The following is a 57,671-nucleotide window of genomic DNA, read 5'->3' on the forward strand; positions in this document are numbered from 1 at the left end:
CTGCACGCGAGGTTGATCAGCAGGTCGATCGCGCCGAAGCGTTCGGCGACGGCCGATACCGCGCGTTCGATCGCGCGATCGTCGGTGATGTCGGTCGCGATGAACATCCCGCGTTCGCCGAGCGTATCGGCCACGCGCGCACCGTTTTCCGCATCGAGATCGAGGATCGCGACGCATGCGCCGGCGCGGCTCAGGTCCTGCGCGACGGCGGCGCCGATCAGCGTGGCGCCGCCGGTGACGAGCGCGACTTTGCCAGCAAGGGCAGTCATGGAGTGTCTCCTGGAATGATTGAATCAAGGCGGCGCGCGTTCGACGCGCCGCCTGCGTATCCTGCCTATCCGCCGGCGCTTACGCGCTGTCGTGCCAGCGCTGCATCAGTCCGTTCGACGGCACGGTTTCGTCGAGCAGCTTGCGCGCCGTTTCGACACCGGCGACGGGCAGCCCGGCCGCGTCGAGCAGGCCGATCTGCACGAGTACGCTCGCCTGGTCCCAGTAGATGTGTTCGTGATACAGCTTGTCGCCGCGGAACTTGACGATCGCGACGAGCGGAATCTCGACGCGCTTGCCGGTCGGCGCGACGCCGGGCAGCATCCAGTCGATCTCGGTCGTGTGCGTGAAGCAGAACAGCAGCTCGTCGACGATCTGGCTCGCGCCGATCGTGCGCGAGATCGGCGTGATCGTCGTGTCCGGTGGGTTCGCATGCACGAAGTGATGCGTGTAGAAGCGCTTGAGCTCGTCATGGCCGACGCCGCCCGTCAGCGTCGGGATATGGTTCACGTAGGGTTGCGCGACCATCGTGGCCATCGTCGCGTCGACGTTGCGCGTGTCGAACTCGTGCCGCAGATGTTCTTCCCACAGGGTGGACAGGTCGTAGTGCGGGCCGAGCGCCGCGCGGAACGCGGCGATCGCGCGCTGGTGCGCCATGATCGCGGCCGCCTTGTCGAAATGATCGCCGCCGACGCGCGCGAACGCATGATCGACGCCCGGGTAGACGTATACCTCGACGCCATCGCGCCCCACCAGCGCGGCGGCGATGCGTTGCTGCGCGTCGGGCGGGCAGAAGCGGTCCTGCGCGGGAATCTGCAGCACCAGCCGGCCGCGCAGGTGAGCGGCTTCGTCGAGCGCGTGCTCGATCCCCACGCCGTAATAGCAGACGGCGGCCGCGACGTCCGGCAGCCGGCACGCGGCGAGATACGCGAGCTTGCCGCCGAGGCAGTAACCGAGCACGCCGGCCCGCCCCGTGCATTCCGGCCGTTGCGTCAGTACGGCCAGCGCGGCGGCGACGTCCTCGACGCCCTTGTTTTCGTCGTACTCGCGGTACAGCGCCATCGCGCGCTCGGAGTCGGCCGCGGTGTAACCGAGTTCGACGCCGGGCGCCTGGCGCCAGAACAAGTCGGGCACGAGCACCGTGTAGCCTTCCTCGGCGTAATAATCGGCCACGTCGCGCATCGTCGCGTTCGCGCCGAAGATTTCGTGACACAGCACGATGCCCGGCCCCGTGCCGCCGGCCGGCGTGCTCAGGTACGCGCGGAACGCCCCGCCGTCCGGCGACGGGATCTCGATGTGTCGTCCTTTCATGTGTCCCTCCAATTCGTTGGTGATTTTCATGGGCCCAGTATTGGCGGACGAAACGCGTGCTTCTATCCGCTTTCTTCGGCCGGTATCCACGGATTCCGGAAACCTGTGGATCGGCCCGCCGCGCCGGGCCGGAACGCGGTGCACTGCGGGTATGTGCGGATGCGGAAGTCCCGCACAGTTTTCTACGATGCGCGAACGGCCCGCTTCTTGCGTCATGGGCGCAGCGCTTGCGTAGTGTAACGACGCGGACTGTCCGGATACGCCGACGCTATCCGGCTCGTGCGACGGGATTCCCCGAAATCGGGATTGCGTGCACGGCGCAAGTGCGATCGGGCACGACGGGAGAACTTCGATGGGGCAATTTTCCGGAACAGGCTGGCTGGGCGACGCCGCCTGTTTCAATCACGACACGCTGCTGCTGCAGTCGAACGATCTCGACGAGGTGCGTGCGCGCGTGGCGGACGTGTTCAAGCCGCATCGGCTCACGTTGACGGGCGACTCGCGCGCGCTGCACAGCTGCATGCACCATGCGCGCTGGGGCAACCTGTCGCTGAATCTGCTCGATTACGGTGGCGAGGTGTCGATCGAACCCGGGCCGCTCGAGCACTTCTATCTGTTGCAGATTCCGCTGCGCGGCGACGCCGAGATCGAATGCGGCACGACGCGTTTCGTGTCGTCGCCCGACACCGCGTCGCTGCTGTCGCCGACGCTGCCGCTCAGGATGCGGTGGGGCGAGGCGTGCCCGCAAGTGGTCCTGCGCATCGAGCGCGAGGTGATGGAGCGGCATGCGCAGCGGCATTTCGGCGACGACCGGCGCGTGCCGGTGGAGTTCGAGCCGGAATTCAGGCTGTCGTCGCCGCAGGGCGCGTGCCTCGCGCAGATGCTGCCGATGCTCGCCGATGCGATCGCGACGGACGGGCATCCGCTGCGCCATCCGCTCGCGTTCGAGCAGCTCGAATCGACGCTGCTCAACCTGTTGCTGTACGGCCAGCCGAACAGCGCACGCAATGGCGCGCGCGTCGCGCCGGCGCCGCTCGCGCCGTTCTATGTGAGGCGCGTCGAGGAATACATCCGCACGCATGTCGACGAGCCGCTGACGATCGAACGGCTCGCCGAACTCGCGGGCGTGAGCCCGAGCACGCTGTTCGCGGGATTCCGCAATCGCCACGGCATCACGCCGATGGCGTTCGTGCGCCAGTTGCGGCTGCAACATGTGCGCGACGAACTGCTCGACGATGCGACACCGGGGCTCGCGTCGGTGACGGACATCGCGCTGAAATGGGGCTTCGCGCATCTCGGGCGATTCGCGATCGACTACAAGCGCGCGTTCGGGGAATCGCCGTCGGCCACGCTCCGGATGCGGCGCGTGCGGTACTGACGGTCGCAACGGCGGGGTGATCATGCGCTCGGCGCTCGGCGCGCATGCGCGGCGGGCCCGTGGGAGTAGGTGTGTGACCGGCTGGCGATCATTGCCGGTCTGACAGAAGAGGGTGCGGAGAATGTGTCGCGCCGGCAAGCATTGCGGCTTGCCGGCGGCATCGCGCGAGGAGACCGGTTGCTGCGGCCGGTTTCCTCGCGCGTGGTTCAGAAATGCACGACGGTCCGGATGGACTTGCCTTCGTGCATCAGGTCGAACGCTTCGTTGATGCCGGTGAGCGGCTTCGTGTGCGTGACGAACGGTGCGAGCTGGATCGTGCCGGCCATCGCTTCCTCGACCATGCCCGGCAGTTCGGAGCGGCCCTTCACGCCGCCGAATGCCGTGCCCAGCCAGCGGCGACCGGTGACGAGCTGGAACGGGCGCGTCGAGATTTCCTGGCCGGCGCCCGCGACGCCGATGACGACCGACTGGCCCCAGCCGCGGTGCGCGCATTCGAGCGCGGCGCGCATCACGTTGACGTTGCCGATGCACTCGAAGCTGTGGTCGACGCCCCAGCCGGTCATCCCGACGATCACCTGCTGGATCGGCTCCTGGTAGTCCTTCGGGTTCACGCAATCGGTGGCGCCGAACACGCGGGCGAGGTCGAACTTGCCGGGGTTGGTGTCGATCGCGATGATGCGGCCGGCCTTCGCGAGCTTGGCCCCCTGGATCACCGCGAGACCGATGCCGCCGAGGCCGAACACGGCCACCGTATCGCCCGGCTGCACCTTCGCGGTGTTCTTCACCGCGCCGAGGCCGGTCGTGACGCCGCAGCCCAGCAGGCAGACCTGCTCGGGGTTCGCCTGCGGGTTGATCTTCGCGAGCGAGACTTCGGCGACGACGGTGTATTCGCTGAACGTCGAGCAGCCCATGTAGTGATAGATCGGCTGGCCGTTGTAGCTGAAACGCGTGGTGCCGTCGGGCATCACGCCCTTGCCCTGCGTGGCGCGCACCGACACGCACAGATTGGTCTTGCCGCTCTTGCAGAACAGGCACTCGCCGCATTCGGCGGTGTACAGCGGAATCACATGGTCGCCGGGCTTGACGCTCGTCACGCCTTCACCGACTTCCACCACGATGCCGGCGCCTTCATGGCCCAGCACGGCGGGAAAGAGGCCTTCCGGATCGTCGCCCGACAGCGTGAAGGCGTCGGTGTGACAGACGCCCGTGTGGGTGATCTTGACGAGCACTTCGCCCTTGCGGGGCGGCTCGACGTCGATTTCGACGATCTGCAGCGGCTTACCCGCCTCAAACGCAACAGCGGCACGTGATTTCATGGCAATCCTGTTAAAAAAATCATCGAATGGCTCGGACGTCGACGATCCCCAGTCGGTCAGCGCAGGTAGGACCGAACGAGGGTCACGATATCGTCGATCGATCCGGACGAGGGCCGCGGGGCGTCCGCGAGCTGGGTGAATTCCTCGCGCAAATGGCTTTCGAGCACGCCGGCCATCACGCCGTTGATCGCGCCGCGGATGGCAGCCAGTTGCTGGAGTATCGGACCACAGTCCGCTCCCTCCTCGAGCGCCTGCTCGAGCGCGTTCAATTGCCCGCGCACACGGCGCACGCGGGTCAGGACGCGTTTCTTTTCTTCGGGGGAATGCGGCATGGGATCGTGGTTTCCGGATACTGGGGGGCAGTATAGAACATTGCCGCGCGGAGGTCTACGGAATCGTTGACCGCCACGGGCCGACCGGCTTCGGATTGGGCGTGGGCAGGTGCGGCCCGGAAGGCTGCACCGCCATGCTTGGCTCTCTGGTCCGTGGCCGGTTTGGACCAACGATGAATTTTTGACGTGGATATGCTGCGTTCAAGTTGGATCCGGCCCGCCACCCGCGCTTTGGAATGGGACCTGGGACAAGCGGGGGAAGTAACGCCGTCCACGCGCCGATATCGATTCACGGGTCCGTGACATGAAGTTAGAAATCCTATCGAAATGGTTTAATGCAAGGAGACGATATGCAGATGCAGAATACTGAAAGCGTAATGCGGGGCGACACGACCAATTGGTTGCCGTTGATCGCCCTGTTCATGGTCGGAATCTTTCCGAACGGCGTATTGCTATGCGCGCCGGCACTTGGCAACCAGCTCGTCAACGAGTTTGCATTCACCCCCGAACAGCTGGGAAATTTCTTTTCACTGGAGTTTTGCGGGTTCGCGGTCGCCGGCATCCTCGGCACTTACGTGATGCCGAGGGTGAACTGGGTGAAGCTCTTCAACTTCGCGCTGTTCGTCTTCGTCGCCGGCTATCTCGCGTCGATTTTCGTCCTGCCCGATGTCAAGGGACTCATGGCCGTGCAGGGCGTCACGACGATCTTCGGCGGCTGTTCGATCAGCCTGCTCGGCTTGTCGTTCTCGGGGCGGGTGTCGAGGCCGGCCCGCGGATATGCGATGTTCATCCTCGGCCAGCTGGCGTCGGGCACCGTCGGCCTCCTGGTCCTGCCGATGCTGTTCCAGGCCTATGGCCTGAAAGCATTCTTCGTCGCCGAAGTCCTGCTCGCGTTGTCGATGCTGCCGTTCATCAAGTGGCTCCCGGCCACGCCGCCGTCCGCGAGCGCGGGGAAGACGGTGCAGGCAAAGGTGCCGTTCCACTTGCTGCTGCTCGGGCTCGGCACCGTGACGGCGTTCTACTTCGGACTGGCCAGCGTCTGGACGTTCGTCGGGCAAATCGGCACCAGCATCCATCTGACGGACGCGAGCATCGGCACCGCGCTGGCGATTTCCACCGTGGCCGGGATGATTGGCTCGGTCGTCGTCGGCGTGCTCAGCGGCCGTGCGCAAGCGGCGCTCCTGATCTCGGCTGGCATGGGTGCGATGCTCCTGTCGTGTTTCGGACTGGTCGACGTGCGCTCGCTCGCGCTGTTCACGCTGTCCGCGATCCTGTTCAAGTTCGCGTGGACGTTCGCGCTTCCGCCGATGCTGGAAGCCATTGCGCAGGCGGACGACAGCAGCCGCTTGCTCGCGTTCTCCAGTTCGGGCATCGGCGTCGGCCTGATGGTCGGCCCCGCGATTGCCGGCTGGATCATCTCGATCAGCAAGGGCTATACGGCGATGCTGCTCGTTTCCGCATTGATGTGCTTGCTGGCGTGGCTCGGTTGCCTGGCGCTCGTACGCGTCAATCGACGCACGACGAAGGCCGTCCCGGCGCGGTGATCCGCGCCTCGATGACGGACAGACAAAAATTACCCGATCGTTTGGAGAATCCATGAAGCATAAAACGGCAATGCTGTGCACGTTGTTCTGTGCGGTAACAAACGCGTCCGCGCAGGACAGCGTGACCCTGTACGGCCTGATCGACCAGGGCATCGGCTTCACGAACAACGCCGCCGGCAAGCAGGCGTGGCAGACGCAGAGCGGCTGGACCGCGGGTGACCGTTGGGGGCTCAAGGGCGTCGAATCGCTCGGTGCAGGAAACGCGGCCATCTTTACGCTGGAGAACGGATTTGTGCTCGATTCGGGCCGGGATCTGCCGTCGGGTATGCTGTTCGGGCGCCAGGCGTTCGTCGGCTTGCAGAACGCGCAATGGGGCAGCGTGACGTTCGGCCGGCAATACGACTCGATTCAGGATTACCTGGCGCCACTGACTGCCAATGGCCGCGATGGCGGATGGCCGTTCGCGCATCCGTACGACAACGACAATGCGGTCGCGACGTTCCGCTTGAGCAACGCCGTGAAATTCAGTAGCGCGAACTATGGTGGGCTGCAGTTCGGCGGCGTGTACGCGTTCGGCAATACGGCGAGCTTCGCGAACAATCGCAGTTTCAGCCTCGGTATCGCGTACAAACTATCATCGCTGTCGCTCGCGGCTGCGTATCTGCAGGCCGACTCGCCGGGCGCGACGGGCGCCGGCGCCGTATCGTCGACCGATGCCAATTTCGTCGCGCGGCGCCAGCGCGTGTGGGGCGCCGGCGCAAATTATGACTGGGGGCCAGCGACGCTCGGCCTGACCTATACGCACACGGTGTTGAACGATCCGGTTTCTTCCACCTATTTCGGCACGCTGCCGGCCGGCGCAACCTTGCTCCGGTTCGACAACGTCGAGGCAAACGTCAGGTATCAGGTCACGCCGACCGTGGTATTCGCCGCGATGTATGCGTATACGCTCGGCCGGTTCGACGGGGCGTCGGGCGAGGCAACGCCGCGCTGGCATCAGGCCGGCCTGATGCTCGACTACCTGCTATCCAAGCGGACGTTCCTGTATACGCAGGCGGTCTATCAGCATGTGGGCGGCGATGCGGCGGGCACCGTCTTCGGCAACGCGTACATCACCGGGGCGGCGGGTATCTCGTCGACCCGCTCGCAGGTGCTTGGCCGCGTCGGTATTCGGACAGTCTTCTGACGCGTCGCGGTTCGTTCGAACCGCGGCGGAAACCCTCGGAGAACGGCATCTGGATGGAAATGCCGGTTCGATCCACTACTTTCCGGCGATATCAGGAGAGTTGCCGGGCCAGCGGGATGACCGATCGGTCCGGGGAAACAACGAAGCCGACGACGCCTGTCGTCGGCTGTCATTACACGCTCGACACGATCGCGCTTGGCACGAACGCTAACGCGCCACGTGCACCGGCGGCCGCCGGCTCGCCCACGGACGCGCCTGTTCGAGCTCGGCGGCCAGTTGCAGCAGCGTGGCTTCCTGTCCGTAGCGACCGGCGAAGTGCACCCCGACCGGCAGCCCGCTTTCCGTCACGTGCAGCGGCAGCGACATGGCCGGTTGCCCCGTGATGTTGAAGACCGGCGTGAACGGAATATAGGAGAACACCTGCTTCGTCCATTCGAACGCGGCGATGCCCGCGCGATCCTGGTTCAGTTCGCCCAGCGGCCGGGGCAGCCTGGCCAGGGTGGGCGTCAGGAAGACATCGACGGTTTCGAAGAACGCGCCGACCTGTCGGCAGACCGCGTTGTGCTGGCCCAGCGCACCGATCAGGTCGGTGGCCTTGAAGTTTTTCCCTTCTTCGTACGACGCGAGCGTCGCGGCCTCGAGATTGTGCGGGCCGGGCGTGCGACCGGTCGCCAGCGCGAGCTGCTGCGCGCTGGCCGCGATGAAGCTCATCCACACGACGTGCGTCGCATCGAGGAACTGCTCCCAATCGTAGACGGGCGCATCCTCGACCACGATGTGACCGAGTTCCTCGAGCAGGCGGACGGTCCGATGCACGGCTTGCATGCAGTCGGCGTCGGGAAGCTCGCCGGATCCCGTCTTCGTCGACCACGCGATGCGCAGCGGCCGCGGCGGTTTTGTCATGGCGGTGGCGTACGGCTCCAGTTGCGGCAGCGGATGTCCGGGCGCACCGACGTCGGCGCCCGACACCGCATCGAGCAGGGCGGCCGCGTCGCGTACCGTGCGGGTCAGCGCAAACTCCGAGATTGCGCCGAATACGAGTTCCGCACCGTGGTTCGGCCCCCAGGGCGTCCGGAAGCGGCTCGGCTTGAGGCCGACCAGCCCGTTGCACGACGCCGGAATCCGGATCGAGCCGCCGCCGTCGTTGCCGTGCGCGACGGGTACGATGCCCGCGGCGACGGCCGCGCCCGCACCGCCGCTCGAGCCGCCGGCGCTACGCGTGAGATCCCACGGGTTGCGCACCGCGCCGTGCAGCCGTGGTTCTGTCGACGGGCTGTACGCGAACTCCGACGTCTGCGTCGTGCCCGCCAGCACGAGGCCGCATTGCCGGAATCGCGTCATCAGTTCGGAGTCGGCCGGTGCGACGAGCCCTCTCGCGAGACCGGAGCCCATCTCGCACTTCACGTCCTTCGCCTGCAGCACCGCTTCCTTGATCAGGAACGGCACGCCCGAGAACGGGCCCGCGGGAATCCCGGCCGACACGGTGCCGGTTGCCTGCTCGCGCAGGACCTGCAGCACGGCGTTGATGGCCGGGTTGACCTTGTCGATGGCGGCGAACGCGGTGTCCAGCAGCTCTTGCGGCGTGACGTCTTTTTTGGCGACGAGCCCGGCCAGGCCCAGTCCGTCATACCGTGCATACTCTTCCAGGGAAATCATGGGGGTGTCCTGTCGTCAGATTGAATAGCCAGGGCGAACCGCGAGGCCGTCCGCCGGCCTCCCGGGATCACCACGTCACGGCCGTCCGTCGGTTCATCGTCGATGCCGCGCCGGTCGCGTTTCGTACGGCGCGGGCCATACGAGCGCCGCGCCGTAAACGACGAAAACGGCCTTGACGCTTGCAGCAAGACGGTCGATTGTTTTATCCAGCCACATGGCTTCTCCGCTCGAACGCGATGACGATCGGGTCGTCGTGACGTGAGTGATCGCCGGCAGGCGATGTGTCGGCACCGGCGATCGAGCAGGCGTGCGCCGGCCGCTTCGTCGGTCCGAGACCACTATAAGCAGGCAAAAGCGGGCGTTGTGGGACCAAGCCGGCGGGGATCGAAGGTGCCAAGTCGGGGGGATGCCGGGGCGCGACAATCGCGATCGCGAGCCGCGGCGACATAGGGGCAACCGAGTGTTTGGCGAGTGTTTGCGGCGCAGTAAGATCGGGCGGGCGGCAGCGCGTGGTACACGATGGGCGTGACGAGCGCGGCCGCTTTCTTTGCGTTCGAGAGGATCCCTAGCGGTGGAGAAGCCATCAAGCCGAAGCAGAAAAAGTTTAAGCGTCCTGTTCACGCTGGACGGCAAAGGGGTGCTGGTCGACCAGCTGGTTAGAGCGTTGCGCATCGAGATCGCGAAGGCACAACCTGGCACGCGACTGCCGCCGACGCGCGATCTGGCGAAAGAACTCGGCGTCTCCCGAAACACCGTCACGACGGCTTACAGCGAGCTTGTGAACGAAGGGTGCATCGTTAGCCGCTTCGGCGCGGGATCGGTCGTTGCGGAGCGCCTCGCCGGCAAGCCGGCAGCGGCAGCGCCCAGGACGCATGCAGCGACGCCCGCTCCGGTGCTGTCCCATTTCGCGAGACGCCTGCGGAGTCTCGAACCGTCGCCGATCCTCGAGCGGCCGGAGCTGAAATACGACTTCAGGTACGGCCTGCCGGTGACGGACGACTTTCCGTTTTCGAAGTGGTCGCGGATCGTCGCGCGGCGCGCGACCGTCAGCGCCACATCCAATATCGGCTATGGCCATCCGGGCGGCTATCCGGCGCTGCGAACCGAGATCGCCGAGTATCTGGCGCGGGCCCGCGGAATCCAGTGCCGGCCGGACGATATCGTCATCACGAACGGTTCACAGCAGGCGCTCGACCTGATCGCGCGGCTGCTGATCGATCCGGAGGATGGCGTGGTCATCGAGGAGCCGCATTTCGAAGGCGCGCGGGAGGCATTCGCCGCGGCCGGCGCACGGATCATCGCGGTGCCCGTCGACAAGGACGGCCTGCAGACCGCGAAGTTACCGGGCGCTTCCGCGCACTGCCGGGCCGTCTATGTGACGCCGTCGCATCAGTTTCCGACCGGCGCGATCCTTTCCGCGACGCGGCGCCGCGAACTGCTCGACTGGGCCGGCGAACACAATGCGTTCGTCGTCGAGGACGACTACGACGCGGAGCTGCGCTACGACGTGCGGCCGCAAGCGTCGATCAAGGCCGTGGACAGCGGCGACCGTGTCATCTACGTGGGGACGATGTCGAAGGTGCTTTTCCCGTCGCTTCGGATCGGCTACATCGTCAGTCCGAGGCACCTGCTGCCCAGTCTGCTGGCCGCGAAACACGTCTGTGACCGGCAGACGCCGCTGCTGTTGCAGTCGTCGCTGAGCGACTTCATCTCGCAAGGCCATTTCGACCGCTACCTGGTCGAGCAGAAGCGCCTCTGCGGCCGCAAGCGTGCCGCGTTCATGCGCGCGGTGGACGAATGCCTGGGCGAGCACGTCACGGTGCAGGGCATCAGCGCGGGCATCCATGCGCTGGTCTGGCTCAACAAGCGCACGTCCTGCGACGTTCCGAAGCTGATCGACGCGGCCGCGCAGGCCGGCGTCGGCATCTATCCGGTGACGCCGTATTTCCTCCACGCGCCCCGAAAGGCCGGACTACTGCTCGGCTATGCGTCGATGGAAGAGGCGCTCATCCGCGAAGGCATCGAACGTCTGGCGCGCGTGGTGCGCGGCTGATCGGCGGGCCGGCCCGGTTTCGTCCGCGGCACCGGCCGGCATTCGACTTGGCTCCTTCGAATTCACCGCCTTTGGACCGTCAGCGGGCTTTTTTGCCTGCCTATATTGGGCCGTCCGTCACTCGCAAACCGCACACGCCGGTTCGAGCGACGAGCGACTGCCCATCAATCCAATCGCCAGGAGCCCGTAATATGTCTGTCTATCTGAGCATGCAGCGAGTGCGTTTCTCGAGCCCCGATGGTTACGAGAAGTTCAAGATGGTGTTCGCGGACGTGCGCAACCACCTGAAGGAAGTTCCGGGATTCATGCACCTGACGTGGTGGGTGCATGCGGACGATCCCGCCTGGTTCAACGAAGTCAGCTTCTGGACCAGCTTCGATGCGCTGCGCGACTGGCATGCGAACGTGTATCACAAGCATGCGAAGGAATGGGCGGTCCGCACCGGCGCGATCATGGAAGACATCATCACCAATTTCGAGCTGAAGAACACGCGCCTCATCCGCGTCTGCCCGTGCTGCGGGACCGCCGATGACAGCCCGTATCCGCTCGAGCGGGAGCAGGAAGTGCTTGGACAGCCGTGCGGGCAATGCGGATTCAACTTTCCCGTGACATCCGAAAACACGGCGAGCACGGCGCTGTACAAGGACGTCGGCGTCTGACGCTCGAAGTTTCGGTGAAGACTGCGGGCCGGCTTCAATGTGGTCCGCATGGGGCGCCTGCCGGATCGGTGTATTTCCTGCGCGCATGGCTCACCGCACACCGTCAGATCAACAGCGTCAGCGTGCGGAACAGCGCGAGATCCTCCTTTCGCGCCGACCGCGCATGCCGCCGGATCGTCTGCAGCAGGCAGTCGATGAAGCAGCGCGCGGCGTCGCTCAGCGTGCTGCTGCGACGCGTGACGATGCCGAGTTCGCTCGGCTCGAAGGTTTCCTTCAGCGACAGCACGCGCATCCGCTCGCCGAACGGCGGCACCGCCGCGAGGATGGTCGGGCACCACGTGCACATGCCGGCCTGTTCGAGCATGGTTTGCAGCATCGCAACCGACTGCGCGCGCACGATGCGACGTTCGTCGATCTGCGCGCCGTGCCGCGTGAACAGATAGTCGACGAGCGAGGCCTGCCCGTCGGCCGACGAATTCAGCACCCAGTCGCAATCGAGCAGGTCGTGCACCGACTTCGCGCGTTCGCGCGGATGGCCGGCGCGCACCATCACCGACGTGTCGTAGCGCAGCAGCGGCTCGAATGCGAATTCCTGCGCGCCGCTGCCGGGCTGCACGTGGCCGAGCGCGAAATCCATGCTGCCGTCGCGCAGCAGCGGTTGCGCGACGGCCATCAGCGCTTCGTACAGCTCGAGGCGCACGTCGGGCATCCGTTCGCGAAACCGCAGCACGGTTTCCGCGAGGAACGTCATCGTCAGCCACGGCGTGACGCCAACGCTCAGCCGCCCCTCGACGCGCCCGCGCATCCGCTCGAGATCGCTCTGCGCGTGCTCCAGTTGCTTGAGCACGAGCTTCGCGTGCGTGAGCAGGGTCTTCCCGTACTCGGTGAAGCCGATGCCTTCCGGCGCGCGCACCAGCAACGGCAGGCGCTCGCTGGCCTCCAGCTCGCGCAGCGCGCGCGTGACGGCCGCCTGCGACAGCCCGAGCGTGCGCGCCGCGCCGCGGATGCTGCCGGCCTCCGCGCTCGCGACGAGCGCCTGCAGCTGATGCAGCTTGATCGTGCTCATGGTGGTGCGATACCCGACAACGAAAGGTTGTCATCATAACGAAACTGCGGCTGTTCGCCGGTTTTTTCGCTGCCTACGATTTCGCCACGATCTGCCATTCCGGCGATCGGCAACTGGCACGCATCGAGGAGTATCAGGGTTGGATCGAGAACGCATTCCGCCTGAAATGGCGGCCATCGAGACCGAGATGATCGCGCTGCGCCATCGGCTGCACGCGCATCCGGAGCTCGGTTTCGAAGAAGAGGCGACGAGCGCACTCGTCGCCGACTACCTGACAACATGGGGTTATCGGGTCACGCGCGGCCTCGGCGGCACCGGCGTGGTCGGAACGCTCACGCGCGGCGCCGGGAAGCGGCTCGGGCTGCGCGCGGACATGGACGCGTTGCCGATCCGCGAGACGACCGGGCTCCCGCATGCGAGCCGCCGCGACGGCGTGATGCACGCGTGCGGCCACGACGGCCATACGGCGATGCTGCTCGCGGCAGCCCGGTGTCTGGCCGAGCGCGGGCGCTTCAGCGGCACGCTGAACCTGATTTTCCAGCCGGCGGAGGAAGGGCTCGGCGGCGCGAAGCGGATGCTCGACGACGGGCTGTTCACGCAGTTCCCGTGCGATGCCGTATTCGCGATGCATAACGTGCCGGGGCTGCCGGCCGGCGTGTTCGGCTTCTGCGACGGCCCGGCGATGGCGTCGGCCGACGAGGTGCGCGTGCGGGTGATCGGGCGCGGCGGCCATGGCGCGGCGCCGCACACGACGATCGATCCGGTGGTCGTCTGCGCGTCGATCGTGATGGCGCTGCAGACGGTCGTGTCGCGCAACGTGAATCCGCAGGAACTGGCGATCGTCACGACCGGCTCGATCCACGCGGGCACCGCATCGAACGTGATTCCGCCGCATGCGGATCTCGAACTGAGCGTGCGTGCGCTGTCACCGGACGTGCGCGCGCTGCTGGAGCGGCGCATTCGCGCGATCGTGCACGGTCAGGCCGACAGCTACGGCGCGACGGCCGAGATTGACTATCGCTACGGCTACCCGGTGCTCGTCAATCACGCGGCGGAAACGGCGTTCGCCCGTGACGTGGCGCGCGAATGGGGTGGCGACGACGCGCTGATTCCGCATCTGCGGCCGATCGCGGCGAGCGAGGATTTCGCGTTCATGCTCGACGCGTGCCCGGGCAGCTACCTGTCGATCGGCAACGGCGACGGCGCGGCCGGCTGCGGGCTGCACAATCCGGGCTACGACTTCAACGACGCGTGCCTCGCGACCGGCGCGAGCTACTGGATCGCGCTCGCCGAGCGCTACCTCGCGTGACGCGCGCACACGGATTCGATTCACTTTCAACAACGCAAGCAAGGAGACGGGCAATGAAACAGTGGATGGCGGCGCTCGCGGTGGCGCTGACGGCGACGACGATGGCAGGGGCCGCGCAGGCGGGCGACTGGACGGGCAAGGAGATCCGCCTCGCGGTCGATCCGACCTACCCGCCGCTCGAATACAAGCGGCCCGACGGCACGCTGACCGGTTTCGGGATCGACATCACGAACGCGTTGTGCGCGGAGCTGCATGCGCGCTGCGTGTGGGTCGAGTCGAGTTTCGACGGGATGATTCCGGGGCTGCTCGCGCGCAAGTTCGACGTGATCGCCTCGTCGATGACGATCACGCCGAAACGGATGCAGCAGATCGCGTTCACGAACCGGATCTCGAACGCGCCGGCGCGGCTGATCGCGCGCAAGGGTTCGCCGCTGCTGCCGACGGCCGCCTCGCTGAAGGGCAAGCGGGTTGGCGTCGAGCAGGGCTCCGCGCAGGCCGACTATGCGATCGCGAACTGGCAGCCGGCCGGCGTGCAGATCGAGTCGTACCAGAACCAGGATCAGGTGTACGCCGATCTCGTGACGGGGCGGCTCGACGCGGCGTTCCAGGCATCGATCGCGGCCAGCGACGGCTTCCTGAAGAAGCCGCAGGGCAAGGACTTCATGTTCGTCGGCGCGGCGATCGACGACGCGAAGTACTTCGGGCAGGGCGACGGCCTCGGGCTGCGCAAGCAGGACACCGACCTGCGCGAGGCGTTCAACCGCGCGCTCGCGACGATCCTCGCGAACGGCACGTATCAGAAAATCAACCAGAAGTACTTCGACTTCGACATCTACGGCACGAAGTAAGCCTGGCTGCACCTCGACGTGCGGACTGGAATCAACATATCAATAAGGAAAACGAATGAACTGGAGATTGTTTTTCGTCGCGATGCCGGCGCTCTGTGCGGCGCCGGCCTTTGCCCAAAGCAGCGTCACGCTGTACGGGCTGATCGATGCCGGCATCGACTATACGAACAATGTAGGCGGCCACAGTGCGTGGCAGATGGCGAGCGGCTTCGCGCAAGGCAGCCGCTGGGGGCTGAAGGGCACCGAGGATCTCGGCGGCGGCTACAGCGCGCTGTTCCAGATCGAGAGCGGCTTCAACGTGAACAGCGGCACGCTCGCACAGGGCGGCCGCATGTTCGGGCGGCAGGCTTACGTCGGGCTCGGCAACACGCGCTTCGGCACGCTGACGCTCGGGCGGCAATATGACTCGGTCGTCGACTATCTCGCGCCGACGACCGCGAACGGCAGCTGGGGCGTCTATCCGTTCTCGCATCCGCTCGACAACGACAACACCGGCAACACGTTCCGCGTGAACAACACGGTCAAGTACGCGAGCCCGGATTTTGCCGGCTTCTCGTTCGGCGGCACGTACAGCTTCAGCAACGACACCGGCTTCGCGAACAACCGGCAGTGGAGCGTCGGCGCACAGTACGAGCAGGGCGGCCTGCTGGTCGGCGCGGCATTCCTGAATGCGGACAACCCCGGCGCGACGGCCGGCGGCGCGATCGCGGGTTCGGGCGCGGTCGGGGCGGATGCGAACTTCACGTCCGCGCGGCTGCGGATCTTCGGGGCCGGCATCAACTACACGGCGGGGCCCGCGACGCTCGGGTTCGCCTACACGAACAGCAACGTCACGCGGCCGACCGCGAACGTCGGCTACCTGTTCGGCGACGAGACGATCGAACCCGTCGCGGGGCCGCTCGCGGGCGGCACGGTCACGGCGATCAAGTACCAGAACTTCGAAGTGAACGGCAAGTATCAGTTCACGCCGGCGTTCTTCGTGGGCGCGCAGTATGTGTATACGACCGTGCGCTACGACGCGACCACGGGCAGCGCGAAACCGAAGATCCATTCGATCGGGCTGATGGCCGACTACAACCTGTCGAAGCGCACCGACGTCTACCTGATGGGTGCGTACCAGCGGGTTGCCGGCGACGCGACCGGTTCGTCGCTCGATCAGGCGTATATCCCGGGGGCGACCGATCTGTCGTCGACGTCGAAGCAACTGATGGTGCATGCGGGGATCCGTCACAAGTTCTGACCGGATCGGGCGGGAAGGGCGGCGGCGGGCGCCGCCCGCCTGTGAAACCGGCGAAACCGGTGACGCGCGGACGGATCTCCCGCGCATCATGTGCGCAAGCGTCAGCAGGTCCGCCCCGTCGCTTACGTCACCGTCCCCTTCTTCAGCGCGTCGAGCAAGGTCACAGCGTTCGGCACGGTCGGCTGGCGGCATGCATTCGGCAATACGCAGCCGGGTTCGACGCTGTCGTTCGCGAGCGGCGGTGCGCCGTTCAGCGTGGTCGGCGTGCCGGTCGCGCGTGATGCCGCGGTGCTCGAAGTCGGTGTCGATGCGGCCGTCACGAAGAACCTGTCGCTGGGGTTGTCGTATAGCGGCCAGATCGGCGGCCGCTTCAGCGACCATGCGCTGTATGGCAATTTGTTGTGGAAGTTCTGAAGTGGGGCCGGCCGTTCGCGACGGGGTTTTCGTGAGCGGCCGGTTCCGTTGGCGCGCACATGTGACATGCGCCCGAGAGATTGACCTAGTTTGCCATCCACATGCTTTGGGAACTCGACGAGATATGTCCGAGTGAATGTCAATCAGACGGGTCTGGAATTCGAATTTTGTGGCTTTCCTTCAATGACTTGGCAATTTCTGACAGTCATTTTTTGATGTTTCGGTAAGCTCGCGCTCAATAACCAACGATTGGGCGCGGGGCCGCGCCGACGAGAATGAATAAGAATACGCACCGCCTGGTGTATTCCAGGCTTCGGGGTATGGTGGTGGCCGTCGCGGAGACGGCAACGGCCGAGGGGAAATCGGCAACGGGCGAGGCGCGCGCGCGACCGCGTTCATCGGCGTCCGGCACGCGCGCCGTTGCGGCCGGCGTTGCCGTACTTGGCATGCTGCCCGTCTTGTCCGATGCGCAGATCGTTCCGACGCCGGGCACCAGCACGCAGGTGATCCAGACGCCGAACGGTTTGCCACAAGTCAACGTGGCGCGTCCGTCGAGTGCAGGCGTATCAGTCAACACCTACAACCAGTTCGACGTACAAAAGCCCGGCGCGATCCTGAACAACTCGGCCACGATGGTTCAGACGCAGCAGGCGGGCTGGATCAACGGCAACCCGAACTACGGAGCCGGACAGGCCGCGCGGATCATCGTCAACCAGGTCAACAGTCCGAACCCATCTCAAATCCGCGGCACAGTCGAGATAGCGGGCGCCCGTGCGGAACTGGTCCTGGCTAACCCGTCCGGCATCTTTGTCGACGGCGGGGGCTTTCTCAATACCAGTCGCGCGACCCTGACAACCGGCGTGCCGTTTTATGGCGCCGATGGGTCGCTCGCCGGCTACAACGTTAACCGCGGCCTCGTGACCGTCGCAGGCGCGGGCCTGAACGCCGCCAATATCGATCAGGTCGATCTGATTGCGCGCGCGGTGCAGGTGAACGCGGCCGTCTACGCGAAGAATCTGAACGTGATCGCCGGCGCGAGCCAGGTCAACCACGACACGCTTGCCGCGACGCCGATCGCCGGCGACGGCCCCGCCCCGTCGGTCGCTATCGACGTGAGTCAGTTGGGTGGCATGTATAGCAATCGGATTTTCCTCGCATCGAACGAGAACGGCGTGGGGGTGGCCAACGCCGGTACGATTGCGGCCCAGGCGGGTGATCTCACACTGCAGTCGAACGGCCGCCTTGTGCTGACGGGTAAGACCACGGCGAGTGGCAACCTCGCGCTGTCCGCCGCAGGCGGCATCCAGAACAGCGGCACGACGTATGCGCAGCAATCGCTGTCGGCCAACACAAGCGCTGATATTGCGAACACGGGGACGCTCGCGGCGCAGCAGAATACGACGGTGAATGCCAGTAGCGTCAATTCGACCGGCACGCTCGGTGCAGGCGTGAACAACGACGGTTCCGTCGCGCACAGCGGTGACCTGAATCTGACCGCGTCGGGGCAGTTGACCGCGACGGGTCAGAACGTCGCGGGCGGCAATGCGTCGCTGACCGGTGGCAACGTGAATCTGGCCGGCAGCCAGACTGCGGTAAACGGCAGTCTGTCGCTCAACGCGACGGCTGGCGACGTGAACCTGTCGAACGCGACGACGAGCGCACAAGGCGCCATTCAGGCGAATGCATCCGGCACGGTAATCAACGATCACGGCAGCCTGTCGAGTGGCGGCGGCACGACGCTGACCGGCGGCAACCTGTCGAATCAGGGCGGCAAGGTATCGTCGCAAGGCCCGCTGTCGGTCAACGTGGCCGGCCAGATCGCCAACCAGTCCGGTGAACTGGTCTCCGAAAGTACGGCGGACATACATGGCGGTGCTATCGCGAACAACCAGGGCACGATCCAAAGCGCGGCGGGCATGACGGTGGCCGGTGTGTCACTCGATAACACCGCGGGCCGGATCACGTCGCTCAACGGTGATGGCTTGTCGGTAGCGACCAGCGGCCAATTGATCAATGCTGCAGGTACCACCGCGAACGGCGCGCGAGGCGGTGTCATCGGCGGCAACGGCGATGTTTCGGTTCGCGGCGCAAACGTTGTCAACCGCGGCGCGATCACGTCCAACACGAATCTGCGTGTCGCGGGCCAGTCAATCGACAACGGTGGCGGCACGCTGCAGGCCGCGCGGAACATCACGGTCGATGCCGGCGCTCAGTTGACGAACAATGGCGGCTCGATCGTCGGCAATACGGCAACGGTTAGCGCAACGACGCTCGACAACAGCGCCGGCTCAGTGCAGGCCGACCAGATGTCGCTGAATGCGACGAGCCTCGTGAATCACGGCGGCACGATCACGCAGACCGGGGCTGGCCCGATGGCCGTCAATGTGTCGGGCACGCTCGACAACTCGAATGGCGGCACGCTGCAAACCAACAGTATCGACCTGACGCTTGCGCCGACGGCGATCGTCAACGACGGCGGCACAATCACACATGCCGGCACTGGCACACTGACGCTTGGCAGCGGGACAGGCTCGGTGTCGAACGTGGGCGGTTCGATCGCGAGCAACGGGCGCGTCGTCGCACAAACCGGCGCGCTGAATAACACGTCGGGCTCGATCAACGCGCAGACAGGACTGGCGGCAACCGTCGCCGGCACGCTGAACAACGCGAACGGCAAGCTGTTGTCGAACACGGACGTGAGTGTCTCCAGCGGTACGCTGACGAACGACGGTGGCCAGATCGGCGCCAGCACGAACGCGACGATCCACACAGGCGTTATGACGAATCAGGGCGGATCGATCGTCGCGCCGAACCTGTCGGTCACTGCCGATTCAACGCTCGACAACAGTGGTGGCAAGCTCGAGGCCAATCAGCTTGCGCTGACGGCCGCAAACCTCGTCAACCACGGCGGCACGATCACGCAATACGGCTCGTCGGCGATGAGCATCAACGTCAGCGGCACGCTCGATAACTCGGCCGCGGGCGTGATCCAGACCAACAGCACCGACCTGACGCTCAAGCCGGCCGAGCTGAACAACGCGGGCGGCACCATTACGCATGCCGGCACGGGCACGCTGACGATCGCACCGGGCAACGGATCGAGCGCACTGAACAACGCGTCGGGCACCATCGTGACGAAGGGGCATGCCATCGTCAACGTGGCTACCTGGAACAACGCGAGCGGTATCCTTGCCGCGCAGCGCGGCATCAACGCCACGATCGCGGGCGACGTCAACAACGCGCAGGGCCTGTTGCGATCGGACGCGTCGCTGTCATTGACGAACGGCGGTGCGCTGTCGAACCGAGGCGGTCACGTTCAGGCGGGGCAGTCGACCGCGGGCGACACCAGCACGCTCGATATTCAATCGGCGTCGATTGACAACGCGGATGGCGTTATTGTCGACCTCGGTGCGGGCAAGATGACGGTGCAAGGCGGCAGCCAGATCGCGAACAGCCATGCCGGTGGCGTGTCCGGCATGGGTGCGATCACCGGTAACGGCGATGTGACGATCGGCGCAGCGTCGATCAGCAACACGCAAGGCGGCCAGCTCAGCGGCGGCTCGCTGCACGTCAACGCGAACACCGTTGACAACAGCGGCGGCACCATCGGCAACGTCACGAATTCGAACGGCGACGTGCACGTCACGACGACCGGCGCGATCACCAACACGAATGGCCAGATCAGCTCGACGCACGACCTGTCTGTCGCGGCGGCCACGCTGCAAGGCGGCGGGACATATAGCGCGACGCATGACGCCAACGTGAACCTGCAGGGCGATTACACGGCGGCATCGGACACGCAGTTCAACGTCGGTCACGATCTTGCCTTCACGTTGCCCGGCACCTTCACGAACAACGCGAACCTGCAGTCGGTCCACAACCTGAGCGTCAACGCGGGCAACATCGTCAACGCGGGTGCCTTGACCGCTGGCGGCCTGCTGCACACGCAATCGACCAACCTGACGAACACGGGCGCGCTCGTCGGCGCCAGCGCCTCGCTCAACGCGACGAATACGATCTCGAACCTCGGCCCGACTGCGCTGATCGGTGCGTCGGACAGCAACGGCACACTCGAAATCCTCGCGCACGACATCGAAAACCGCGACGACACGACCGCGACCGACTCGATGGCGACGACGGCCATCTTCGGCATGGGCAAGGTGGTGCTGGCAGGCGGCAAGGACGCGAGCGGCAATTACACGAACGCGGCGCTGGTCAATAACGTGTCGGCCCTGATCCAGTCTGGCGGTGATATGGAATTGCACGCGGACAAGGTGACGAGCACGCGGCGCGTGATGAAGACCTCGACCCGCTCGATCGATCCATCGCTGCTCGGGCAGTTCGGTATTGCGATCAGCGGCCGCACGGGCCGGATAGGCGTGAAGGACCCGGACAGCATCGGCGGCGTCTACACCGAGCCGCCTCATGGCGGTCAGTGGAACAGCACATATCAGTTCACGACCTACTACGCGGACAGCGCCACGGCGACGACCGTGACCGACATCAGTCCGGCCGCCCAGATCGTATCGGGCGGCAAGATCGATGCATCGTTGGTCGGCACGCTGCAAAACTACTGGAGCAACATTGCGGCCGTCGGCGACATCAAGATGCCGGGGAGCTATGACGCGGATGGCTGGGCGGCGTCCGGTCAGAAACTGCCGGGCGTGTCGGTGTCGTACTCTGGGCAATATCACTACAACAACTACGACAACAGCGAACACGACTGGCAATTGCCGTTCGGCAATGCGCCGTTCGTCGGTAGTCGCCCGGGCGGCTACACGCAGGCGGCGCCGGCGTCGATCAAGGACTACACGCTGCCGGGCTACTTTTCGACGATGAGCTCGAACGGCACGATTTCGGGTACGGGTGGCAGCGTCAACAACACGGCCGGCAACGCATCGATTCCGTCGCTCGGTTTGCTGCCCGGTCAGTCCGTGCCGGGTCTCACACCGACCAATTTGAGCGGGAACGCGAGTGGCGCGAAATCAGGTGCGTCGTCGGTGCATGGAGGTCCGCCTGCGCCGGTCGACCCGATCATCGCGAGTGCGACGGCGCTGAACGTGCTCAACAACCTCACGATTCCGCAGGGCGGGCTGTTCAAACCGACCACCACGCCGAACGCAAGCTACGTGATCGAGACGAACCCGGCGTTCACGAATCAGAAGAATTTCATTTCGAGCGACTACTTCTTCGGCCAGCTCGGCGTCGACCTCACGCACATTCCGAAGCGCCTCGGTGACGGTTTCTACGAACAGCAGCTCGTGCGCAACGAAGTCACCGCGCTGACGGGCAAGGCGGTGCTCGGACCGTATGCGGACCTGCAGACGATGTATCAGTCACTGATGGCGGCCGGTGCGGGCCTGTCGAAGTCGCTCGATCTGCCGATCGGTGCGAGTCTGTCGGCAGATCAGGTGTCGAAGCTGACCAGCAACGTGATCATGATGGAAACGCGCGTGGTCGACGGTCAGTCGGTGCTCGTGCCGGTTGTGTATCTCGCGAAGGCCAGCCAGCAGAATATCGACGGCCCGTTGATCAGCGCGACGAACATCGATTTCCAGAACGCGCAGTCATTCACGAACAGCGGCACGATCAAGGCGGACAATACGCTGGCGATCCAGGGCAAGCAGATCGACAACGCGTTCGGCGCCTTGCAAAGCGGCGGGCTGATGTCGCTGAAGACCGAGAACAATATCAATCTGACGTCGGCGAACGTGAAGGCTGGCAGCCTGCAACTGGATGCCGGGAAGGACCTGATTCTCGACACGGCGACGAAGACGAACACACGCGTGAGCCGCGACGGTGCGACGAGCGTGGTGACCACGCTCGGGCCGACTGCGAAGCTGGATGTCGCCGGCGACGCAGTGATTGTGACCGGCGGCAACTTTCAGCAGAACGCGGGCAACCTGTCGGTGGGCGGCAATCTCGGCATGAATGTCGGCGGTAACTGGGACCTCGGCGCGGTGCAGACGGGCGAGCACAAGATCGTGCAGCGCGCGAATGGGGTGTCGAATACTGACATCAACAAGGTGGTCGGGAGCTCGGTGACGGTCGGCGGGCAGTCGATGATCGGCGTTGGCGGCGACCTGACGGCCAAGGGGGCGCAGCTCGACCTCGGCCAGGGTGGCACGATCGCGGCCAAGGGTAATGTGACGCTCGGCGCGGCGAGCGCGACGTCGACGGTGAACAGCAACAGTTCGGGTAGCGACAGTCACGGCAGTTACGCGGAGACGCTGCACACGTCCGATCAGGCGCTGACCGGGACGACGTTCAAGGGCGGTGATACGGTCAATATCGTGTCGGGCAAGGACATCATGCTCTCCGGCAGCACGATCAGCCTCGACAAGGGCAATGCGAACCTGCTCGCGGCTGGCGACGTGAATATCGGCGCGGCAACCGAGACGCACGAACTGAATTCGCACGAGACCCACAGCCATAGCAATGTGGTGAGCGGCTCGAAGGTCGCGAGCGGGATCGACCAGACGGCAACCTACAGCCAGGGCAGCACGATCTCGGCGGATGGTGTGACGGTCGCGAGCGGCCGCGACATCAACGTGACGGGCAGCAACATCGTCGGCACGAACGACGTGACCTTGAAGGCCACGCGCGACATCAACATCAAGACCTCGCAGGATACGATCCAGTCGTCCACCTACTACGAAAAGCAGGAGTCCGGCCTGCTGTCGAATGGAGGTTTGTCGGTTTCGATTGGTTCGCGCTCGCAATCGGACAAGCAGCAGTCCGCCAGTGTAAAGAACAACGGCAGCGCGATCGGCGCGCTCGACGGCAATCTGACAGTGAGCGCCGGCAACGATGTGCATGCGACCGGTAGTCTTCTCCATGCCGGCAACGATCTCGCCGTGGTGGGCAAGACCGTCACGATCGATTCGGCTTACGACACGATGAGCCAGGCGGAGCAGCAACAGTTCCGCCAAGCCGGCCTGTCGGTCGGATTCACCAATCCGGTTGTGGCCGCGGTACAGACGGGCCGGCAAATGGCCGAAGCCGCGCAGCACACCAATGGCGATCCCCGCCTGACGGCATTGGCAGCGGCCACCACCGGGCTCGCGGCGAAGAACCTCTATGATGGCGCGACCAGCGGTAACCCGGCGCAATCGCCGACGAGCGTCGGGGTCAGTATTTCGTTGGGCGCAAGCAAGAGCGACAGCCAGTCGCAAGCGCAGGCCAGCACGGCCGTCGGCAGCACGCTGTCGGCAGGTCGGAACGTCACGATCGCAGCGTCGGGGGCAGGCGCCGACAGCAATATCAATGTGATCGGCAGCACGGTGTCGGCCGGGAACAAGGCGCTGCTGGCAGCCGACGGCAACGTGAACCTGCAAGCTGCTCAGAGCACCAGCAGCCAGCATTCCACCAACAGCGGATCGAGCGCGTCGGTGGGTATTGCATTTACCGTCGGCTCGCAAAACGGTTTCTCACTCAATGCGGGTGTAGCCGGCAATCGTGGACACGCGGACGGCGATTCGACGACGTGGACGAACACGCATGTCACCGCAGGCGATACGCTGACGATCAAATCAGGTGGCGATACGAATCTGAAGGGCGCCGTGGTGTCGGGCAAGCAGGTTGTGGCCGACGTGGGCGGTAACCTGAATGTCGAGAGCTTGCAGGACAAGGACCATTACGATTCCAAGCAGCAAAGCGCCGGCGTGTCGGTCAGCGTCTGTGTGCCGCCCTTCTGTTATGGCGGTTCGTCGAGCGCGGCGGCGAACTTCAGCCAGCAGAAAATGCACAGCGACTACGCGGCCGTAGGCGAGCAGTCCGGCATCAAGGCCGGCGACGGCGGATTCCAGGTCAACGTCAAAGGCAACACTGATCTCAAGGGTGGCGTCATCGCGAGCAGCGACAAAGCCGTCCAGGACGGCGTCAACAGCTTGACGACGGCGACGCTCACGCACAGCGATATCGAAAACCATGCGTCGTACGACGCGTCTTCGATCGGACTGTCTGGCGGGTTCGGCGGGCAAATCGGCAAGGATCAGAAAGGCACGGCGACCAACGTGAACCCGGTGCCGGGGACGACGCTGCCGAAAGGCGACGGCGGATTGCAGGTAGCGCCGCCGGTGGCCCTCAGTGCGTCCGGCGATGCGAATTCGACCACGAAGAGCGGTATCAGTGGCGGCGCCATTACCATCACCGACGGTGCGAAGCAGCAGCAATTGACGGGGCAGACGGCCGCCGAAGCGGTCGCCAGCGTCAATCGCGATACGGCGAATACCGGTGGTGCGCTCGCGCCGATCTTCGACAAGGACAAGATTCAGGCCGGCTTCGACATTACGAGTCAGTTTATCAATCAGGCCGGGACATTCGTCGCGAATCGCGCGGCCGAAGCGGACGCAGCAAAGGCCGCGGCAAATAACCCGAATCTGACGCCGGAGGAACGCGCGGCCGCCCAGCAGCGCGCCAACGAACTGAACGCCAACTGGGGACCGAGCGGCACGTATCGTCAGGTGCTTACGGCCCTGTCGGTAGCTGCAGGCGGCAATGTGACGGGTGGCCTGGGCCAATTCGCGCAGAACGCCACAGTGGCCTATTTGCAAGAGCTGGGTGCGAACCAGGTAAAGCAGATTGCCGACAACCTCGGCAGCGAAGAAGCGCGTGCGGCACTTCATGCGATTGTCGGATGTGCCGGCGCGGCCGCCGGCAGCCAGAGCTGCGGTGCGGGCGCAATGGGCGCTGCGACCAGCTCCGTGCTCGGCAGTCTGCTCGCGCCGTCGACGAACCTGTCGGCATCGGAGCGCGAAGCGCGCGACAATCTGGTGGCCAGCCTGGTTGCCGGCGTCGCGGCCGTGTCGGGCCAGAATGTGGCCACGGCGGCCGGTGCTGGCAAAATCGAGGTGGAGAACAACCAAGTCTCGTTTGGGCGAACCGTCACCGGCCCGCAGGATGTGCCACAAGGCATGGGCGGGTATTTCGGGGAGCAGCGTAAAAAAGGCGACGGCGTGATTGCGGATCCGGCCACGGCACTTGATCCGACGATCAAGCCGACCGGTTCGTTGATCTATCCGATGCCGGATGCGAAGACGGTCGGCGAATGGATCACGGCGATCATTCCCGATCAAGTCAAAAATCTGGTCGATTACGTCTTTACGATGGCGGGCGGAGATGGCGGGAACAGCTCCTTCTGGTCTTCGACAAAGGATAAGTCGCCCGTTGAAAACGCGTACGGTCATTCGACCAAGCACGGTGGAGAGTTCCCCGATTATCAGAACTCGGTGCAGTATGTTCAGGCGGCACAGGACTTCGTAAATAATCCGCCCGCGGGAACGTTGACGAAAACGCGACCAAATGGTGATACATTGTATTACGATCCTGCGACGAACATATTTGCATCGAAAAACAAAGACGGTGCACCAAAGACGATGTTCAAACCCACAGCTGGAATGGAATATTGGAATAAGCAATGACGACAGAAAAGGCGAGTTACTTACCCTGCCCATGTTGCGAGAGTCCGACCATAGGTGTACGAGGCGATTATGAAATCTGCCCAGTGTGCGGCTGGGAGGACGATCCGGTTCAATCAGATGATCCGACATTCGCAGGCGGTGCTAACCAAAGTAGCCTTAATGAGGCTCGCAAGCATTGGCAGACAACAAAAACAAAGGTGCATTAAAAGGAAATCCATCTCGCGAATTCGGAAAAGTGTCACAACCGCATTGGCGTAACTGATGGGACTGACTCGCGAACCCGTTCCTGCTCATAAGATGGCGCGGAGTATGTGCTTCGCTGGCCGCAAGACCATGCAACGGTAGATCCGTATCGAAGACCGGGATATCGATATGACGAACGTCTCATTAGCGCAGCGTTTTCCGAGAAACTCGGACGGGACGGTGAACCAGTCCAAAACGAATGCAGGACAAGGACGCAGGATTAACGTTAAGTGAGAGCTATGGAACTGAATCGAATCAAAACCTTGTTGCGGGACTTGGCGCTGTCACACGGCTTGACCGATGCTGATCTGCGTGCGTACAACGAAGAAGCGGACGATCTGGAGTGGTATATCAATTGGAAGAGGGATCAAGATGAATTGTTCGCGAGAGAAATAGGTCGCGTTCGGGATACCCTAGACCTGTATGAGTCCGCCATGAATAAGGGGGACAAGTTGACGGCAAAAGCTGGATTAATCCACGCTGGAATTTCTCTTCAGGGCCTGTCGGGTTTCTTTGATGGCTTAATGCATGATGTAAAAAAATCTTATGCCGATCCTCGCTTCGGTTGGCCTGAGTTTCCGAGTGATGATTGGAAAATTCCGACCGAATATGGGTTTAAGGAATGACTTGATAAAATCAAGGGGATAAATCAGCGAGCTGGTTTATTAATAGGTCAATTCATAAGAATGCGAGAGGCCAACAAAAATCCCGCGTCGCGACTCGCTTGGGTGCCTACGGTTACGACCTGTTTGCCGGCACGCCGATCTACAAGCCGTCCGGGTTTCCTACGGCACGCGTGGCGGTTGGTTTTCAGGTCACCGCACAGTTCTGAAGAAGGAAGCGCGATCCGATACTCGGCCCGTCGTCGTCGGGGACGGCGGCGGCGAGGATCGGGAACCGACGGATTTTCCGACCACGTCAATCACTGCGCTGTTGTCGTGGCGTCACGAGCCGTCTCCGCGCCGTCCCCGTGGCGTTGCCAGTGTTCGCACCGACGCAAGTACAACGCTCCGGCTGAGCGCCGCTTAATTCCGCTCCCGCGTTTTAGATAAGACAGACGCAGGGCAGGGGCGCAGGATTAAGATCAAGTGAAATGCAAAACGGAGCGAAAGATTGGACCCGAGAGATATTGTTAAAAAAAATGTCTTCGCATCGCCTGCCTACGACGAAAAATCCTTTTCTGGTGTCTTGCACGAGCGAGGAATCTGGGAAGACGAACAATATTGGCTACTGGAGTCGGCGTTGTATGCACTCGCCCACGAAGGGACGATCGCAGTCGATCTGTACGCGGAAGTTTTTCATATTTTCGATTTGGTGACGAATGCTATTTGTTCTCATCTCGACCAGAACGATTCGTACGAGATAGAAAACATTGATCTCGATAAGGTATATGATTTGCGCGAGCGAATCCGCATGGTCTTCGCAGGATTTTTCGTCAGGAAAATGCCGGATCAAGAAGTGTACTTCAATGATAGAAATCCATTGCTCGCGAGTAAAGCGGGAGATTGAGGTATATGGAACTGAATCGAATCGGAACGCTATTGCGGGACTTGGCGCTGTCACGCGGCTTGACCGATGGTGATCCTGTGTGTGCACAAAGAGTAGCCGACGACCTAGAGTGGTATATCGATTGAAAGACGGGTAAAAAATAATTATTGGCGAAAGAAATTCACTGCGGCGAAGGCTGCTAAGATTTCGATCGACGGAAGACCATCGATCGGATTTAAAAGGAAATAAATGCTATCTGGTAACCCTGATGCGTTCGCCATTTGGTTCGACTCGGTTGAATCTTGGTCGAGCGATAGTTTCAATAATGGATGCTTTGGCTGCTTCATCGCAGGAGAATTAATTTGGTCCCTGCGGTCTACGCTCGGAGTTGATATTCGTAGCCTAAGTCTGCTGCACTCCATGAATCATCCTGTCGAAAGTGAGGAAATGTTTAATTTACCTTCGAATTCTGCATATGGCCGGCTTTGCGAACTCGCCTTTCCTTCCCTTGATTCGGAAGCCGAAGTCAGTGATTTCACGCATCTCGTATCACCGGAAAGCCTCTCCGATGAAGGATATTACCTATTTCTTGTGGAGCTTGGAGGGCAGGCGAAGTTAATCGCTGGTGTTAAGGATGACCTCAGCAGTGTTCGGCAAGTTATTTTGAAACGCGGCGAATTTCAAGAGGTCGTGAGGGGCGCGATTGAGATGTTTCCGGTATAGACGGACTGATTACACGCAGGGGTTCGCCACGCGCCGAACCCAGACGGCGCGCTTGCGCCGATCCTTGATGGGCCGGCATTAAAACTAACCACCAAATGACAATAATTAAACAGCTGGCGACCATGCCGTTCGCCGCGTTGATGGCGATCACCGTGCAGGCGCAGCAAGCCCCGACGCCCGTCGACCAGGCTACTGCCGCGCGCGCGAACGCGGAGCAGGATCGCCAAGCGCAACAGCAACGCGACGCACAGCAGCGCGACGCTGCGGTGCACGCGCCTTCGGTTCGTTCCGAGGTGCCGAGTGTCGAAGCGTATCCCGCGATTCCGGCCGAAACGCCCTGTTTTCGGATCGACCGGTTTGCGCTGGACGTACCGGACGCGTTGCCCAGCGCAGCGAAGGCGCAAGGCGCGTCGGCATTGCCGATGGATCGCTTCGCGTTCGCACGCGAATGGCTCGAACATTACTCGGGTGCGTGCGTCGGCAAGCGAGGCATCGATGTGCTGGTCAAGGGCCTGTCGCAAGCGATCCTTGCGCGCGGGTATGTCACCACGCGCGTGCTTGTGCCCGAACAGGACCTGTCTACCGGCACTCTCAAGTTTTCACTGATTCCCGGCGTAATCCGCCATGTGCGCTTCGTCGACGAAAAACTCCGCGGCACGTGGAAAACTGCCTTTCCGACGCGCGACGGCGAACTGCTGAACCTGCGCGATCTCGAACAAGGCCTCGAGCAAATGAAGCGCGTGACGAGCCAGGACGTGTCGATGCAGATCGTCCCCGCCGACGTGCCGGGCGAAAGCGATGTCGTACTCGACGTGAAGCGCGGCAAACCGTGGACGGTCGTCGCGTCGATCGACAACTCGGGCACGCGCGCGACGGGCCGGCTTCAGGGCAATTTGTCTCTCGGTATCGACAATCCGCTCGGCCTGAATGACATCTTCAATATCGGCGTGAGCCAGGACCTCGAATTCGGCGACAAGCGACTTGGTTCGCACGGCTGGAACGGTTTTTATTCGATCCCGTGGGGCTACTGGACCGCGACGCTATCGGCGTACACCAACACGTACTACCAGCAGATCGCCGGCGTGAACCAGACGTTCGTCGCGAGCGGCAATTCGAAGACGGTCGATTTCAAGCTGAACCGCGTGCTGTCGCGCAGCCAGAACGACGTGTTCGGCGCGCAGTTCCGCCTGTCGCGCCGGTTCGGCCAGAGCTTCATCGAAGACACGGAAATTCCGCAGCAGCGCCGCAACAACACGTTCGTCGAGTTCGGCCTGACCGATCGTCATTATTTCGGCAACGCGCAGTTCGACGGGACGCTCGCGTACCGGCAGGGTATCGGCGCGTTCGGCGCGCAGGGCGACAGCCTCGCAGCAGACGGTGGCCCGACCTACCGCTACAAGATGGCCGTGCTTGACGCGAATCTGTCGGTGCCGTTCGCAATCTCGCAACAGCCGTTCCGCTACGTGACGACGTTCCACGGCCAGTACACGGGCAACACGCTGTACTACATCGATGACCTGACGATCGGCAGCCGTTACACCGTGCGCGGATTCGACGGGGAGACGATGCTGGCCGCCTCCCGTGGTTTCTACTGGCGCAACGAATTGCAGGCGCCGATCGGTCAAACCGGGCAGGCGGTGTATGCGGGCATCGACTACGGCCGCGTGTGGGGCCCGCAGCCGGTCGCCCTCGTCGGCACGCAGCTGGCGGGCGCCGTGATTGGCGTGAAGGGCAGCGTCGCGACTCGAATGGGTGCCTACGGTTACGACTTGTTTGCTGGCACGCCGATCTATAAGCCGTCCGGGTTTCCTACGGCACGGGTAACGGTCGGTTTCCAGGTCACGGCACAGTTCTGATGAAGGGGGGGCGATCCGATACTCGGCCCGCCGTCGCCGGAGACGACGCCGGCGAGGATCGAGAACCGACGGCCTTTCTGACCGCGCAGATCGCCGCGCTATTGTCCGAAAGCCACGAGCCGCGTCCCCGCTGTCACCGTTGCTGCGGCCGCAATATCACGAGTGCTGGATTCAGAACACGCCTGATTGGTCGACCGCCGAGGTTCGAATGCCCGACGTGTCGACGCTATTTTGGCCGCACCGTCGACATACCGCCGGTAGAAAAACCCCTCAAAAGCTCGATCTGTTCGTATCCCTGCTTTCTCAGCCGATCTCGTCGACGGAAGTGTCCCGATCGACTGGCGCCAAGGATTCGCCCCTGTCTCAGCGTCGACTCGTCAATCCCTCACCACCCCCGTCGATTCCCGCACCACGAGTTCCGGCGCACCGATCGTATGCACGGCCGCGGCCGGTTCGATCCCGTCGATCATGTCGAGCGTCAGCGCGATCGCCCGCGCGGCGATCTGCGACGTCGGGAACCGCACCGTCGTCAACGCGGGGCGGAACTGGTGGGCGAGCTGGATATCGGTCATGCCGACCACCGACAGATCGGCCGGCACGCGCAGGCCGAGATCGGCGGCCGCCTGCATCGCCCCGATCGCCATCAGGTCGTTGGTCGCGAACAGCGCGGTGAGGCCGGGCTTCGCGCGCAGCAGCGCGGCGGCCGCTTCGTAGCCGCCTTCGATCGAATCGTGCGCCGACACGGTCGTCAGCGCATCCGCCGGATGGCCGCGTGCCGCGAGTTCGTCGGCGAAGCCGCGCAGCCGCACCGACTGCGGGCCGCCCGAGCCCTTGCCGACGAGCGCGCCGAACGCGCGATGCCGCAATCCGGATAGATGCGCGGCCGCCAGCGCGCCCGCCGCCGCGAAATCGACGGTCACGCACGGCAGCGTGCGCGATGCATGCACGTGCTCCCACATGCACAGCACGATCGATGCGCCGTGACGCGCGATGTCGGCGAGCTCGGCTTCGGCGAGATCGGTGTTCATCACGATCGCGCCGGCCGCGAGCGTCCCCGCGATCCGCTCGAGGTAGTTGCGCGTGATCGCCGGATCGTCGTCCGTATTGGACACGAGCAGGTAATGGCCACGCTTGCGCGCCTCGCGCTCGGCAGCCAGCACGAACTCCGGATAGAACGGGTTGGTGATGTTCGACAGCATCAGCGCGAGCGTCGACGTGCGGCCTTCGGCGAGCGCCCGCGCGGTGAGATTCGGCCGATAGCCGAGTTCGCGGATCGCCGCCATCACGCGCTCGACGGTCGCCGGCTTCACCTTCTGCGGATTGCGCAACACGTTGGAGACGGTCGCCGCGGTGACGTTCGCGCGCCGCGCGACTTGCGCGAGCGTCACCATGCGCGACCTGCGGCCGGGCGGGCGACGCTACGCGCCGGAAGTGAAGCTGGGGAGTGTCTGCTCATATTCTGGGAGTGCGTCCCACAAGTTGCACAGGGACAGGCGATACGCTAATTTCTCGACACAACAGATGAAGGAGACGACATGGTACGGCGAACCGGGCGAACTGCGCCACCGAAATTTAAGCGGTTAAATTTTTCGATCCGAAGCGCCTGACCCAGGAGAGGAGAGCGGGATGACCGCCATTTCATTGAAGGATGTCTCGAAGCGCTACGGCGACCATGCGCCGGTGCTGCGCGACGTCAACCTCGAGATCGCATCGCACGAGTTCTGCGTGTTTCTCGGTCCGTCGGGCTGCGGCAAATCCACGTTGTTGCGGATGATCGCCGGGCTCGAGGACGTGACCGAAGGCGAGCTGCGGATCGGCGGTGCGCGCATGAACGACACGCCGCCTGCCGAGCGCGGTGTCGCGATGGTGTTCCAGAGCTATGCGCTGTTTCCGCACATGACCGTGTTCGAGAACATCGGTTTCGGGCTGCGCATCGCCGGCACGCCGAAGGACGAGATCCGCCGACGCGTGACCGAGGCCGCGCGCGTGCTGCAGCTCGACGCACTGCTCGATCGCAAGCCGAAAGCGCTGTCGGGCGGGCAGCGGCAGCGCGTCGCGATCGGCCGTGCGATCGTGCGCGAGCCGCGCGTGTTCCTGTTCGACGAGCCGCTGTCGAATCTCGATGCGACGCTGCGCGGCCAGACGCGCGTCGAGATCGCCCGCCTGCACGCGCGCTTCACGCAATCGAGCTCCGTCTACGTGACGCACGACCAGATCGAGGCGATGACGCTGGCCGACCGGATCGTGCTGCTGCACGCGGGCGACGACGTCGCGCGCTTCGGCAGCATCGCGCAGGCCGGCGCGCCGCTCGAGCTGTATCACCGGCCGGCCAACCGCTTCGTCGCGGGCTTCATCGGCTCGCCGCGGATGAACTTCCTGCCGGCGCTCGTCGAGGCGGCCGATGCGCACGGCTGCCGGCTGCGCCTGGACGGCACCGGCGAAACGCTGACGCTGCGCGATCGCCCGTTGCCGCGCCACGTCGGCGGCGGCGCGCGCGTGACGCTCGGGATTCGTCCCGAGCATCTGACGGTCGCGGGATCCGGCGAGGCCGACCTGCCGGCGATCGTGCGCGACGTCGCGCTGGTCGAGCAACTGGGCGAAGCCGCGTACGTGCATCTCGATCAACCCGGCGGCGTGCCGCTGCTCGCGAAACTGCCGGGCCAGGCTGCGCTGCGGCGCGGCGAGCGTCATGCGTTTAGCGTGCCGCCGTCGTGCTGCCACCTGTTCGACGAAGCCGGTATCGCATTGCCGGCCATCCACGCCGAAGCGGCATTCGCCTAGCGGCGCGGCGCCGATCCGCCGCGCGCGGCGCGGCACCCATCACATCACACCAATACCAGGAGACAACGATGAGACTTCGTGCGAGCCGACTGCTGCTTGCCCTGACGACTGCCGCGGCGTTCGCCGCGGGGACGGCCGACGCGGGCACGCTCAAGGTGAACGTCGCCGCGCGCGGCAACCAGCGCGCGACGTGGCAAGCGGTGTTCGACCAGTTCCACAAGGCGAATCCGGACATCGACCTGAAGGTCAGCTACGTCGGCGAGGAGGCGTACAAGGTGCAGATGTCCGGCTGGCTCGCGACCGATCCGCCCGACGTGCTGAGCTGGAACAACGGCGAGCGGCTCGCGTATTTCGCGAAGCGCGGGCTGATCGAGGACCTGAGCGCGGACTGGCAGAAGAACGGCTGGAACGACACGTATGCGGCCGTGAAGCAGTCGTCGACCTACGGCGGCAAGCTCTACAGTTTGCCGCTCGGCTATGACGCGTATGGCCTCTTCTACCGCAAGGATCTGTTCGAGAAGGCGGGCATTCACGGCGAGCCGGCGGACTGGACGCAGTTTCTCGATGCGTGTCGCAAGCTGAAGGCGGCCGGCATCGCGCCGATCGCGGTGGCCGCGCGCGACGCGTGGACGCTCGCCGCGTGGTTCGACTACCTCGACCTTCGGATCAACGGCTATGCGTTCCACCAGAAGCTGATGGCCGGCGACGTCGCCTATACCGACCCGCGGGTGCGTGCCGTGTACGCGGCGTGGAAGAAGCTGATCGACGACAAGTATTTCATCGACAACGCGCTGTCCTACGACGTCGATTCGCTGAGCCCGCTGATCGTCAACGGCCAGGCCGCGATGACGCTGATGGGCACCTGGTATTCGGCGGGCCTGCTGAGCGCGACGCGCAACCCGATCAGCTTCTTCCGCTTCCCGGTGATCGATGCGTCGGTGCCGCTTGCGGAGGACGGTCCGGTCAACGTGCTGATCGTGCCGGCGAAGGCGCACAACAAGACGGACGCGCGTCGCCTGCTCGCGTTCATGGGGCAACCGGCGATCAGCGGCGAGTTCGCGAAGGGGATGGGGCAGCTGCCGTCGAACAACAAGGCGCCCGAGCCGCAGGACCCGATCTCGAAGATCGGCTTCCGCACGCTCGCGACGACGCCCGGCGGCATCGCGCAGTTCTACGACCGCGACATGACGAAGGAGATGGCGGACGAGGGGATGAAGGCGATGCAGCAGTTCCTGTCCGACCCGACGCAGCTCGATGCGATCCTGCAGCGCCTCGAGCAGACCCGCAAGCGCATCTACCGGAAGTAACGAGGCACGCGGCCGGGCCGGCCACGCCGGTCCGGCGCCGCGTCGTCACCGCCACGCCCGGTTCGTCCGTTTCGTCTCGTTTCGTCGAAGGTCATCTCAATGTCAACCAGCCTGTCCGAAAGCGCCGCGCGCCGCGAAGCCGGCCACGAGCGGCATGCGCGCGCGTCGCTCGCGCGCCGGCGCAACCGCGCGGCGCTGCTGTTCGTGCTGCCGGGATTCGCGCTGTTCACCGTGTTCGTCTTGTATCCGATCGTCAGCAGCATCTGGCTGAGCTTCCATCACTGGGACGGGATGACGCCGATGACGTACGCGGGGCTCGACAACTATCGCGAGCTGCTGCAGTCCGATACGTTCTACGTCGCGCTGAAGAACAACGTGCTGTGGCTCGCACTGTTCCTCGCCGCGCCGCCGCTCGGCCTCGCGCTCGCGCTGTACCTGAACCAGAACGTCTACGGGATCCGGCTCGTGAAGTCGCTGTTCTTCGCGCCGTTCGTGTTGCCGGGCGTCGTCGTCGGCCTGGTGTTCTCGTGGTTCTACGACCCGACGTTCGGGCTGCTGAAGCTGATCGTCGGGCACGGGATCCCGGTGCTAGGCGATCCGCGCTATGCGACCTACGGCGTGATCGTCGCCGCGCTGTGGCCGCAGATTCCGTTCTGCATGATCCTGTACCTGACCGGGCTCACCGGCATCAACGGCGAGATCGTGGAAGCGGCCCGGATGGAAGGCGCGCGCGGCTTCACGCTGCTGTGGCACGTGATCCTGCCGCAGTTGCGGCCCGCGACCTTCATGGCGGTGGTGCTGACCGTGATCGGCGCGCTGCGCAGCTTCGACCTGATCTCCGTGATGACGGGCGGCGGCCCGTTCGACAGCTCGACCGTGCTCGCGTACTTCATGGTCGACCAGGCGATCAAGTATTACCGCGAAGGCTATTCGGCCGCGATCGCGGTCGTGCTGTTCGCGATCATGCTCGTCTATATCGTGTGGCAGCTGCGCAAGCTGGTGCGCGTCGAATCATAAGGATAACCAACATGTATCCGATGCCCATGTCCCGCTGGGGACGTCCCGCACGCTTGCTGTACCGGCTGTCGCTGCCGTGCGCGCTCGCGCTGTGGCTCGTGCCGCTGCTCGCGGTGCTCGTCACGTCGATCCGCTCGACCGACGAGATCATGGCCGGTCATTACTGGGACTGGCCGAAGCAGTTCGCGCTGGTCGAGAATTACGGCACCGCGCTCACGCAGACGCCGATGCTGCATTACTTCGCGAACAGCATCCTGATCACGGTGCCGTCGGTCGCCGCGTCGATCCTGCTCGCGTCGCTCGCCGGGCACGCGCTCGCGAACTACCGGTTCTGCGGCAATCTCGTGCTGCTCGGGCTGTTCGTCGCGGGCAACTTCGTGCCGATCCAGATCCTGATGATCCCGGTGCGGCAGATCATGCTCGGCGTCGGCCTGTACAACACCGTATGGGCGCTGGTGCTGTTCCATACCGCGTTCCAGACCGGCTTCTGCACGCTGTTCCTGCGCAACTTCATCCGCGAGCTGCCGTTCGAGCTGATCGAGGCCGCGCGCGTCGAAGGCGCGTCGGAGTGGGCGATCTACTGGCGCGTCGTGCTGCCGCTCGTGCGGCCGGCGCTCGCGGCGCTCGCGATCCTCGTGTTCACGTTCGTGTGGAACGACTACTTCTGGGCGCTGTGCCTCACGCAAGGCGACGACGCGGCGCCGATCACCGTCGGCGTCGCCGCGCTCAAGGGGCAGTGGACGACCGCCTGGAACATCGTGTCGGCCGGCTCGGTGCTCGCCGCGCTGCCGTCGGTGCTGATGTTCTTCGCGATGCAGAAACACTTCGTCGCGGGGCTCACGTTCGGCGCGACGAAAGGCTGATGGCCTCCCTCCTTCCACTCTCCAGCAAGGAATCCACGATGCACCTCGGCGTTTGCTATTACCCCGAACACTGGCCGCGCGAACAATGGGACCGCGATGCGCGGCGCATGGCCGAACTGGGCCTGACCCGCGTGCGGATCGCCGAATTCGCGTGGAGCCGGATGGAGCCGGAACCCGGCCGCTACGACTGGGCATGGCTCGACGAAGCGATCGACACGCTCGCCAGCCGGCAGTTGAAGGTCATACTCGGCACGCCGACCGCCTCGCCACCGAAATGGCTCGTCGATCGCCATCCGGAGATCCTGCCGGTTGGCGCGGACGGCGCCGTGTGGCAATTCGGCTCGCGTCGCCATTACGACATCGCGAGCCCCGTGTATCGCGAGCACTGCGTGCGCATCGCGGACGCGATGGCGCGACGCTACGGCGCGCATCCGGCGGTGATCGCCTGGCAGACCGACAACGAGCTCGGCTGTCACAACACGCTGCCGAGCTATACGCGTGCGGCGCTCGAAGGTTTTCGCGCGTGGCTCGCCGTGCGCTACGGCGATATCGGCGCGCTGAACCGCGCGTGGGGCAACGTGTTCTGGAGCATGGAATATCGCGGCTTCGACGAGATCGAGCTGCCACGCCATACGCCGACCGACGCGAACCCCGCGCACCTGCTCGACTTCCGGCGCTACCAGTCGGACGAGGTCGCGCGGTTCCATGCGGCGCAGGTCGATGCGATCCGTCCGCACGCGCCGGGCCGCGACGTGCTGCACAACTTCATGGGATTTTTCACCGAGTTCGATCACTACGCGTTCGCCCGCGGCGGCCTCGATGTCGCCGCGTGGGACAGCTACCCGGTGCCGCGCACCGAAGTGCTGCCGCTCGATGAAGCCGACAAGCGGCGCTGGGCACGCACCGGCCATCCCGACGTGTCGGCGTTCTCGCACGACCTGTATCGCGGTGTCGGCAACGGCCGGATGTGGGTGATGGAGCAACAGGCGGGGCCCGTCAACTGGGGGCCGTACAACCCGGTGCCGCACGCCGGCGCGGTGCGGTTGTGGACGTGGGAAGCGTTCGCGCATGGCGCGGAGTTCGTGTCGTATTTCCGCTGGCGGCAGTATCCGCATGCGCAGGAGCAGCTGCACTCGGGGCTCAACGCACCGGACGACCAGCTGTCGCCCGGCGGCCGTGAAGTGGCGCGCGTCGCACGCGAGCTGGCCGCGCTGGACTCCGCGCTCATCGCCGGCGCGCGCGAGCCGGCCCGCGTCGCGCTGCTGTTCGATTACACGGCCGACTGGATGATCCGGATCCAGCCGCACGGCGCCGACTTCGACTATCAGCAGCACGCGTTCGACTGGTATCGCGCGCTGCGCGAACTGGGGCTCGACGTCGATATCGTCGCGGCCGATGCCGACGTGTCGCGTTATGCGCTCGTCGTCGCGCCGACGCTGCCGGTCGTGCCGGATCGCGTCGTCGAGCAGGCCGCGAGCGGCAACGCGCACTGGCTGTTCGGGCCGCGCACGGGGTCCCGCACCGCCGACTTCGCGATCGTGCCGGGCCTCGCGCCGGGCAAGCTGCGTGACGTGCTGCCGGTGCGGATCGCGCAGGTCGAGTCGCTGCGGCCGTCGCTCGCGCCGGGCGTCGCGTTCGACGGTGTCGACGGCCACGCGCTGAAATGGCGCGATCACATTGATCTCGACGCAGACACCCGCATCGACGTGCTCGCCGCCTGCGACGACGGCGTGCCCGCGCTCGTGCGGCACGGCCAGGTGACGATGGCGACCGCCTGCTTCGATCCCGCGCTGTTGCGCGCGATCGTCGGCCGCTGCGCGCGCGACGCCGGACTGCCGGTGCGCGCGCTGCCTGACGGCGTGCGCTTGTGCCGGCGCGGGCGCGTCGTGTTCGCGTTCAACTACGGCGACACCCCGTGCATGCTGCCCGCGCCGGACGGTGCGCGCTTCGTGCTCGGCGGCCCCGAACTCGGCGCGGTCGATGTCGCCGCATGGGTCGAGCCGGACTGACGCGATGCAGTCGTTGCCGTCGCCGCGGTTGCATGTCGCGCGCCTCGCGCGAATCGCGCGGATCGCGCATTTCGTGCCGCTGTCCGCGGCGGCGTTGATGCTCGGCGTCGCGATGTCGTTTACCGCGCCGTACCTGTCGCTGTTCGGCGTGGAAGCGGCCGGGATGTCGCCGTGGCTCGCGGGCGTCTTCATGACGCTGATCGCGGCGAGCGGTGTGGTCGCGAGCACGTGGGCCGGGCGGTGGTCGGATCGTCGCGACCGCCACCGGCCGCTGCTCGTCGTGTCGCTCGCTGCGGCCGCGCTCGGCTTCGCGCTGCTGTGCGTGCTGCGCGCGCACGGGCCGGTGATCGCGGCCGGCACGATCCTGCTTGGCGCGGGCGCCGTGTCGCTGTCGCAGATCTTTTCGTTCGCACGCGCGGTGCTGCCGGTCGACGACGATGCGCAGCGTGAGCTCGCGTCAGCCGCGCTGCGCACGATGCTGTCTGTCGCGTGGGTGTTCGGTCCCGCGCTCGGCACGCTGATCCTCGCGCAGACGGGCTTTACCGGGCTCTTTCTTGCAGCGGCCGCGGGCTTTGTCGCGTGCGCGGCGATCATTGCGCGCATTCCCGAGCCCGTGCGCCGGCCGACGGCGGTCGAGGTGCACCGGTCCGTCGCGACGAGCGCATCCGGCGGCGATCCGGTGTCGCCAGCCGATGCCGCACCGGTCCTCGTCGCGCCGCGCGCGACCGTGCTGCGGACGCTCGTCGCGCTCACGCTGATGGAGCTTGCCGCGAACGCGACGATGATCGTGCTGCCGCTGTACATCGTGCGCGGGCTGGGCGGCACACCGGCGAACGTGTCGGCCGCGCTGGGTCTGGCCGCGTTGCTCGAGATCCCGATGATGCTGTGGCTCGGCATCCGGTCGACGCGGCTCGACAAGGCGCGCTGGCTGACCGCGTGTGCGGTCGTGCATGCAACCTATTTCATCGGGCTCGCCGCCGTGACGCGGGTGGAGATGATCCTGCCGCTGCAACTGTTGAGCGCATGCGTGGTCGCGATCACGTCGTGCCTCGGCATGACGCGCGTGTGCGACCTGATGCCGACGCGCCCCGGTACCGCGACCGCGATGTTCTTCAGCACCGCGCGCGTCGGCTCGATCGCATCGGGCGTGCTGTCGGGCGGGTGTGTCGACCTGTTCGGCTATCGCGCGACGTTCGCGGGTTGCTGCGGCCTCGCGCTCGTCGCATTCGCGCTGCTCGCCCGCGATGCGCGCGGCGAGCAGGGCGGTGCGAGTGACGCAAGCGGCACGGCGGCGCCTGCCCGGCGCCGCTTCGATGCGCCGCACTGACGCGCAAGGCGCCGGTGCGGTGATGCCGTGATGCAGTGGCGCCGGAACGGGTCAACGTCACCGGTACGCGTCCAGCGACGACAGCGCGTTGCCGTGGAAGTCGAACCACGTGTTGTTGTCCCATTGATCGCCCGCGCCGACCTTCCAGCCCACGCCCGGCGTCGGGATCCATTCCGGCTCCCACCAGAACACGCCCTTGCCGCGATTGCCCGGCACGCCCTTCACGATATCGACGACCGCCGCGAGGAATTGCGCCTGGCCGGCCGGTGACGGCGGGAACGCGGTCGAGCCCGTGTTCGTCATCGCGTTCGGTTCCGAGTCGCCGTCGCTGGTGGTCCACGGATACGCGGTTTCCACGACGATCAGCTCCTTGTCGTAGCGCACCGCGAGGTCGTTCGCGTTGTTGCGCAGGTCGTCGAGCGCGCCTTGCCACTGCGGGTAATACGACAGGCCGATCACGTCGAACGTCACGCCGCGCTGCGTCGCGCTGTCGAACCACCAGCGGCTTTTCGCGTTGTCGCCGCCGCTGTCGATATGCATCATTACCTTGATGCGCGGATCGACGGCCTTCACCGCATCGCGGCCCGTCTTCAGCAGCTGCGCGAGGTTGTCCCACTGATCGTAGCGGCCGAGCGGCCACAGCATGCCGCCGGTGATCTCGTTGCCGATCTGCACCCACTCGGGCCGCACGCCGGCGCGCTGCAGCTGGCGCAGCACGTCGGTCGTATAGGCCGAAAGCAGCGCGCATGTATCGGCCAGATTCTTGCCGGCCCATGCATGCGGCGGGTATTGCTTGCCGGGGTCGGCCCACCAGTCGCTGTAGTGAAAGTCGATCAGGATGCGCATCCCGAGCGCGGCCGCACGTTTCGCGAGCGCCACGACGTGTGCGGCATTGTTGTAGCCGGCCGCATCGCTCTGGTTCGCGGGGAAGAAGTCCGGGTTGCCGGGATCGTTCCAGACCTTGATGCGGATCGAATCCACGCCATGCGCGTGCAGGATCTTCAGGCAGTCGCGCGGGTGCCCGCGGTCGAAGTACTGCGCGCCGTGTGCTTCGAGCTCCGGCAGCGTCGACACGTCCGCGCCCATCGCGAACGGGACGCCACCCGCGCCGCGCGCAACGCCTTGCGCGACGGCCGGCAACGCGCCGGCCAGGTCGACGCAGGCAAGCGCGGCGGTCGAGACACTCCAGCGCAACATCGATCGTCTGTTCATTGTCATCCTCCAGGTTGAGCCCGGTCGATCGAGCGATCGCGGGCTTCGGTGATTTAAGCGCTTAAATTTCGGCCTCGACATGAAGCCGGATCGAGCGTAGCGCAGCCGCCGAGGCAGACGCAAAGAACGCGTGCGTTGCCTACTATCTGGCGACGGGCGTGCAGGCAGTGCGAAGCGGCAGGGATTCGTCTCGCTCGCCGTTCATGCGGCGCGCTTGGGCGTGAGCGGCGCGACGATCGGTGCGCGACGGACGGGCGCACGGGGCATGCGCGCACCGGAACGGCCGCGTGGGAGGAACCGGCACGGCGGTCGGCAGCGATCCGCCGCAGTAACCGCTACGCGCGAACGCCGACGCGATATCTGGTCGTCTGCCGATAGGTGTCGCCCGGCTGAAGGATGGTTTCGTCGCGCAGCGCGTTCATGTTGACCTGGTTCGGAAAGAACCCGGCTTCGACGCACAGCGCCGCATGCTGCACGCACGACACGCCGCCGCTTGCGCGCACGCCATCCAGATAGTTGCCCGTATAGAGCTGCAGCCCGCGCTGATCCGTCGACACGGCGAGCTCCCGGCCGCTTTCCGGATCGTAGATCGCCGCGACGGGCCGCACGCCGCGCCCAGGGTCGCGCAGCACGTAGCAGTGGTCGAAGCCGCGCCCGCGTGCGAGCTGCGCATGCGGCCAGTCGAGGCGCGCGCCGATCGGCGCGCTCTGCCGGAAATCGAACGCGCTGCCCGTCACGTCGGCCGTGCCGGTCGGGATCAGCGCGTCGTCCACTTCGACGAACGCATCGGCGTCGATCTGCAGCAGATGCCCGCGCACGTCGCTGCCCGCGCGTCCGCTCAGGTTGAAGTAGCTGTGATTCGTCAGGTTCAACGGCGTGGGCGCATCCGTCACGCCCGTGTAGTCGATCGTCAGCGTGCCGTCGTCGTCGAGCGTGTAGCGCACCTGCACGCTCACGTTGCCGGGGAACCCGGCATCGCCTTCCGGCGAATCGAGCCGCAGCGTCAACCCGCCGTGGTCGTCGATCACGTCCCAGCGCGCGCGATGAAAGCCGCTCGCGCCGCCGTGCAGCAGGTTGCCGTTCTCGTTGCGGTCGAGCGTGTAGTCGACGCCGTCGAGCGTGAAGCGCGCAGCCGCGATCCGGTTCGCCCAGCGGCCGACCGTCGCGCCGAGGTATGCGCCTGATTCGACGTAGTCGGCCGGCGTGTCATGGGCCAGCACGATATCGGCGAAGCGCCCGGTGCGGTCGGGGGCGAGCCACGACACGACGGTCGCGCCGAGATCGCTGATGACGACGCGCATCCCGTGCGCGTTGCGCAGCGTGAAGCGCCGCACCGGATCGCCGCCGGGCGGCGCGCCCCACGGCTCGGACGGAATGCGGCCGACGTCGGCTGCCGGGCGGGAAGTGGCGGTATCGATAGGCATGAGTGGGTTCGCTCGTGGGCGGTGAATTCAGTGGGCAGGCGCGGTGCGTTCCTGGTATTCACGCGGCGTGCAGCCGAGTTCGCGGCGGAACACCGCATACATGTATTGCAGCGACGTGAAGCCGCAGCGGATCGCAACTTCCGCGCTCGACGCATTGCGGGCCGCGAGCAGCGCCTGGGCGGCCTCGAGCTTGTGACGCAGGATTTCCTGGTGCACGGTGCGCTGCAGTTCGCGCCGGAAGTGCTCTTCGAGCAACGAGCGTGACACGCCGACATAGTCGGCGACCTGTTCGGTCTTGATCCCCTGGCACGCGTACTGGCGGATGAAATGCCGTGCGCGCATCACGTGCGGGCTCGCGAGCGGCTGGTGGCGCGTCGACTCGAGCACGTTGATGCCGACCGGCGGCACGAGGATGCGCTGCCCGGGAAAACGCGCGCCGCGCAGCATCCGGTGCAGCAGGTGCGCGGCGGTGCGGCCCATTTCCTCGGTGCCCTGGATCACCGACGACAATGGAATGCGCGTCAGCGTGCGGGTGAGCGGATCGTTGTCGATGCCGATGATCGCGACCTGTTCCGGCACCGCGATGCCGGCGATCAGGCATGCCTGCAGCAGATGCCGCGCGCGCGCATCGGTGACCGCGATCACGCCGACGGGTTTGGGCAGCGCATGCAGCCAGCCGATCAGCTGCTCGATCGCGTGATCCCAGCCCGACGCGCTCGTCGACACGCCGCGATAGATCGGCGCGTCGAGCCCGTCCGCGCGCGCAAGCCGGTCGAACGCGAGCTCGCGCTGCTGCGCCCAGCGATTCTCCTGGGCGGCCGGCAGGCTGTACATCGCGAAATGCGCGAGCCCCGCGCCGATCAGGTGCGTATAGGCGAGCGACACGAGCTTGGGGTTGTCGGTCGCAATATATGGGACGTCGTCCGGATACTGCGCCGGATCCTCGTATGACGAGCCGACCGCAACGATCGGCAGCGGCGAGCCGGCGAGCGCGTCGGCGACGGCCGGATCGTCGAAGTCCGCGATGATGCCGTCGCCGTCGAAGCGCTCGATGCCGGCGAGCCGGCAGCGGAAGTCGTCTTCGAGGAACAGGTCCCACACGACGCGCGTCGTGTGCAGGTACTGGCCGATGCCGCTGATGATCTCGCGGTCGTAGACCTTGTTCGCGTTGAACAGCAGCGCGATGCGGTGCGGTGTCTGGGCGGAAGGGGCGCGGTTCATCTGGTGTCGGGGCACGCGCGCCGGGCGCGTCGTGCCGTTGTCTCCGGGGCGCGCCCGAGGCGGTGGCGCGCGGTGTTCTGGTGTCCGGCGATTGTAGGACGGAACGCGCGCCGCGCGCAGCAACTGGCAAGAAACGTTAAGCGTGCTGCGCAATTTCGCAATTGCCGGCCGGCAGGCGCGCGGGCACGATCCAGTCAACCGAATTCGGCCGCGTGCGTCGTCGCGACGCGCGTTGCGCTGCAACAAGAGCCTGCACGGAGACACCATGTCGTATTTCGAACACATTCCCGCGATTCGTTACGAAGGTCCGCAGTCGGACAACCCGCTGGCCTACCACCACTACGACGCCGAGAAGCGCGTGCTCGGCAAGACGCTGGCCGAGCATCTGCGGATTGCCGTGTGCTACTGGCACACGTTCGTATGGCCGGGGCACGACATCTTCGGGCAGGGCGCATTCCAGCGGCCCTGGCAGCAACCCGGCGACGCCCTCGAGCGGGCGCGCCTGAAGGCGGATGCGGCATTCGAATTCTTCACGAAGCTGGGTACGCCTTTCTACACGTTCCATGACACGGACGTCGCGCCGGAGGGCGACAGCCTGCGCGAGTACGCGGCCAATTTCGCGCGGATGGTCGACTATCTCGGCGAGCGCCAGCAGGCGAGCGGCGTGCGGCTGCTGTGGGGGACCGCGAACCTGTTCTCGCACCCGCGCTTCGCGGCGGGCGCGGCGACGAACCCGAACCCCGACGTGTTCGCGTGGGCCGCGGCCCAGGTATGCCATGCGCTCGACGCGACGCACCGGCTCGGCGGCGAGAACTACGTGCTGTGGGGCGGCCGCGAAGGGTATGAGACGCTCCTCAATACCGACCTGAAGCGCGAGCGCGACCAGTTCGCGCGCTTCCTGTCGATGGTCGTCGAGCACAAGCACCGGATCGGCTTCAAGGGCGCGCTGCTGATCGAGCCGAAGCCGCAGGAGCCGACCAAGCACCAGTACGACTACGACGTCGCGACCGTGCACGGCTTCCTCGTGCAGTACGGACTGCAGAACGAGATCCGTGTGAACATCGAGGCCAACCACGCGACGCTCGCCGGTCATTCGTTCCATCACGAGATCGCGAATGCGTTCGCGCTCGGCGTGTTCGGCAGCGTCGACGCGAACCGCGGCGACCCGCAGAACGGCTGGGACACCGACCAGTTTCCGAACAGCGTCGAGGAACTGACGCTCGCGTTCTACGAGATCCTGCGCCACGGCGGCTTTACCACCGGCGGGATGAACTTCGACGCGAAGGTGCGCCGCCAGAGCGTGGATCCGGAAGACCTGTTCTACGGCCACGTCGGCGCGATCGACGTGCTCGCGCTCGCGCTCGAACGCGCGGCGGTGCTGGTCGAGAACGACCGGCTCGACGCGCTGCGCCGGCAGCGCTACGCGCAGTGGGACGATGCGTTCGGCCGCAAGATCCTGTCGGGCGGCTATACGCTGCAGTCGCTCGCGGACGATGCGCTCGCGCGCGGTGTGGATCCGCGACATGCGAGCGGCGCGCAGGAGCGGCTCGAGAACATCGTGAACCAGGCGATCTACGGGCTGCGCTGACGCCATGTATATCGGACTCGATCTCGGCACGTCGGGCGTGAAGGCGGTGCTGCTCGACCGCGACGGTGCGGTGCGCGCGAGCGCGAGCCGCCCGCTGACGGTGAGCCGGCCGCGGCCGCGCTGGTCCGAACAGGCGCCGCGCGACTGGTGGGACGCGGCATGCGGCGCGCTCGCCGCGCTCGTCGATGAAGCACGCGCGGCCGGCATCGACGCGCACGACATCGGCGCGCTGGGGCTGACCGGGCAGATGCATGGCGCCACGCTGCTCGACGCGCATGGCGACGTGCTGCGCCCCGCGATTCTCTGGAACGACGGTCGCGCGGATGCGGAGTGCGCGGAACTCGAGCGGCTCGCGCCCGCGCTGCGCACCGTGGCCGGCAACGTCGCGATGCCCGGCTTCACCGCGCCGAAGCTGCTGTGGGTGCGCCGTCACGAGCCCGACGTGTTCGCGCGCATCGCGCACGTGCTGCTGCCGAAGGACTATCTGCGCTACCGGCTGACCGGTGCGTTCGCAACCGATCCGTCGGATGCCGCCGGCACGCTGTGGCTCGACGTCGCGAAGCGCGACTACGACGACGCGCTACTGGCCGCGTGCGGGCTGTCACGCGCGCAGATGCCGACCGTGTTCGAGGGCAACCGCGTGACCGGCACGCTGCTGCCGGCCGTCGCGCGCGCGCTCGGGCTGCGCGAGATCCCGGTGGTGGCCGGTGGCGGCGACAACGCGGCCGGCGCGGTGGGCGTCGGCATCGTGCGGCCCGGCGATGCGCTGCTGTCGCTCGGCACGTCGGGTGTCTATTTCGCGGTGTCGGACGGCTTTCGCGCGAACCCGGAATCGGCGGTGCACAGCTTCTGTCACGCGCTGCCGGATACGTGGCACCTGATGTCGGTGATGCTGAACGCGGCTGGCTGCCTCGACTTCAGCGCGCAGCTGGCCGGTTACGGCGGCGTCGCGGCGCTGCTCGACGATGCCGAGACGAACGCGCGCGCAAGCCGCCCGTGGTTCCTGCCGTACCTGAGCGGCGAGCGCACGCCGCACAACGACGTGAATGCGAAAGGCGTGTTCTACGGGCTCACGCCCGACACGCAGCGTGCGGATCTCGCGAACGCGACGCTCGAAGGCGTCGGCTTCGCGCTGCTCGACGGCATCGACGCGCTGCATGCGGCCGGGCTCGCGCCCGACAGCATCACGGTGATCGGCGGCGGCTCGCGCAGCGCGTACTGGACGCAGATGCTCGCCGACCTCAGCGGCCGCGCGCTGACGCTGCGCGCGGGCGGCGAAGTGGGGCCGGCGCTGGGCGCCGCGCGCCTTGCGCATCTCGCGCTCGAACCGGATGCGCCGCTCGACGACGTGTGCCCGCAGCCGCCGATCGTCGCGGTGCGCGAGCCTGACCTCGCGCGGCATGCGTGGTATCGCGACGTGCGGCGTCCGACGTTTCGCGCGCTTTACCGCGCGCTCGAGCCGGTGTTTGCAACGGGCGCATGACGTGCTGAATGCCTGCACATTGCAGTGACTCGATGCGGGCGGCGCATTCCGGCGGCCGCCCGGCGTTCGTGAGGTTGTCCAATAACGAGAGGAGTGGAGACATGAAATCCGTGACGCGTCGTACCGTATTGAGTTCGCTTGCCGGCGCCGCCGCGCTGGCGATCCTCGCGCTGGGCGCACCGCCCGCGCAGGCGAGCAAGGACAAGCCCGAGATCGGCTTCTGCATCGACGACCTGCGCGTCGAGCGCTGGTCGCGCGATCGCGATTACTTCGTCGCGGCCGCGACGAAGCTCGGCGCGAAGGTGTCGGTGCAGTCGGCCGACGCAAGCGAGGCGCGGCAGATTTCCCAGATCGAGAACCTGATCTCGCGCGGCGTCGACGTGATCGTGATCGTGCCGTTCAATTCGAAGACGCTCGGCAACGTCGTCGCCGAAGCGCGGAAGGCCGGCATCAAGGTCGTGTCGTACGACCGTCTGATCCTCGACGCGGATGTCGACGCGTACATCTCGTTCGACAACGAGAAGGTTGGCGAACTGCAGGCGCAGGGCGTGTTCGACGCGAAGCCGAAGGGCAACTACTTCCTGCTCGGCGGCGCGCCGACCGACAACAACGCGAAGATGCTGCGTGAAGGACAACTGAAGGTGCTGAAGCCGGCGATCGACCGCGGCGACATCAAGCTCGTCGGCCAGCAATGGGTGCCCGAGTGGAGCGCGTCGACCGCGCTGCGGATCGTCGAGGACGCGCTGACCGCGAACAACAACCGGATCGACGCGATCGTCGCGTCGAACGACGGCACCGCGGGCGGCGCGATCCAGGCGCTCGCCGCGCAGCATCTGGCCGGCAAGGTGCCGGTGTCGGGGCAGGATGCGGATCTCGCGGCGGTCAAGCGCGTGATCGCCGGCACGCAGACGATGACGGTCTACAAGCCGCTGAAGCTGATCGCGAGCGAAGCCGCGAAGCTCGCGGTCGATCTCGCGAAGGGCACGAAGCCCGCGTTCAACGCGCAATACGACAACGGGAAGAAGAAGGTCGACACGGTGCTGCTGCAGCCGACGCTGCTGACGAAGCGCAACGTCGACGTCGTCGTGAAGGACGGCTTCTACACCCAGGCCCAGCTGGCGAGCCAGTAACGGCACGACGGCGGCGAGGCACGCGGCCGGCCAGGCGGGCGGCCGCGTGCGCACTGCGAGGCGATGAACGTATGACCGAACCCTTGCTGACGATGCGCGGCATCGTCAAGGCATTCGACGGCGTGAAGGCGCTCGACGGAATCGACCTGACCGTGCGTCCGGGCGAGTGCGTCGGCCTGTGCGGCGAGAACGGCGCCGGCAAGTCGACGCTGATGAAGGTGCTGTCGGGCGTCTATCCGCACGGCACGTGGGACGGCGAGATCCGCTGGGAAGGCGCGCCGCTCGCCGCGTCCGGCGTGCGCGACACCGAGCGCGCGGGCATCGTGATCATTCACCAGGAGCTGATGCTCGTGCCCGAGCTGTCGGTTGCCGAGAACATCTTTCTCGGCAACGAGATCACGCTGCCCGGCGGGCGCATGCACTACGCGGAGATGGTGCGGCGTTCGGAAGCGCTGCTGCGCGAGCTGCGGATCGACGCGATCAACGTCGCGCAGCCGGTGATGAACTACGGCGGCGGCCACCAGCAGCTGATCGAAATCGCGAAGGCGCTGAACAAGCGCGCGAAGCTGCTGATTCTCGACGAGCCGTCGTCGTCGCTGAGCGCCGCCGAGACGCGCATCCTGCTCGACATCGTGCGCGACCTGAAGCATCGCGGTGTCGCGTGCGTGTACATCTCGCACAAGCTCGACGAAGTCGACGCGGTATGCGACACCGTGACCGTGATCCGCGACGGCCGCCATGTCGCGACCGAGCCGATGAGTACGCTGACGACCGACCGGATCATCGCGATGATGGTCGGCCGCGAGATCCGCAACCTGTATCCGCGCGAGCCGCACGAGATCGGCGACGTCGTGCTGGAGGCACGCAACGTGACCTGTCACGACGTCGCGAACCCGCGCCGCAAGCGCGTCGACGACGTATCGTTCAGCGTGCGGCGCGGCGAGATCCTCGGCGTCGCCGGGCTCGTCGGCGCGGGCCGCACCGAGCTGATGCAGGCGATTTTCGGCGCGTATCCGGGCGCGAGCACGGCGAGCGTGCGGATGAACGGCCGGCCGCTCGCGATCCGCGCGCCGGCCGATGCGATCCGCGCGGGCATCGCGATGGTGCCGGAGGACCGCAAGCGCCACGGGATCGTGCCGCAGCTCGGCGTGGGCCACAACATCACGCTGTCGGTGCTGCGCCGTTTCGCGACGCGCGGACGGATCGACGCAGCCGCCGAGCTCGATGCGATTCGTACGGAGATGCAGCGGCTGTCGGTGCGTGCTGCGCATCCGTTCCTGCCGATCGCGAGCCTGTCCGGCGGCAATCAGCAGAAGGCGGTGCTCGCCAGGATGCTGCTGGCCGACCCGCAGGTGCTGATCCTCGACGAACCGACACGCGGCGTCGACGTTGGCGCGAAGGCGGAGATCTACCGGCTGATCTTTGCGCTCGCGAAACGCGGCGTCGCGCTCATCGTCGTGTCGTCGGAGTTGCCGGAAGTGCTCGGGCTGGCCGATCGCGTGCTCGTGATCGGCGAGGGCGAGCTGCGCGGCGAATTCGTGAACGACGGCCTCACGCAGGAACAGATCCTCGGCGCCGCGCTGACGCCCGCGCGGCGTCCGGCCGAACCCATTGCAGCGAGTACCCGATGAATACCGAACTGTCTTCCTCTTCCGCCGTGCCGCCGGACGCCGACGCGCGCCGCGCGCACGGCCATCCGTTGCGCCAGGTCTTCGTGCGCTACAAGGTGCTCGCGCTGCTGTTCGCGGTCGCGGCGATCTGGGTGTTCTTTTCGGTGCTGACCGATGGGGCGTTCGTCACGCCGCGCAACGTGTCGAACCTGCTGCGGCAGATGTCGATCACCGGGATGCTCGCGTGCGGGATGGTGTTCGTGATCATCGCGGGCGAGATCGACCTGTCGGTCGGTTCGCTGCTCGGGCTGCTCGGCGGCGTCGCGGCGATTCTCGACGTCAATCGTCACTGGCCCGTCGCCGCGACGGTGCCGGCGGTGCTCGCGCTCGGCGTGCTGGTCGGGTTGTTCAACGGCTGGTGGTCGACCTACCGTCGCGTGCCGTCGTTCATCGTCGGGCTCGGCGGAATGCTCGCGTTTCGCGGCATCCTGCTCGGCGTGACGGGCGGCTCGACGATCGCGCCGGTGTCCGACGGCTTCGTGTTCATCGGCCAGGGCTACCTGCCGCGCATGGCGGGCGACGGCCTCGCGCTGCTGCTGTTCGCGCTCGTCGCGCTGCTGGTCATCCGGCAGCGCGGCACGCGGCGCCGTTACCGGCTGGCGGTCGCGCCGCTGTGGCAGGACGCCGCGAAGATCGTCGGCGCCGGGGCCGTGCTGTTCGCGTTCGTCGCGATGCTCGACCGCTACGGCGGCATCCCCGTGCCCGTGTTGCTGCTGCTCGCGTTGCTCGGCGCATTCTCGTGGATCGCGACGCAGACCGTGTTCGGCCGACGCATCTATGCCGTGGGTTCGAACCTGGAGGCGACGCGGCTGTCGGGCGTCGATACGGATCGGGTGAAACTGGCGATCTTCGCGCTGATGGGGCTGATGTGCGCGTTCGCGGGGATCGTCAATACCGCGCGGCTCGCGGCCGGCTCGCCGTCGGCCGGCACGATGGGCGAACTCGACGCGATCGCCGCGTGCTTCATCGGCGGCACGTCGATGCGCGGCGGGTCGGGCACCGTCTACGGCGCGCTGATCGGTGCGCTCGTGATGGCGAGCCTCGACAACGGGATGTCGATGCTCGACGTCGACGCGTACTGGCAGATGATCGTCAAGGGCGCGGTGCTGGTGCTGGCGGTGTGGATCGACGTGGTGTCGCGTTCGAACCGGCGGTGAGGTGCGGTTCTATCCCTTCTATCCCGCGTCGGTCTTGATGAAATCGACGAAGGCCCGCAGCGGAGCCGGTACGAAGCGCCGCCCCGGGTAGTACAGGTACGGGCCCGAGAACGGCCGCCACCAGCAGTCGAGCACGGGCTCGAGCGCGCCGCTCGCGAAGTGCGGGCGAAGCCAGTCTTCGTATAGATGCACGATGCCGAGCCCCGCACAGGCCGCGTCCACGATGAGATCGACGGCGCCGCCGATCTGCACGACGAGCGGGCCCGACGGCTCCACGCGCACCACTTCGCCGTCGCGCTCGTATTCCCACGCCGGCATCGCGCCGCTCGCGAAGCGGCCGCGCAGGCAGGCGTGATCGAGCAGGTCGCGCGGATGGGTGGGGCGGCCGCGCCGGTCGAGATAGGCGGGTGCCGCGGCGGTCGCGAGGCGTTGCGAACGCGGGCCGATCGGTACGGCGATCATGTCCTGTTCGAGGCGCTCGTCGTAGCGAATGCCGGCGTCGCAGCCGGCCGCGAGGATATCGACGAAGCTTTCGTCGGCCACGACCTCGAGCCGTATCTCCGGGTACGCATTGAGAAAGCGCGGGACGATCGACGGCAGCACGAGCCGCGCCGCGCTCATCGGCACGTTGAGCTTCAGCGTGCCGACTGGCTTCTCCCGGAACGTGTTCACCACGTCGAGCGCCGCCTCCACCTCGCTCAGCGCCGGCGTGAGCCGTGCGAGCAGACGCGCGCCGGCTTCGGTCGGCGACACGCTGCGCGTCGTGCGGTGCAGCAGCCGCACACCCAGTTGGGCCTCCAGCCGGCGCACCGCTTCGCTGAGCCCCGACGCACTCGCGTCGGCCAGGCGTGCAGCCTCGCGAAAGCCCTTTGCGCGCGCCACCGCCACGAACGCGTTCAGATCGCCGAGTTCGACTTGCATTGTTCGCCTTTTCGTACAGGTTGTGCGCATTATGACCGCTTATCGTGCAGCGCCCCGCGGCGTAACCTGCGATTCACTCGTTCATACAGGAGCACGATCATGTCCCCCGTCGTTCAATCCGGCACGTTTTCCCTGGCGGGCCGCCGCGTTCACCGCCTCGGCTATGGCGCGATGCAATTGGCCGGGCCGGGCGTGTTCGGGCCGCCGAAGGATCGCGCCGCGGCGCTCGCCGTGCTGCGCGAAGCCGTCGAAGCGGGCGTCGATCACATCGACACCAGCGACTTCTACGGCCCGCATGTGACGAACCGGCTGATTCGCGACGCGTTGCATCCGTATCGCGACGATCTGCTGATCGTCACCAAGATCGGCGCGACGCGCGGCGACGACGGTTCATGGCGGCCGGCGTTCTCCGCCGACGCGCTTGCGGCCGCCGTGCACGACAACCTGCGCAATCTGGGTCTCGACGTGCTCGACGTCGTCAATCTGCGGGTCATGTTCGACGTGCACGGCCCGGCCGAAGGCTCCATCGAGGCGCCGCTGTCCGCGCTGGCCGAACTGCAGCGGCAGGGCCTCGTGCGACACATCGGCTTGAGCAACGTCACGGCCGCGCAGATCGCCGAAGGCCGGCGGATCTGCGACATCGCCTGCGTGCAGAATCATTACAATCTCGCGCACCGCGACGACGATGCGCTGATCGATGCGCTTGGCCGCGACGGCATCGCCTACGTACCGTACTTTCCGCTCGGCGGCTTCAATCCGTTGCAGTCGTCGACGCTCGACGCGGTCGCCGCGCGGCTCGGCGCGACGCGGATGCAGACCGCGCTTGCGTGGCTGCTGCGCCGCGCGCCGAACATCCTGCTGATTCCGGGAACGTCGTCGGTCGCGCATCTGCGCGAGAATCTTGCTGCCGGCGCGCTGGTGTTGCCGGACGACGCCGTGCGCGAACTCGACGGGGTCGCGGCCGCTCGCGGTTGACGCGAGCGGGGCGCAGGTGTCGTACATCGCACCATCCGGCCGCTGCGGCGCGCCGGCCACTGAATTCAGCGAACCTGACCCAGTTGCTCGTCGATCGTCCGCGTCAACGGTGACTCGACATCGCCGGTGTGCTTCGTCTGCACCGGCTCGATCAGCACGATCCAGCATTCGTCGTCGGCGACCGGGTTATGCTGCGTGCCGCGCGGCACCACGTGCATCGAGCCGGCGGGCAAGTCGACGACGCGGCCGCCTTCATACTCGATCTTCAGGCGCCCGCGCACGACGAAGAACAGCTCGTCTTCGTTCGCATGGTCGTGCCACACGAGCTGACCGCGAACCTTCGCGACCTTCACATACTGATCGTTGACCTGCGCGACGACCTTGGGCGACCAGTATTCGGATACATCGGCGAAGGCGGCCTCGAGGTCGAACGATTCGGCGAACGCAGCGGCGGGTAGGGTCATCTCGTCTCCAGATCCAGGGGTGGTAGGCAGGATCGAAACCGGCACGTTGCCGATTCATCGATATGTGGGGGTCAGGCCGATTATATTGACGCCGCCGTGACGGCGCACGCCGTTACGCCGCACGGCGGCGTCGCGCCGCGCTCAGCGGACCAGCGCTGCCGCGAAGTCGCGGTACGCGTGCAGCGGGCGGCCGAGGATCGCGGTCAAGCGCTCGACATCGCCGGCCTGAGGCACCATCCCGTCGCTGACGTAGCGTTCGGCCATCAGGCGCATCTCGTAGGCCATCCATTTCGGCATGAAAGTACGCTGACAAGCCCGGAGCTGGCGTCGATCTGGTCGGCGCTGCTTGGCCACCTCAAGAACGCGTTTCCGTCGGGCACCCCGCAAGAACTGGCCGCCTATATCGACGCGCAACCGTGATACCGTGCCGCGCGCGGCGAGGGGTTCGCGATACCGCGGCGGCGCGTGTGTTGCGCTACGTCCGGTCGCGGGTGCGTGCGCGTACCGCGCCCGTGATCACCGCGATGCCGAACAGGATGACGGCGACGATCTCGATGATGTGCTGCGACACGTGCAGCGTCATCAATCCCCATGCCACGCCGCCGATGAAAATGATCCATCCGACCAGGTAGATAAGCAGAGTCATCGTTTTTCTCCTTGCGGTTCGGGTTCTCGCTCGGATTGCCGTCGCGCGGCGGCCGCTTTATCCGGCAGCGTTTCGTGCGCATGCAGGCCGAGGCGTTCCATCAAGCGCCGAGCGTCGAACGGTGCTTTCGTCTTCACGTCGTTGTCGAAATAGCAGTACACGTCGCGCCGTTGGGCGCGCGGCGGCGCCAGATTCGGCGCCGCAAGGCGCGCATCGGCGGGCTGCACGCCGCCGCGCCACGCCGTAATTCTGCGCGCCCACCGTTCGAGCGACGCATCGGAATACGCGCCGGAATACTTCGTTTCCGTGCCGTGCAGCCGCATGTAGACGAAGCGCGCGGTCAGATCCTCGAACTGCGGCCATGCCTCGGTGGAGTCCGACACGACGAGCGCGGCCTTGTGGCGGCGCAGCAGCTTCACGAACGCCGGATCCACGAAGCTCGCGTGACGCACTTCGACAGCGTGACGCAATTTGCGCTTGCGGTCGATCTGCAGATACGGCGTCTTGACCCTGCGATCGTGTTGTCGCGCGAGGGCGAGCGCGGCTTCGGTGTCGGGCGGCAGCAGGCTCAGGAAATGTTCCATATGCTCGGGGTCGAAACGCAGCGATGGCGGAAATTGCCACAGGATCGGCCCGAGCTTGTCATTCAGCGCAAGGAGCCCCTGCGCGAAGAAGTTCGCACATGCGGCCGTCGCCGTTTCGTCGCGAAAGCGCAGCATGTGGGTCAGATAGCGCGAGCCTTTCACGCTGAACGTAAAACCGGGCGGCGTTTCGTCGTACCAGCGCCGCCAGCTGGCGAGCGATTGCAGGCTGTAGTGCGTGCCGTTGATCTCGATCGTCTGCATCCGGCCGGATGCGTATTGCAACTCGGCGGCCTGCTTCAGGCCTTTCGGATAGAAGGTGCCGCGCCATCCGTCGTAGCTCCAGCCTGAAATGCCGATGTGAATCTCGCCGGTTGTGCCTTTCACGTCGATGCCCGGAAATCCGTGGATATCCGTGGCAAGTAGCAACGCGCGTGCCACGGCGTGCGGCACGCGCGTTGCAGGGGACTATCGGGCGATGCATCGCGGCGCGCGGCGAGCGGCACCGACCACCTGCTGATGGCCGGCCCGCCGCAGCGCCGGTAGCGGGCCGGCCTGCGTTACAGGCGGGCGCGCGACGTCAGCACAGCACCGCGACGCCGTCCGCGGCCCGCACGCCGCGGCCGGCCTCGAGTACGAATAGCGGATTGATTTCCGCTTCGACGAGCCGCGGACCGAGCGTCAGCACAGCACCGCGACGCCGTCCGCGGCCCGCACGCCGCGGCCGGCCTCGAGCACGAACAGCGGATTGATTTCCGCTTCGACGAGCCGCGGACCGAGCTGGCGCGCCATCCGTGCAAACGCGACGAGCGCGTCGGCGAGCGCGTCGACGTCCGCCTTCGGGCGGCCGCGATAGCCGTCGAGCAGCGGCCACGTGCGAAGCGCGCGGATCATGTCGAGCGCGTCGTCGCGCGACAGCGGCGCGTCCTCCGGCAGCATCCGCAACACCGTGTCGTTGAAAATCTCCGCGGTCACGCCGCCCATCCCGAGCAGGATCGCGGTGCCCAGCGGGTCGCGATGCAGGCCGACGATCATTTCGACGCCGCCGGCGACCATTTCCTGCACGAGGAACGCATCCGGCGCAAACCCGGCGCCGGTCTCGACGTCGTCGCGCATGCGTTCGAGCCGCGCACCGATCGCATCGGCGTCCACGCCGACCGCGACGCCGCCGATGTCGCTCTTGTGCGTGACGCGATTCGACAGCAGTTTCAGCACCACGCGATCGCCGAAGTGCCGTGCCGCCTGCTCGGCGTCCGCCGCATCGCGCACGACGCGCTCGCGCACCGGCGTCACGCCGAAGCGGGCGAACAGCGCCTTCGCCTGCGCTTCGTCGAGCGGCCCGCACGGCAGGTCCCGCACGTCGACGCCGGTTGCCGCGGCATCGGCATCGGCATCGGCGATGGCCGCGGCCGCCCGCGCGCGCCAGCGACCGGCGTCCCGCATCGCGGCCAGCGCGCTCGCGACGCTCTCCGGCGACACGAACGCCGGCACGCCGAGCCGGTTCATCGCGTGCGTGACGGCCGGCGCATGCGGGCTCACGAACGCGACCACCGGCTTGTCGGTGCCGGGCAATGCATCGCGCACGGCGCCGGCCATCAGCTCCGGCATGCCGATGCTCGACGAGCCGGCGATCACGGCGACCGCGTCGTACGACGGGCTGTCGGCGAGCGTGCGGATCGCGCGGCGCAGCAGGTCGGGTTGCAGGCCCGCGAGCGTCACGTCGATCGGATTGCGATCGAGCACCGCGTGATCGCCGCTCTGCAGCGCGCGCAGCGCGGCAGCCGTGTCCGCATCGGGCTCGGGCGTGTCGAAGCCGGCCAGCCCGAGGTTGTCCGCGACGAGCGTGCCCGCGCCGCCCGTCGACGTGAGAATCGCGACGCGCGAACCGCGCAGCGTGCGCCCGGCCGCGAAGGCGTTCGGCAGGTCGAGCAGATCGCCGAACGTCTGCGCGCGAATCACGCCGGCGTCGCGGAACAGCGCGTCGTACATCCGATCCTCGCCGGCGAGCGCGCCGGTGTGCGAGACGGCCGAGCGCGCGCCGGACGCCGACCGCCCGATCTTGTAGGCGACTATCGGCTTGCCCGCATGCGCCGCACGGCGCGCGGCCGCGCGAAACCGCGCGGGATCGCGCAGCCCTTCGAGGTACAGCGCGATCACGGACGTCGCCTCGTCATCGATGAAGTAATCGATGAAGTCGCTCACGTCGAGGTCGACTTCGTTGCTGGTCGATACGAGCTTCGACAGGCCGATCCCGCGATCGGCCGCACGCGACAGCAGCGCGCCGAGAATGCCGCCGCTCTGCGACACGACGCTCACGCCGCCGACGGCGAAGCCGTCGGTGTCCAGCGCGCCGCTCGCGGACAACGTGACGCGATCGGTGAGGTTGACGACGCCGATCGTGTTCGGCCCGAGCACCCGCATCGAGCCGGCCGCCTCCTTCAGTTGCGCCTGGCGGCGCGCGCCGGCCTCGCCGGTTTCGGCGTAGCCGCTCGCGAGCACGATCGCGGCGGCGGTCCCGCGTTTCGCGAGCGCCGCGACCGCGACGTGCGCGCGCTCGGCGCCGAGCAGCACGATGCCGACATCGGGTGCGTGCGGCAGCGATTCGACGTCCTCGTAGCAGCGCAGGCCGGCAATCGACGGATAGCGCGGATTGACCGGGTAGATGTCTCCCCCGAAACCGTGTTTCTGCAAGTAGGCGACGGGTCGTCCGGCGGTTTTCGCGGGATCGGCCGACGCGCCGATGACGGCGACGCGGGCCGGCCGCATCAATTTTTCAATGGCGTTCATCGGAAGTTCCTGGCGGCGCTCAGCGCACGTTGTCGAGGAAGGCGCGCACGGCATCGCGGTGCTCGCGGCTCGTGTAGCAGATCGCCTGCGCCTGGCTGCCTTGCGACAGTACTTGCGGCGCCGACAGCTCGTAGCTCTGGTTCAGGATCGCCTTGCCGAGCGCGAGCGCGGTGGGCGAGCCCTGGATCAGTTCGCTCGCCCACGCGGTGGCGTCGGCGAGCAGCGTGTCGGGCGGGCTGATCCGGTCGGCGATACCGAGTTCGCGTGCCTCGCGCGCGTCGACCTGGCGGCCGCTGAAGATCAGGTCCTTGGCGGCGGCGAGCCCCACGCGCCGCGGCAGGAAATACAGGCCGCCGCCGTCGGGAATCAACCCGCGCTTGATGTAGCTCCACACGAACGTCGCCGCTTCCGACGCGATCACGAAATCGCACGACAGCGCCATGTCGGCGCCGAGCCCGGCCGCGGCGCCGTTGACGGCCGCGATCGTCGGCTTCGGCATCGTGTGCAGCAGCGAAACGGCATGATGGACGCGTTGCTGGCGCGACCAGCCGTTGAACGCGACCTCGTCGGCCGGCGCGTCCATGCGCTGCGCCATCCCGGCGATGTCGCCGCCCGCGCAGAACCCCTTGCCGCTGCCGGTGACGATGACCGCGCGCACTTCCGGCGCGCGGGCGAGCGAATCGAGCGCTTCGGTGAGCTCCGCGCGCATCGCGTCGCTGACGGCGTTGCGCTTGTCGGGGCGGTTCAGGGTCAGGGTCGCGATGTTCGATTGAATCGTGACGTCGATGGTTTGCATG

At 66.0% G+C, this 57,671-nt stretch carries 42 protein-coding genes and 3 pseudogenes (1 of these 45 cut by a window edge); 28 read left to right on the top strand and 17 right to left on the bottom strand.

Annotated elements, in window-relative coordinates; all coding sequences use genetic code 11:
- Together ACVK00_RS26340 and ACVK00_RS26345 are read right to left on the bottom strand one after the other, a co-directional pair.
- Positions 1–269, bottom strand: partial view of an SDR family oxidoreductase gene (locus ACVK00_RS26340; RefSeq protein WP_284894105.1) — the 5' portion only. Its footprint begins 520 nt before the window's first position; the window shows 269 of its 789 coding nt (coding positions 1–269); its start codon is at positions 267–269; its stop codon lies beyond the left edge, outside the window.
- Positions 270–348: 79 nt separating this feature from the next.
- Positions 349–1,578, bottom strand: coding sequence for a dienelactone hydrolase family protein (locus ACVK00_RS26345; RefSeq protein ID WP_284894106.1), 1,230 nt, complete (start codon positions 1,576–1,578; stop codon positions 349–351).
- Between the two features lie 352 nt (positions 1,579–1,930).
- Here ACVK00_RS26345 and ACVK00_RS26350 point away from each other — a divergent pair, with 352 nt between their 5' ends.
- The gene (locus ACVK00_RS26350) at positions 1,931–2,956 is read left to right on the top strand and encodes an AraC family transcriptional regulator (protein WP_228910184.1); all 1,026 of its coding nucleotides are present in this window, start codon (positions 1,931–1,933) and stop codon (positions 2,954–2,956) included.
- Between the two features lie 206 nt (positions 2,957–3,162).
- On the opposite strand, the gene ACVK00_RS26355 is transcribed toward ACVK00_RS26350, so the two are convergent.
- Positions 3,163–4,272, bottom strand: a complete 1,110-nt coding sequence (locus ACVK00_RS26355) for an S-(hydroxymethyl)glutathione dehydrogenase/class III alcohol dehydrogenase (RefSeq protein WP_006753041.1) — start codon at positions 4,270–4,272, stop codon at positions 3,163–3,165.
- Between the two features lie 56 nt (positions 4,273–4,328).
- Positions 4,329–4,604 (bottom strand): formaldehyde-responsive transcriptional repressor FrmR, encoded by a 276-nt coding sequence (gene frmR, locus ACVK00_RS26360; protein WP_006753040.1) that lies wholly within the window; start codon positions 4,602–4,604, stop codon positions 4,329–4,331.
- Positions 4,605–4,960: 356 nt separating this feature from the next.
- Between frmR and ACVK00_RS26365 the strand changes: the two genes are divergently transcribed.
- Together ACVK00_RS26365 and ACVK00_RS26370 are read left to right on the top strand one after the other, a co-directional pair.
- The gene (locus ACVK00_RS26365) at positions 4,961–6,148 is read left to right on the top strand and encodes an MFS transporter (protein ID WP_284894109.1); all 1,188 of its coding nucleotides are present in this window, start codon (positions 4,961–4,963) and stop codon (positions 6,146–6,148) included.
- A gap of 52 nt (positions 6,149–6,200) precedes the next feature.
- Complete coding sequence (locus ACVK00_RS26370) at positions 6,201–7,334, top strand: porin (protein WP_284894110.1); 1,134 nt, start codon at positions 6,201–6,203, stop codon at positions 7,332–7,334.
- A gap of 207 nt (positions 7,335–7,541) precedes the next feature.
- On the opposite strand, the gene ACVK00_RS26375 is transcribed toward ACVK00_RS26370, so the two are convergent.
- Positions 7,542–8,990 carry an amidase gene (locus ACVK00_RS26375; protein WP_354123355.1) on the bottom strand — a complete coding sequence of 483 codons (1,449 nt, stop codon included), beginning with the start codon at positions 8,988–8,990 and terminating at the stop codon, positions 7,542–7,544.
- A gap of 637 nt (positions 8,991–9,627) precedes the next feature.
- On the opposite strand from ACVK00_RS26375, the gene pdxR reads away from it, so the two are divergent.
- Both pdxR and ACVK00_RS26385 read left to right on the top strand, forming a co-directional pair.
- Positions 9,628–11,043: a MocR-like pyridoxine biosynthesis transcription factor PdxR gene (gene pdxR / locus ACVK00_RS26380; RefSeq protein ID WP_284894113.1), complete on the top strand. Its 1,416-nt coding sequence runs from the start codon at positions 9,628–9,630 to the stop codon at positions 11,041–11,043.
- Positions 11,044–11,234: 191 nt separating this feature from the next.
- Complete coding sequence (locus ACVK00_RS26385) at positions 11,235–11,702, top strand: antibiotic biosynthesis monooxygenase family protein (RefSeq protein ID WP_011661189.1); 468 nt, start codon at positions 11,235–11,237, stop codon at positions 11,700–11,702.
- A gap of 103 nt (positions 11,703–11,805) precedes the next feature.
- On the opposite strand, the gene ACVK00_RS26390 is transcribed toward ACVK00_RS26385, so the two are convergent.
- Positions 11,806–12,768: a LysR substrate-binding domain-containing protein gene (locus tag ACVK00_RS26390; RefSeq protein ID WP_175675977.1), complete on the bottom strand. Its 963-nt coding sequence runs from the start codon at positions 12,766–12,768 to the stop codon at positions 11,806–11,808.
- Between the two features lie 139 nt (positions 12,769–12,907).
- On the opposite strand from ACVK00_RS26390, the gene ACVK00_RS26395 reads away from it, so the two are divergent.
- From ACVK00_RS26395 to ACVK00_RS26445, 11 genes and pseudogenes are all read left to right on the top strand, one after another.
- The gene (locus tag ACVK00_RS26395) at positions 12,908–14,077 is read left to right on the top strand and encodes a M20 aminoacylase family protein (RefSeq protein ID WP_284894114.1); all 1,170 of its coding nucleotides are present in this window, start codon (positions 12,908–12,910) and stop codon (positions 14,075–14,077) included.
- A gap of 53 nt (positions 14,078–14,130) precedes the next feature.
- Positions 14,131–14,925 carry an ABC transporter substrate-binding protein gene (locus ACVK00_RS26400; RefSeq protein ID WP_166723769.1) on the top strand — a complete coding sequence of 265 codons (795 nt, stop codon included), beginning with the start codon at positions 14,131–14,133 and terminating at the stop codon, positions 14,923–14,925.
- A gap of 55 nt (positions 14,926–14,980) precedes the next feature.
- Positions 14,981–16,165, top strand: a complete 1,185-nt coding sequence (locus ACVK00_RS26405; RefSeq protein ID WP_354123354.1) for a porin — start codon at positions 14,981–14,983, stop codon at positions 16,163–16,165.
- A gap of 147 nt (positions 16,166–16,312) precedes the next feature.
- Positions 16,313–16,579, top strand: a pseudogene (locus tag ACVK00_RS26410) (autotransporter domain-containing protein); the annotation flags it as partial.
- 275 nt (positions 16,580–16,854) lie between these two features.
- Positions 16,855–26,001 carry a hemagglutinin repeat-containing protein gene (locus ACVK00_RS26415; RefSeq protein WP_456826966.1) on the top strand — a complete coding sequence of 3,049 codons (9,147 nt, stop codon included), beginning with the start codon at positions 16,855–16,857 and terminating at the stop codon, positions 25,999–26,001.
- The gene (locus tag ACVK00_RS26420) at positions 25,998–26,207 is read left to right on the top strand and encodes a CPCC family cysteine-rich protein (protein WP_284894118.1); all 210 of its coding nucleotides are present in this window, start codon (positions 25,998–26,000) and stop codon (positions 26,205–26,207) included. The genes ACVK00_RS26415 and ACVK00_RS26420 overlap by 4 nt, the downstream gene beginning before the upstream one ends.
- Positions 26,208–26,483: 276 nt before the next feature.
- Positions 26,484–26,870 carry a hypothetical protein gene (locus ACVK00_RS26425; RefSeq protein ID WP_284894119.1) on the top strand — a complete coding sequence of 129 codons (387 nt, stop codon included), beginning with the start codon at positions 26,484–26,486 and terminating at the stop codon, positions 26,868–26,870.
- A gap of 77 nt (positions 26,871–26,947) precedes the next feature.
- Positions 26,948–27,076 (top strand): annotated as a pseudogene (locus ACVK00_RS26430) (peptide transporter); the annotation flags it as partial.
- Between the two features lie 281 nt (positions 27,077–27,357).
- Positions 27,358–27,753, top strand: coding sequence for an Imm41 family immunity protein (locus ACVK00_RS26435; protein ID WP_284894120.1), 396 nt, complete (start codon positions 27,358–27,360; stop codon positions 27,751–27,753).
- A gap of 228 nt (positions 27,754–27,981) precedes the next feature.
- Positions 27,982–28,455 (top strand): immunity 42 family protein, encoded by a 474-nt coding sequence (locus ACVK00_RS26440; protein ID WP_284894122.1) that lies wholly within the window; start codon positions 27,982–27,984, stop codon positions 28,453–28,455.
- 95 nt (positions 28,456–28,550) lie between these two features.
- On the top strand, positions 28,551–30,311 hold the full coding sequence (locus ACVK00_RS26445; protein WP_284894124.1) for a ShlB/FhaC/HecB family hemolysin secretion/activation protein: 1,761 nt from the start codon (positions 28,551–28,553) through the stop codon (positions 30,309–30,311).
- 377 nt (positions 30,312–30,688) lie between these two features.
- Here the strand turns inward: ACVK00_RS26445 and ACVK00_RS26450 are convergent, their stop codons facing one another.
- Positions 30,689–31,702 (bottom strand): LacI family DNA-binding transcriptional regulator, encoded by a 1,014-nt coding sequence (locus ACVK00_RS26450; protein WP_175747043.1) that lies wholly within the window; start codon positions 31,700–31,702, stop codon positions 30,689–30,691.
- 235 nt (positions 31,703–31,937) lie between these two features.
- On the opposite strand from ACVK00_RS26450, the gene ACVK00_RS26455 reads away from it, so the two are divergent.
- The 6 genes from ACVK00_RS26455 (at position 31,938) to ACVK00_RS26480 (ending at position 39,615) form a co-directional block, all read left to right on the top strand.
- Positions 31,938–33,092, top strand: a complete 1,155-nt coding sequence (locus ACVK00_RS26455; protein WP_284894125.1) for an ABC transporter ATP-binding protein — start codon at positions 31,938–31,940, stop codon at positions 33,090–33,092.
- Between the two features lie 68 nt (positions 33,093–33,160).
- Positions 33,161–34,399: an ABC transporter substrate-binding protein gene (locus ACVK00_RS26460; RefSeq protein WP_284894126.1), complete on the top strand. Its 1,239-nt coding sequence runs from the start codon at positions 33,161–33,163 to the stop codon at positions 34,397–34,399.
- A 99-nt stretch (positions 34,400–34,498) separates the two neighbouring features.
- The gene (locus ACVK00_RS26465; RefSeq protein WP_105832123.1) at positions 34,499–35,416 is read left to right on the top strand and encodes a carbohydrate ABC transporter permease; all 918 of its coding nucleotides are present in this window, start codon (positions 34,499–34,501) and stop codon (positions 35,414–35,416) included.
- A gap of 11 nt (positions 35,417–35,427) precedes the next feature.
- Positions 35,428–36,279: a carbohydrate ABC transporter permease gene (locus ACVK00_RS26470; RefSeq protein WP_284894128.1), complete on the top strand. Its 852-nt coding sequence runs from the start codon at positions 35,428–35,430 to the stop codon at positions 36,277–36,279.
- A gap of 38 nt (positions 36,280–36,317) precedes the next feature.
- Positions 36,318–38,288, top strand: a complete 1,971-nt coding sequence (locus ACVK00_RS26475; RefSeq protein WP_284894129.1) for a beta-galactosidase — start codon at positions 36,318–36,320, stop codon at positions 38,286–38,288.
- 4 nt (positions 38,289–38,292) lie between these two features.
- Positions 38,293–39,615, top strand: a complete 1,323-nt coding sequence (locus ACVK00_RS26480; protein WP_354123353.1) for a sugar efflux transporter — start codon at positions 38,293–38,295, stop codon at positions 39,613–39,615.
- A 57-nt stretch (positions 39,616–39,672) separates the two neighbouring features.
- On the opposite strand, the gene ACVK00_RS26485 is transcribed toward ACVK00_RS26480, so the two are convergent.
- The 3 genes from ACVK00_RS26485 to ACVK00_RS26495 all read right to left on the bottom strand — a co-directional run bounded on the left by ACVK00_RS26485 (position 39,673) and on the right by ACVK00_RS26495 (position 43,472).
- Positions 39,673–40,827, bottom strand: a complete 1,155-nt coding sequence (locus ACVK00_RS26485) for a glycoside hydrolase family 53 protein (protein ID WP_284894131.1) — start codon at positions 40,825–40,827, stop codon at positions 39,673–39,675.
- A gap of 335 nt (positions 40,828–41,162) precedes the next feature.
- Positions 41,163–42,251 (bottom strand): aldose epimerase family protein, encoded by a 1,089-nt coding sequence (locus tag ACVK00_RS26490; RefSeq protein WP_284894132.1) that lies wholly within the window; start codon positions 42,249–42,251, stop codon positions 41,163–41,165.
- Positions 42,252–42,278: 27 nt separating this feature from the next.
- Positions 42,279–43,472 (bottom strand): XylR family transcriptional regulator, encoded by a 1,194-nt coding sequence (locus ACVK00_RS26495; protein WP_212117625.1) that lies wholly within the window; start codon positions 43,470–43,472, stop codon positions 42,279–42,281.
- Positions 43,473–43,737: 265 nt separating this feature from the next.
- Here ACVK00_RS26495 and xylA point away from each other — a divergent pair, with 265 nt between their 5' ends.
- The 5 genes from xylA to ACVK00_RS26520 all read left to right on the top strand — a co-directional run bounded on the left by xylA (position 43,738) and on the right by ACVK00_RS26520 (position 50,500).
- Complete coding sequence (gene xylA, locus ACVK00_RS26500) at positions 43,738–45,060, top strand: xylose isomerase (protein WP_284894134.1); 1,323 nt, start codon at positions 43,738–43,740, stop codon at positions 45,058–45,060.
- Between the two features lie 4 nt (positions 45,061–45,064).
- Positions 45,065–46,543: a xylulokinase gene (gene xylB, locus ACVK00_RS26505; RefSeq protein WP_284894135.1), complete on the top strand. Its 1,479-nt coding sequence runs from the start codon at positions 45,065–45,067 to the stop codon at positions 46,541–46,543.
- Positions 46,544–46,644: 101 nt separating this feature from the next.
- Positions 46,645–47,673, top strand: a complete 1,029-nt coding sequence (xylF, locus tag ACVK00_RS26510; protein ID WP_166723780.1) for a D-xylose ABC transporter substrate-binding protein — start codon at positions 46,645–46,647, stop codon at positions 47,671–47,673.
- A 71-nt stretch (positions 47,674–47,744) separates the two neighbouring features.
- Positions 47,745–49,304, top strand: a complete 1,560-nt coding sequence (gene xylG, locus ACVK00_RS26515; RefSeq protein WP_284894137.1) for a D-xylose ABC transporter ATP-binding protein — start codon at positions 47,745–47,747, stop codon at positions 49,302–49,304.
- Entirely contained in the window at positions 49,301–50,500 is a 1,200-nt protein-coding gene (locus tag ACVK00_RS26520) for a sugar ABC transporter permease (protein WP_175675964.1), read from the top strand. Before xylG ends, ACVK00_RS26520 begins: the two co-directional genes overlap by 4 nt.
- 18 nt (positions 50,501–50,518) lie before the next feature.
- On the opposite strand, the gene ACVK00_RS26525 is transcribed toward ACVK00_RS26520, so the two are convergent.
- The gene (locus ACVK00_RS26525; RefSeq protein WP_284894138.1) at positions 50,519–51,421 is read right to left on the bottom strand and encodes a LysR family transcriptional regulator; all 903 of its coding nucleotides are present in this window, start codon (positions 51,419–51,421) and stop codon (positions 50,519–50,521) included.
- Positions 51,422–51,520: 99 nt separating this feature from the next.
- Between ACVK00_RS26525 and ACVK00_RS26530 the strand changes: the two genes are divergently transcribed.
- Positions 51,521–52,396, top strand: a complete 876-nt coding sequence (locus ACVK00_RS26530) for an aldo/keto reductase family oxidoreductase (RefSeq protein WP_284894139.1) — start codon at positions 51,521–51,523, stop codon at positions 52,394–52,396.
- 65 nt (positions 52,397–52,461) lie between these two features.
- Here the strand turns inward: ACVK00_RS26530 and ACVK00_RS26535 are convergent, their stop codons facing one another.
- The 6 genes and pseudogenes from ACVK00_RS26535 to ACVK00_RS26560 form a co-directional block, all read right to left on the bottom strand.
- Entirely contained in the window at positions 52,462–52,860 is a 399-nt protein-coding gene (locus ACVK00_RS26535) for a cupin domain-containing protein (RefSeq protein ID WP_284894140.1), read from the bottom strand.
- 141 nt (positions 52,861–53,001) lie between these two features.
- Positions 53,002–53,160 (bottom strand): annotated as a pseudogene (locus tag ACVK00_RS26540) (NmrA/HSCARG family protein); the annotation flags it as partial.
- Between the two features lie 175 nt (positions 53,161–53,335).
- Positions 53,336–53,506, bottom strand: coding sequence for a hypothetical protein (locus tag ACVK00_RS26545; protein ID WP_006749684.1), 171 nt, complete (start codon positions 53,504–53,506; stop codon positions 53,336–53,338).
- Positions 53,503–54,474: a DUF72 domain-containing protein gene (locus ACVK00_RS26550; protein ID WP_284894141.1), complete on the bottom strand. Its 972-nt coding sequence runs from the start codon at positions 54,472–54,474 to the stop codon at positions 53,503–53,505. The genes ACVK00_RS26545 and ACVK00_RS26550 overlap by 4 nt, the downstream gene beginning before the upstream one ends.
- Positions 54,475–54,768: 294 nt before the next feature.
- On the bottom strand, positions 54,769–56,874 hold the full coding sequence (locus ACVK00_RS26555; RefSeq protein ID WP_354123352.1) for an acetate--CoA ligase family protein: 2,106 nt from the start codon (positions 56,872–56,874) through the stop codon (positions 54,769–54,771).
- A gap of 19 nt (positions 56,875–56,893) precedes the next feature.
- Positions 56,894–57,670 carry an enoyl-CoA hydratase/isomerase family protein gene (locus tag ACVK00_RS26560; RefSeq protein ID WP_284894145.1) on the bottom strand — a complete coding sequence of 259 codons (777 nt, stop codon included), beginning with the start codon at positions 57,668–57,670 and terminating at the stop codon, positions 56,894–56,896.
- Position 57,671 lies beyond the last annotated feature (1 nt).

The sequence above is a fragment of the Burkholderia sp. PvR073 genome (assembly GCF_054055695.1).

Bases quoted from the DNA above. Each gene is read 5' to 3' on its own strand.
- ACVK00_RS26470 (WP_284894128.1), top strand. From the start codon at position 35,428: ATGTATCCGATGCCCATGTCCCGCTGGGGACGTCCCGCACGCTTGCTG.
- ACVK00_RS26385 (WP_011661189.1), top strand. From the start codon at position 11,235: ATGTCTGTCTATCTGAGCATGCAGCGAGTGCGTTTCTCGAGCCCCGAT.
- ACVK00_RS26455 (WP_284894125.1), top strand. From the start codon at position 31,938: ATGACCGCCATTTCATTGAAGGATGTCTCGAAGCGCTACGGCGACCAT.
- ACVK00_RS26370 (WP_284894110.1), top strand. From the start codon at position 6,201: ATGAAGCATAAAACGGCAATGCTGTGCACGTTGTTCTGTGCGGTAACA.
- ACVK00_RS26390 (WP_175675977.1), bottom strand. From the start codon at position 12,768: ATGAGCACGATCAAGCTGCATCAGCTGCAGGCGCTCGTCGCGAGCGCG.
- ACVK00_RS26555 (WP_354123352.1), bottom strand. From the start codon at position 56,874: ATGAACGCCATTGAAAAATTGATGCGGCCGGCCCGCGTCGCCGTCATC.
- ACVK00_RS26365 (WP_284894109.1), top strand. From the start codon at position 4,961: ATGCAGAATACTGAAAGCGTAATGCGGGGCGACACGACCAATTGGTTG.
- ACVK00_RS26535 (WP_284894140.1), bottom strand. From the start codon at position 52,860: ATGACCCTACCCGCCGCTGCGTTCGCCGAATCGTTCGACCTCGAGGCC.
- xylG (WP_284894137.1), top strand. From the start codon at position 47,745: ATGACCGAACCCTTGCTGACGATGCGCGGCATCGTCAAGGCATTCGAC.
- ACVK00_RS26520 (WP_175675964.1), top strand. From the start codon at position 49,301: ATGAATACCGAACTGTCTTCCTCTTCCGCCGTGCCGCCGGACGCCGAC.
- ACVK00_RS26560 (WP_284894145.1), bottom strand. From the start codon at position 57,670: ATGCAAACCATCGACGTCACGATTCAATCGAACATCGCGACCCTGACC.
- ACVK00_RS26490 (WP_284894132.1), bottom strand. From the start codon at position 42,251: ATGCCTATCGATACCGCCACTTCCCGCCCGGCAGCCGACGTCGGCCGC.
- ACVK00_RS26485 (WP_284894131.1), bottom strand. From the start codon at position 40,827: ATGAACAGACGATCGATGTTGCGCTGGAGTGTCTCGACCGCCGCGCTT.
- ACVK00_RS26525 (WP_284894138.1), bottom strand. From the start codon at position 51,421: ATGCAAGTCGAACTCGGCGATCTGAACGCGTTCGTGGCGGTGGCGCGC.
- ACVK00_RS26545 (WP_006749684.1), bottom strand. From the start codon at position 53,506: ATGACTCTGCTTATCTACCTGGTCGGATGGATCATTTTCATCGGCGGC.
- ACVK00_RS26450 (WP_175747043.1), bottom strand. From the start codon at position 31,702: ATGGTGACGCTCGCGCAAGTCGCGCGGCGCGCGAACGTCACCGCGGCG.
- ACVK00_RS26480 (WP_354123353.1), top strand. From the start codon at position 38,293: ATGCAGTCGTTGCCGTCGCCGCGGTTGCATGTCGCGCGCCTCGCGCGA.
- ACVK00_RS26495 (WP_212117625.1), bottom strand. From the start codon at position 43,472: ATGAACCGCGCCCCTTCCGCCCAGACACCGCACCGCATCGCGCTGCTG.
- ACVK00_RS26530 (WP_284894139.1), top strand. From the start codon at position 51,521: ATGTCCCCCGTCGTTCAATCCGGCACGTTTTCCCTGGCGGGCCGCCGC.
- ACVK00_RS26375 (WP_354123355.1), bottom strand. From the start codon at position 8,990: ATGATTTCCCTGGAAGAGTATGCACGGTATGACGGACTGGGCCTGGCC.
- ACVK00_RS26350 (WP_228910184.1), top strand. From the start codon at position 1,931: ATGGGGCAATTTTCCGGAACAGGCTGGCTGGGCGACGCCGCCTGTTTC.
- ACVK00_RS26460 (WP_284894126.1), top strand. From the start codon at position 33,161: ATGAGACTTCGTGCGAGCCGACTGCTGCTTGCCCTGACGACTGCCGCG.
- ACVK00_RS26355 (WP_006753041.1), bottom strand. From the start codon at position 4,272: ATGAAATCACGTGCCGCTGTTGCGTTTGAGGCGGGTAAGCCGCTGCAG.
- xylB (WP_284894135.1), top strand. From the start codon at position 45,065: ATGTATATCGGACTCGATCTCGGCACGTCGGGCGTGAAGGCGGTGCTG.
- ACVK00_RS26425 (WP_284894119.1), top strand. From the start codon at position 26,484: ATGGAACTGAATCGAATCAAAACCTTGTTGCGGGACTTGGCGCTGTCA.
- ACVK00_RS26415 (WP_456826966.1), top strand. From the start codon at position 16,855: ATGAATAAGAATACGCACCGCCTGGTGTATTCCAGGCTTCGGGGTATG.
- ACVK00_RS26445 (WP_284894124.1), top strand. From the start codon at position 28,551: ATGACAATAATTAAACAGCTGGCGACCATGCCGTTCGCCGCGTTGATG.
- frmR (WP_006753040.1), bottom strand. From the start codon at position 4,604: ATGCCGCATTCCCCCGAAGAAAAGAAACGCGTCCTGACCCGCGTGCGC.
- ACVK00_RS26475 (WP_284894129.1), top strand. From the start codon at position 36,318: ATGCACCTCGGCGTTTGCTATTACCCCGAACACTGGCCGCGCGAACAA.
- xylA (WP_284894134.1), top strand. From the start codon at position 43,738: ATGTCGTATTTCGAACACATTCCCGCGATTCGTTACGAAGGTCCGCAG.
- ACVK00_RS26405 (WP_354123354.1), top strand. From the start codon at position 14,981: ATGAACTGGAGATTGTTTTTCGTCGCGATGCCGGCGCTCTGTGCGGCG.
- ACVK00_RS26465 (WP_105832123.1), top strand. From the start codon at position 34,499: ATGTCAACCAGCCTGTCCGAAAGCGCCGCGCGCCGCGAAGCCGGCCAC.
- ACVK00_RS26420 (WP_284894118.1), top strand. From the start codon at position 25,998: ATGACGACAGAAAAGGCGAGTTACTTACCCTGCCCATGTTGCGAGAGT.
- xylF (WP_166723780.1), top strand. From the start codon at position 46,645: ATGAAATCCGTGACGCGTCGTACCGTATTGAGTTCGCTTGCCGGCGCC.
- ACVK00_RS26400 (WP_166723769.1), top strand. From the start codon at position 14,131: ATGAAACAGTGGATGGCGGCGCTCGCGGTGGCGCTGACGGCGACGACG.
- ACVK00_RS26345 (WP_284894106.1), bottom strand. From the start codon at position 1,578: ATGAAAGGACGACACATCGAGATCCCGTCGCCGGACGGCGGGGCGTTC.
- ACVK00_RS26440 (WP_284894122.1), top strand. From the start codon at position 27,982: ATGCTATCTGGTAACCCTGATGCGTTCGCCATTTGGTTCGACTCGGTT.